This window comes from Nocardioides jishulii, assembly GCF_006007965.1.
Lineage (GTDB): Bacteria > Actinomycetota > Actinomycetes > Propionibacteriales > Nocardioidaceae > Nocardioides > Nocardioides jishulii.
Genome location: NZ_CP040748.1, coordinates 1,877,826 through 1,934,092 on the forward strand (window position 1 = coordinate 1,877,826; position 56,267 = coordinate 1,934,092).

General features: G+C 70.4%; 52 protein-coding genes (2 of these 52 cut by a window edge). 25 read left to right on the forward strand and 27 right to left on the reverse strand.

Translation table 11 applies throughout. The features are described 5' to 3' along the window. The 7 genes from FCL41_RS08860 to FCL41_RS08890 form a co-directional block, all read right to left on the reverse strand. Positions 1-1,187, reverse strand: partial view of an aromatic ring-hydroxylating dioxygenase subunit alpha gene (locus tag FCL41_RS08860; RefSeq protein ID WP_137065695.1) — the 5' portion only. 25 nt of this gene lie to the left of the window's left edge; 1,187 of the gene's 1,212 nt are visible here — the first part of the coding sequence; the start codon lies at positions 1,185-1,187; the stop codon falls past the left edge of the window. Positions 1,188-1,197: 10 nt separating this feature from the next. Beyond that, entirely contained in the window at positions 1,198-2,193 is a 996-nt protein-coding gene (locus FCL41_RS08865; RefSeq protein WP_137065696.1) for an alpha/beta hydrolase, read from the reverse strand. Positions 2,194-2,198: 5 nt separating this feature from the next. After that, positions 2,199-3,017 carry an oxidoreductase gene (locus FCL41_RS08870; protein WP_137065697.1) on the reverse strand — a complete coding sequence of 273 codons (819 nt, stop codon included), beginning with the start codon at positions 3,015-3,017 and terminating at the stop codon, positions 2,199-2,201. 112 nt (positions 3,018-3,129) lie between these two features. Beyond that, a complete protein-coding gene (locus tag FCL41_RS08875; protein ID WP_137065698.1) occupies positions 3,130-4,587 on the reverse strand; it encodes an aldehyde dehydrogenase family protein in 1,458 nt (485 codons plus the stop codon). 136 nt (positions 4,588-4,723) lie between these two features. Continuing rightward, entirely contained in the window at positions 4,724-6,220 is a 1,497-nt protein-coding gene (locus FCL41_RS08880) for an aldehyde dehydrogenase family protein (RefSeq protein ID WP_212723109.1), read from the reverse strand. Beyond that, positions 6,217-7,515 carry an acyl-CoA dehydrogenase family protein gene (locus FCL41_RS08885; protein ID WP_137065699.1) on the reverse strand — a complete coding sequence of 433 codons (1,299 nt, stop codon included), beginning with the start codon at positions 7,513-7,515 and terminating at the stop codon, positions 6,217-6,219. Before FCL41_RS08885 ends, FCL41_RS08880 begins: the two co-directional genes overlap by 4 nt. Continuing rightward, positions 7,512-8,786: a flavin reductase gene (locus tag FCL41_RS08890; RefSeq protein WP_170970235.1), complete on the reverse strand. Its 1,275-nt coding sequence runs from the start codon at positions 8,784-8,786 to the stop codon at positions 7,512-7,514. Before FCL41_RS08890 ends, FCL41_RS08885 begins: the two co-directional genes overlap by 4 nt. 132 nt (positions 8,787-8,918) lie before the next feature. Here FCL41_RS08890 and FCL41_RS08895 point away from each other — a divergent pair, with 132 nt between their 5' ends. After that, a complete protein-coding gene (locus FCL41_RS08895; RefSeq protein WP_137065701.1) occupies positions 8,919-9,605 on the forward strand; it encodes a GntR family transcriptional regulator in 687 nt (228 codons plus the stop codon). Positions 9,606-9,728: 123 nt separating this feature from the next. Here FCL41_RS08895 and FCL41_RS08900 read toward each other — a convergent pair whose 3' ends face one another. Then, positions 9,729-11,390, reverse strand: a complete 1,662-nt coding sequence (locus FCL41_RS08900) for a carbon-nitrogen hydrolase family protein (RefSeq protein ID WP_212723110.1) — start codon at positions 11,388-11,390, stop codon at positions 9,729-9,731. Positions 11,391-11,475: 85 nt separating this feature from the next. On the opposite strand from FCL41_RS08900, the gene FCL41_RS08905 reads away from it, so the two are divergent. Then, positions 11,476-12,915, forward strand: a complete 1,440-nt coding sequence (locus tag FCL41_RS08905) for an MFS transporter (protein WP_137065702.1) — start codon at positions 11,476-11,478, stop codon at positions 12,913-12,915. A gap of 104 nt (positions 12,916-13,019) precedes the next feature. Here the strand turns inward: FCL41_RS08905 and FCL41_RS08910 are convergent, their stop codons facing one another. Genes FCL41_RS08910 through FCL41_RS08925 form a run of 4 tightly spaced genes read right to left on the reverse strand, consistent with a single transcriptional unit; the run spans position 13,020 to position 16,062 of the window. Next, positions 13,020-13,598: a hypothetical protein gene (locus FCL41_RS08910; RefSeq protein WP_137065703.1), complete on the reverse strand. Its 579-nt coding sequence runs from the start codon at positions 13,596-13,598 to the stop codon at positions 13,020-13,022. Positions 13,599-13,622: 24 nt separating this feature from the next. Then, entirely contained in the window at positions 13,623-14,201 is a 579-nt protein-coding gene (locus tag FCL41_RS08915) for a hypothetical protein (protein ID WP_137065704.1), read from the reverse strand. Continuing rightward, entirely contained in the window at positions 14,198-14,851 is a 654-nt protein-coding gene (locus FCL41_RS08920) for an isochorismatase family protein (protein ID WP_137065705.1), read from the reverse strand. Before FCL41_RS08920 ends, FCL41_RS08915 begins: the two co-directional genes overlap by 4 nt. A gap of 2 nt (positions 14,852-14,853) precedes the next feature. Beyond that, a complete protein-coding gene (locus FCL41_RS08925; RefSeq protein WP_137065706.1) occupies positions 14,854-16,062 on the reverse strand; it encodes a CaiB/BaiF CoA transferase family protein in 1,209 nt (402 codons plus the stop codon). A gap of 101 nt (positions 16,063-16,163) precedes the next feature. Between FCL41_RS08925 and FCL41_RS08930 the strand changes: the two genes are divergently transcribed. From FCL41_RS08930 to FCL41_RS08945, 4 genes are all read left to right on the forward strand, one after another. After that, positions 16,164-17,063, forward strand: a complete 900-nt coding sequence (locus tag FCL41_RS08930; RefSeq protein WP_217496783.1) for a hydroxymethylglutaryl-CoA lyase — start codon at positions 16,164-16,166, stop codon at positions 17,061-17,063. 111 nt (positions 17,064-17,174) lie between these two features. Further along, on the forward strand, positions 17,175-18,707 hold the full coding sequence (locus FCL41_RS08935) for a class I adenylate-forming enzyme family protein (protein ID WP_137065708.1): 1,533 nt from the start codon (positions 17,175-17,177) through the stop codon (positions 18,705-18,707). Between the two features lie 141 nt (positions 18,708-18,848). After that, positions 18,849-20,156: a DUF4437 domain-containing protein gene (locus FCL41_RS08940; protein WP_137065709.1), complete on the forward strand. Its 1,308-nt coding sequence runs from the start codon at positions 18,849-18,851 to the stop codon at positions 20,154-20,156. 14 nt (positions 20,157-20,170) lie between these two features. Next, positions 20,171-20,947: a hypothetical protein gene (locus FCL41_RS08945; protein WP_137065710.1), complete on the forward strand. Its 777-nt coding sequence runs from the start codon at positions 20,171-20,173 to the stop codon at positions 20,945-20,947. A gap of 155 nt (positions 20,948-21,102) precedes the next feature. Here FCL41_RS08945 and FCL41_RS08950 read toward each other — a convergent pair whose 3' ends face one another. Next, entirely contained in the window at positions 21,103-22,500 is a 1,398-nt protein-coding gene (locus tag FCL41_RS08950; protein ID WP_239021587.1) for an FAD-dependent oxidoreductase, read from the reverse strand. A gap of 194 nt (positions 22,501-22,694) precedes the next feature. Here FCL41_RS08950 and FCL41_RS08955 point away from each other — a divergent pair, with 194 nt between their 5' ends. The 5 genes from FCL41_RS08955 to FCL41_RS08975 all read left to right on the forward strand — a co-directional run bounded on the left by FCL41_RS08955 (position 22,695) and on the right by FCL41_RS08975 (position 28,445). Continuing rightward, a complete protein-coding gene (locus tag FCL41_RS08955; protein WP_137065712.1) occupies positions 22,695-23,891 on the forward strand; it encodes a CaiB/BaiF CoA transferase family protein in 1,197 nt (398 codons plus the stop codon). A gap of 49 nt (positions 23,892-23,940) precedes the next feature. Continuing rightward, complete coding sequence (locus FCL41_RS08960; RefSeq protein ID WP_137065713.1) at positions 23,941-24,780, forward strand: cyclase family protein; 840 nt, start codon at positions 23,941-23,943, stop codon at positions 24,778-24,780. Then, entirely contained in the window at positions 24,777-26,270 is a 1,494-nt protein-coding gene (locus FCL41_RS08965) for an MmgE/PrpD family protein (protein WP_212723111.1), read from the forward strand. The genes FCL41_RS08960 and FCL41_RS08965 overlap by 4 nt, the downstream gene beginning before the upstream one ends. Continuing rightward, positions 26,267-27,733: a dihydroorotase gene (locus FCL41_RS08970; protein ID WP_137065714.1), complete on the forward strand. Its 1,467-nt coding sequence runs from the start codon at positions 26,267-26,269 to the stop codon at positions 27,731-27,733. Before FCL41_RS08965 ends, FCL41_RS08970 begins: the two co-directional genes overlap by 4 nt. A gap of 139 nt (positions 27,734-27,872) precedes the next feature. Continuing rightward, positions 27,873-28,445: a maleylpyruvate isomerase family mycothiol-dependent enzyme gene (locus tag FCL41_RS08975; protein WP_137065715.1), complete on the forward strand. Its 573-nt coding sequence runs from the start codon at positions 27,873-27,875 to the stop codon at positions 28,443-28,445. Positions 28,446-28,479: 34 nt separating this feature from the next. On the opposite strand, the gene FCL41_RS08980 is transcribed toward FCL41_RS08975, so the two are convergent. Together FCL41_RS08980 and FCL41_RS08985 are read right to left on the reverse strand one after the other, a co-directional pair. Continuing rightward, positions 28,480-29,394, reverse strand: a complete 915-nt coding sequence (locus FCL41_RS08980; protein WP_137065716.1) for a VOC family protein — start codon at positions 29,392-29,394, stop codon at positions 28,480-28,482. Positions 29,395-29,411: 17 nt separating this feature from the next. Next, on the reverse strand, positions 29,412-30,197 hold the full coding sequence (locus FCL41_RS08985) for an IclR family transcriptional regulator (protein WP_137065717.1): 786 nt from the start codon (positions 30,195-30,197) through the stop codon (positions 29,412-29,414). 101 nt (positions 30,198-30,298) lie between these two features. On the opposite strand from FCL41_RS08985, the gene FCL41_RS08990 reads away from it, so the two are divergent. After that, complete coding sequence (locus FCL41_RS08990) at positions 30,299-31,312, forward strand: MDR family NADP-dependent oxidoreductase (protein WP_137065718.1); 1,014 nt, start codon at positions 30,299-30,301, stop codon at positions 31,310-31,312. Between the two features lie 77 nt (positions 31,313-31,389). Further along, positions 31,390-32,136, forward strand: coding sequence for a hypothetical protein (locus tag FCL41_RS08995; protein WP_137065719.1), 747 nt, complete (start codon positions 31,390-31,392; stop codon positions 32,134-32,136). Positions 32,137-32,249: 113 nt separating this feature from the next. Here FCL41_RS08995 and FCL41_RS09000 read toward each other — a convergent pair whose 3' ends face one another. Genes FCL41_RS09000 through FCL41_RS17040 form a run of 5 tightly spaced genes read right to left on the reverse strand, consistent with a single transcriptional unit; the run spans position 32,250 to position 35,128 of the window. Beyond that, the gene (locus tag FCL41_RS09000; RefSeq protein ID WP_137065720.1) at positions 32,250-32,600 is read right to left on the reverse strand and encodes a TraR/DksA family transcriptional regulator; all 351 of its coding nucleotides are present in this window, start codon (positions 32,598-32,600) and stop codon (positions 32,250-32,252) included. Positions 32,601-32,631: 31 nt separating this feature from the next. Further along, positions 32,632-33,384: an energy-coupling factor ABC transporter ATP-binding protein gene (locus FCL41_RS09005; protein WP_137065721.1), complete on the reverse strand. Its 753-nt coding sequence runs from the start codon at positions 33,382-33,384 to the stop codon at positions 32,632-32,634. Then, positions 33,381-34,046, reverse strand: coding sequence for a cobalt ECF transporter T component CbiQ (cbiQ, locus tag FCL41_RS09010; protein WP_137065722.1), 666 nt, complete (start codon positions 34,044-34,046; stop codon positions 33,381-33,383). Before cbiQ ends, FCL41_RS09005 begins: the two co-directional genes overlap by 4 nt. A 3-nt stretch (positions 34,047-34,049) precedes the next feature. Beyond that, positions 34,050-34,433: a PDGLE domain-containing protein gene (locus tag FCL41_RS17035; RefSeq protein ID WP_170970237.1), complete on the reverse strand. Its 384-nt coding sequence runs from the start codon at positions 34,431-34,433 to the stop codon at positions 34,050-34,052. Beyond that, a complete protein-coding gene (locus FCL41_RS17040; RefSeq protein ID WP_239021589.1) occupies positions 34,430-35,128 on the reverse strand; it encodes an energy-coupling factor ABC transporter permease in 699 nt (232 codons plus the stop codon). Before FCL41_RS17040 ends, FCL41_RS17035 begins: the two co-directional genes overlap by 4 nt. Positions 35,129-35,308: 180 nt before the next feature. Here FCL41_RS17040 and FCL41_RS17045 point away from each other — a divergent pair, with 180 nt between their 5' ends. Continuing rightward, a complete protein-coding gene (locus tag FCL41_RS17045; RefSeq protein WP_170970238.1) occupies positions 35,309-35,485 on the forward strand; it encodes a hypothetical protein in 177 nt (58 codons plus the stop codon). Positions 35,486-35,500: 15 nt separating this feature from the next. Here FCL41_RS17045 and FCL41_RS09020 read toward each other — a convergent pair whose 3' ends face one another. Then, complete coding sequence (locus FCL41_RS09020; RefSeq protein ID WP_137065723.1) at positions 35,501-36,499, reverse strand: NAD-dependent epimerase/dehydratase family protein; 999 nt, start codon at positions 36,497-36,499, stop codon at positions 35,501-35,503. A 109-nt stretch (positions 36,500-36,608) separates the two neighbouring features. After that, entirely contained in the window at positions 36,609-38,216 is a 1,608-nt protein-coding gene (locus tag FCL41_RS09025) for an ABC transporter substrate-binding protein (RefSeq protein ID WP_137065724.1), read from the reverse strand. A gap of 268 nt (positions 38,217-38,484) precedes the next feature. On the opposite strand from FCL41_RS09025, the gene FCL41_RS09030 reads away from it, so the two are divergent. After that, positions 38,485-39,507 (forward strand): alcohol dehydrogenase catalytic domain-containing protein, encoded by a 1,023-nt coding sequence (locus tag FCL41_RS09030; protein WP_137065725.1) that lies wholly within the window; start codon positions 38,485-38,487, stop codon positions 39,505-39,507. 24 nt (positions 39,508-39,531) lie between these two features. Here the strand turns inward: FCL41_RS09030 and FCL41_RS09035 are convergent, their stop codons facing one another. Both FCL41_RS09035 and FCL41_RS09040 read right to left on the reverse strand, forming a co-directional pair. Then, positions 39,532-39,975, reverse strand: coding sequence for an acyl-CoA thioesterase (locus tag FCL41_RS09035; RefSeq protein ID WP_137065726.1), 444 nt, complete (start codon positions 39,973-39,975; stop codon positions 39,532-39,534). Further along, positions 39,972-41,084 carry an alcohol dehydrogenase catalytic domain-containing protein gene (locus FCL41_RS09040; protein WP_137065727.1) on the reverse strand — a complete coding sequence of 371 codons (1,113 nt, stop codon included), beginning with the start codon at positions 41,082-41,084 and terminating at the stop codon, positions 39,972-39,974. Before FCL41_RS09040 ends, FCL41_RS09035 begins: the two co-directional genes overlap by 4 nt. 176 nt (positions 41,085-41,260) lie before the next feature. On the opposite strand from FCL41_RS09040, the gene FCL41_RS09045 reads away from it, so the two are divergent. Together FCL41_RS09045 and FCL41_RS09050 are read left to right on the forward strand one after the other, a co-directional pair. Beyond that, positions 41,261-42,409, forward strand: a complete 1,149-nt coding sequence (locus FCL41_RS09045; protein ID WP_137065728.1) for an acyl-CoA dehydrogenase family protein — start codon at positions 41,261-41,263, stop codon at positions 42,407-42,409. Positions 42,410-42,417: 8 nt separating this feature from the next. Then, positions 42,418-43,554 carry an acyl-CoA dehydrogenase family protein gene (locus tag FCL41_RS09050; protein WP_137065729.1) on the forward strand — a complete coding sequence of 379 codons (1,137 nt, stop codon included), beginning with the start codon at positions 42,418-42,420 and terminating at the stop codon, positions 43,552-43,554. Between the two features lie 57 nt (positions 43,555-43,611). Here FCL41_RS09050 and FCL41_RS09055 read toward each other — a convergent pair whose 3' ends face one another. Further along, a complete protein-coding gene (locus tag FCL41_RS09055) occupies positions 43,612-44,829 on the reverse strand; it encodes a PucR family transcriptional regulator (RefSeq protein ID WP_170970239.1) in 1,218 nt (405 codons plus the stop codon). Between the two features lie 151 nt (positions 44,830-44,980). Here FCL41_RS09055 and FCL41_RS09060 point away from each other — a divergent pair, with 151 nt between their 5' ends. The 7 genes from FCL41_RS09060 to FCL41_RS09090 all read left to right on the forward strand — a co-directional run bounded on the left by FCL41_RS09060 (position 44,981) and on the right by FCL41_RS09090 (position 54,317). After that, positions 44,981-45,820, forward strand: a complete 840-nt coding sequence (locus FCL41_RS09060; protein WP_239021590.1) for an ABC transporter ATP-binding protein — start codon at positions 44,981-44,983, stop codon at positions 45,818-45,820. Then, positions 45,820-46,521 (forward strand): ABC transporter ATP-binding protein, encoded by a 702-nt coding sequence (locus tag FCL41_RS09065; RefSeq protein WP_137065732.1) that lies wholly within the window; start codon positions 45,820-45,822, stop codon positions 46,519-46,521. Before FCL41_RS09060 ends, FCL41_RS09065 begins: the two co-directional genes overlap by 1 nt. A gap of 18 nt (positions 46,522-46,539) precedes the next feature. Then, positions 46,540-47,418 carry a branched-chain amino acid ABC transporter permease gene (locus FCL41_RS09070; protein WP_137065733.1) on the forward strand — a complete coding sequence of 293 codons (879 nt, stop codon included), beginning with the start codon at positions 46,540-46,542 and terminating at the stop codon, positions 47,416-47,418. Then, entirely contained in the window at positions 47,418-48,587 is a 1,170-nt protein-coding gene (locus FCL41_RS09075; RefSeq protein WP_137065734.1) for a branched-chain amino acid ABC transporter permease, read from the forward strand. Before FCL41_RS09070 ends, FCL41_RS09075 begins: the two co-directional genes overlap by 1 nt. Beyond that, a complete protein-coding gene (locus tag FCL41_RS09080) occupies positions 48,584-49,924 on the forward strand; it encodes an ABC transporter substrate-binding protein (protein ID WP_137065735.1) in 1,341 nt (446 codons plus the stop codon). Before FCL41_RS09075 ends, FCL41_RS09080 begins: the two co-directional genes overlap by 4 nt. Positions 49,925-50,170: 246 nt before the next feature. Further along, the gene (locus FCL41_RS09085; RefSeq protein ID WP_212723113.1) at positions 50,171-52,771 is read left to right on the forward strand and encodes a SpoIIE family protein phosphatase; all 2,601 of its coding nucleotides are present in this window, start codon (positions 50,171-50,173) and stop codon (positions 52,769-52,771) included. Positions 52,772-53,420: 649 nt separating this feature from the next. Then, positions 53,421-54,317, forward strand: coding sequence for a TraC family protein (locus FCL41_RS09090; protein WP_239021591.1), 897 nt, complete (start codon positions 53,421-53,423; stop codon positions 54,315-54,317). 135 nt (positions 54,318-54,452) lie between these two features. Here FCL41_RS09090 and FCL41_RS09095 read toward each other — a convergent pair whose 3' ends face one another. After that, positions 54,453-54,851 (reverse strand): VOC family protein, encoded by a 399-nt coding sequence (locus FCL41_RS09095; RefSeq protein ID WP_137065736.1) that lies wholly within the window; start codon positions 54,849-54,851, stop codon positions 54,453-54,455. Between the two features lie 10 nt (positions 54,852-54,861). Further along, a complete protein-coding gene (locus tag FCL41_RS17050) occupies positions 54,862-55,005 on the reverse strand; it encodes a hypothetical protein (protein WP_170970240.1) in 144 nt (47 codons plus the stop codon). A gap of 504 nt (positions 55,006-55,509) precedes the next feature. Here FCL41_RS17050 and FCL41_RS09100 point away from each other — a divergent pair. After that, positions 55,510-56,267, forward strand: partial view of an ArdC-like ssDNA-binding domain-containing protein gene (locus FCL41_RS09100; protein ID WP_137065737.1) — the 5' portion only. The gene runs 328 nt beyond the window's last position; the window shows 758 of its 1,086 coding nt (coding positions 1-758); it begins with the start codon at positions 55,510-55,512; its stop codon lies off the right edge, out of view.

The following is a 56,267-nucleotide window of genomic DNA, read 5'->3' on the forward strand; positions in this document are numbered from 1 at the left end:
GCGTCGAGCTCCTCGCGCTCGGCCGTGGTCATGTCGGGGTGCGCGCGACCCTCCAGGATCTGGCGGCTGCGCACCTCCTTGAAGTTCCACGCGCTGGCGAGCTCGGGGACCAGCTTGCGCGCCGGCGACGGGATGACACGCGCCTCGACGCGGGCCGGGCCCTCGCCGACGATCGTGTTGCCCTCGACGCTCCAGCCCATGTCGATGAGCTCCTGGCGACGACGGCGGTACAGCGTCGCGTTGTAGTCGCTCTTGACGTGCAGCTCGGCCGACAGGTCGAACGGAAGGAGCTCCGGACGGACCGCGTCAACGATGGCCTGGTCCTCGTAGAGCACCTTGAAGACACGACGCTTGGCGTCACTGTCGGCCCAGGCGCCCTTGAAGAAGCCACGCAACGCGACGAACTTGACCAGCGTGGTCTCCTCGTCGATCGGCACGTTGACGTCGAAGATCTTCATCGGACCCATGGGGGTGTCGATCTCGAGCAGGATCATGTTCGGCAGCCACCAGGTGTTGGACACCTTGACCGGCGGACGGTTGGCCAGGTCCTGCTTGTTGGGGTTGATGAGACCCCACAGGCCCTTGGACTTCGGCGGGTGCAGCTCGACGGAGATCTTGCAGCTCCACTCGGTCTCCTCGACGGCGTAGTCGGGGACCTCGGGCTTCTCCCGGTTGCCGAAGACGCCACCGTGGACGAACGGGGTGTGGGCGACGTCGACGCCGTTCTCCAGGATGCGCTCGTAGTTGGACTTCCAGAGGAAGGAACCACGCACGGCACGGAAGTTGACGGTGTCCTCGATCAGCGACCAGTCGGGGATCGGCGGACGCTCCTCCTCGGGAAGGTCACCCATGAAGACCCAGACGAATCCGTACTTCTCGAGCGTCGGGTAGGAGTCGACGCGCGCCTTGCGCGGAATGCCCTTGTCAGGGTGGGCAGGGATCTTGCTGACAGCACCGTCGGGCTCGTACTCCCAGCCGTGGTACGGGCAGACGACGCAGTCGCCCTTGAGCTCACCGTCGGACAGCGCGGCACCACGGTGGACGCAGAGGTCCGACATGGCGACGACCGAGTTGTCACTGCCCTTGCGGTACAGCACCAACTGCTGACCGAGCAGCTTGACCTTCATGGGCTTGCCGGCAACGACGTCATCGGCAAACTCGACGGCGTACCAGAAGTTCTTGAACATGGCTGTCCTCCTAGCGTCGCCGCAGGTCGGCGAAGTGGGTGGGGGGGTTGCTGAAATGATGGTCCAGTTGAGCCTGTTGTGCAGGCACCTTCTGAAGGTGGGTCCCGAAGAATGCCTCCAGGAGCGTGGTGAACGCCTCCCGCAGGGCCTCCTGGTCGGCTTCCAGGGGAGCCTCGAGGAATCCGCGCGCAGAGGTGGGGTCCTCCGGCGAGACGGGAAGCAGGTGCCCGGCGCCGTCGAGGACGGCGAGGCTCGCCTCACTGCTGTGTGGCAGGCCTTCGGCCCACGTACGTACGACGGGGTCGTGCTCCTCGGCACCGGCTTCCGCGCCGTAGCGGATCGCGCTGGCGGCGACCACCCCGTCGGCGTTGCCCGCGGTGATCATCACCGGCACGCAGGCCGGCGAGGTGAGCAGGGTGCCGGCCTCGAAGCCCAGCATCTGCGAGGCCATGAGGTGGGACCCGAAGGTCGCGACGGCGGCGATCTCGGGGAACCACTGCGGGTCGGCCGACTGCAGTGCGACCGTGCCACCGGCGGAGTGTCCGAGCAGACCGACCCGGTCGAGGTCGAGCATGCCAGCGAGCGGCCCCTCGGCGTGCAGCGCGGCGAGCCGGTCCAGGATCGGGCGCAGCGCTGGCGTCGTGGGGGCGGTCCCGTAGCCCTGGGGGCTGGCCACGGCGACGTCCACTCCCGGCGTCAGTCCGTTCTGTCCGGGGAAGAGCTGGCCCACCCAGTCGTAGGAGACGACCACGTGGCCGGCCTCGACGAGTCGGGTCGCCAGCCACGTGTAGCCGGCAGAGGCCACGTTGACCCCGGGCACCACGACGATGACCGGGTAGGGCGCACCGTCGGTGTCAGGAGCGAGCGCACCGCTCATCCGCTCCACGTCGTTGCGCGCCGGCCAGGCCGGGTGACGCACCGTCAGGTGGACCGTGTCGAGGGGGGCAGGCGCGCCGTCCACGCGCACCGCATCGCGGTACGCGCGAACGACGACCTGGGTGCTCATGGTGCTCAGCGGTCCAGCGGTCGCGGGAGGACGCGGTCGCCACCCCAGAGGGCGCGCACGAGCTGCTCGGTGCGCTCCTCGCCGAAGTAGCGCACGGCGACGACGTTGGCCGGGTCGAGCTCGGCGATGTTGCGGCGGGTGCTGAGGTCGGCCTCGGCGAGCTCGGCCTGCTTCTCGGCAGGGACCTCGGTCGCCTCGGCGACCCACTGGAGCCAACGGTCCATGTGGTCGTTGGCCGTCTTGCGAGCCAGGTCGTAGAACTCCTGCGACGGCTCGGCCATGAACGACCACGCGGTGGGCGAGTAGGTCGCGCGCACGAAGGCGTCGCGCGAGACGAACTCGTCGATGCCGGGGGTGTTCTTGTGGATCTGCTGCCACTCGTCGTTGAACGGGGCGTAGTACTTGTTGAAGTACTCCACGTCGGTCGAGATGACCTTGCGCGGCACGGAGTCCATGAACATCCAGGCCTGCGGGAAGGCGCCGAGCGCCATGCCGAAGTGGGGGACGTCGATGTGCGGGCCGAGCCAGATGGTCAGGTGCACATTGACGAAGCCGAGCGACTTGTTCTGCATGTGCGAGTGGATCATCCAGTCCACGTTCTCGCCCGTGTAGGCGCGGATCTGACCCGTGGGGCCACCGTCAGCCTCCGAGGCGAAGGCCTCGAGCTCGTCGGTCGACGGGTCACGCTGCAGGTCACCCAGGGCGGCCATGGCCTTGGCCTTGAGCCCCTCGATGATGTCCAGCCACTCCGCGAAGGTCGCGGAGACGTCGGTGACGGGGGCATCGTCCAGGAAGTCCTGGACGAACTTCATGTTCTCACTCATGTGACGTCCTCTGCGGGGGTCAAGGGATCGTGTGTCCCGAACTATATATGATAGCGGTCACGTTGGCAGCGGTTGCTGGCAACAAACTCAGCGCCGTGTCGTTCGGCTCGAATCAGGTCCCGGGATAGGCCGCGGCGCCCGATCCGGCACCGCCCTCCCGGAAGGCGCCGGGCGCGTGGATCACGCACGGCTGGACGTACTCCATCAGGCCTTCGTCGCCGTACTCGCGACCCCACCCGGACCGCTTCACGCCACCGAACGGCGCCAGCAGCGACATCCCGGTGCGGTTGTGGGTGTTGACGAAGGTGAAGCCGGCCTCGAGCCGGGCTGCCACCGCGAAGGCGCGCTCCTCGTCGGCCGACCAGACGGAGGCGCCGAGGCCCAGGTCGCCGGCGTTGGCCCGGACCACCACCTCGTCGACCTCGTCGAAGGCCTGGATCGGGAGCACCGGACCGAACTGCTCCTGGGCCACGACCACGTCGGAGTCGTCGGCGCCCAGCACGAGCACCGGGCGGACGAAGTGGCCGCGGTCCAGGTCGGTGCCCTCGGCGACGCCGCCGATCTCGATGACCTGGTTGCCAGCCTCGCGACAGCTCTGGACGAGCGCCTCGAGCCGCTCGCGGGAGGCTCGGTTGACCACCGGTCCCACGGTCGCGTCGGGAGCCAGCGGGTCGCCGACCAGCAGCACGCGCTCGGCAGCTGCGCGCATCTGGGCGACCACCTCGTCGAGGCGGGAGGAGTGCACGTAGAGACGCTTGATCGCCATGCAGACCTGTCCGCTGGTCGCGAAGGCGGCCATCACCAGGCGCTCGGCGTCGGCGTCCGTCAGGGCGACGTCGTCCAGCAGGATCGCGGCGTCGTTGCCTCCGAGCTCCAGGACGCTTGGCGTCAGCGACCGCCCCGCGAGGGAGGCGATCGCCCGACCTGCCGTGTCGCCACCGGTGAAGGCGACGCGCGAGATGCCGGGGTGCTCGACCAGGGCGGTGACGGTCTCCACGTCGCCCTGCACCACGTCGACCACGCCGGCAGGGAGGACCTCGGCGGCCAGCTCGAGGAAACGCTGGATCCCGAAGGGCGCGAGCGGCGAGGGCTTGACGACGATGGTGTTGCCGGAGACGAGGGCGGGCGCCACCTTGAGCACCGCCAGGATGATCGGGGCGTTCCACGGGGTGATCGCGCCGACCACGCCGAAGGGACGGTGGCGCACGACCAGGCGACCGCGCTCGTCGTCGTGGCCCTGCTCGCGCAGGAGCTCGGGCGCCCGGTTGGCGTAGTGGCGGAGCACGGCGACCGCGAAGGCGCTCTCGCCGCGCGAGTCACCGAGGACCTTTCCGGTCTCACGGGCGACCAGGCCGGCGATCTCGTCGAGGTGCTTCTCCACGTGGTCGGCTGCCTGCCGCACGAGGGCGACCCGCTCCTCCAGGGGACGGGCAGCCCACTCCACCTGGGCCAGGGCGGCGCGGCGAACCGTGCGGTCCACGGCGGCGGGGGTGGCGAACTCGACCGTCCCGACGGACTCGTCGACCCGGGCCGGGTTCTCCCTCGTGTGCGAGGTCGGTGCGGTGGTCATGGGACTCCCTTCGGGGCCGTGGCGCTGTGCGCGTCACGGCGTGGGGCGCGGAACGGCCGGCGGAGGCACCCGGGGGTCCCACCACTGGCGGAGGAAGGTGGCGGCTGGCGCGACCGAGGTCGCGCCAGCCGCGTCGTCAGCGCAGGTGGAGGGCGAAGCCGCCCTCGACGCCCACGACCTGGGCGCCGGTGTAGATGCGGATGGTCTCCACCGTGCCCTCCTCGCCCATGCCGGAGAGACCCCAGGCCGGGCGCGGGGTGTCGAGGTGCAGGCTCATGATCGTGGAGCCGTTGACCTTGACCTCACCGGCGCGCACCTGACGCGCCACGTCGAGCGCCGACGCGGCGTCAGTGCCGATGACGTAGCCCTCGAGGCCGAACGGGGTGCCGTTGGCCAGGGCGACGGCCGCAGAGGTGTCCGCGTCGTCGTAGGTGTGGACCGTGGCGACGGGCCCGAACAGCTCGTGCTGCGCGGCCTCGCTCGGCACCCCGGTGATCAGGGTAGGAGCGAGGAAGTTGCCCTGCTGCGGGAGCGGCGTCGAGGCGTGGGGCGTGCCACCGGCAGCCACGCGCTCCTCGATGCCGGCCTTGAGCTGGGCCAGGTGGCCCGGGTGGACCATCGGGCCGAACTCCGTCGCCGGGTCGAGCGGGTCGCCGACCTTGAGCTCGGAGAGCCGCTCGGAGATGCGCTCGAGCACGGCATCGGACTTGCCCTCGGGCAGGACCAGCCGACCGAGCGCGCGGCACCACTGGCCGTTGAGCGTGGTGAGCAGGTCCGTCGCGCTGCGAGCAGCGGTGTCGACGTCAGCGTCGGGCAGGATCACCAGCGGGTTGTTGCCGCCCAGCTCGAGCTGCAGCTTGGTGAAGTTGGCCGCGCAGGCGGCAGCGATCGCGCGGCCTGCCTGCAGGCCACCGGTGAAGGAGACCGATCGGGTACGCAGGTCGTTGACCAACGCTCCCCCGACCTTGGCGCCGCCCTGGAGCAGCTGGAAGGTCCCGGCAGGAGCACCCTGCTCGGTGAGGACGCGGTCGATGACCCGGGCCAGCGCCGTGGTGCCCCAGGGGGCGTACTCGCTCGGCTTGAGGATGGCGGGCGCACCGGCGGCCAACGAGCTGGCGACCTTGTGCGCCGCCATCGGAGCCGGCGCGTTCCACGGGACGAGGTTGACCGAGGGGCCGAGCGGGAAGTGGTGGACCTCCACGGTCTGACCGGCCTGGCTCGTCTCCTCGGAGTAGAGGGCCCCGCTGCGGATCGCCTGCGCCGCCAGGTGGAACGCACCCGGGACGATGACGCCGACGATGGAGGTCTGAGCGACCGGCACGCCGGTCGCCTTGGACTCCAGGGCCGCCAGGTAGGGGACCTGCTCCCCCAGGGCCACGCCGATCGCGTCGAGGATCTCGGCCCGACGCTCGATGCCGAGGCCGTTCCAGGAGTTGTCGGCGTGGACGCGCTGGGCAGCTGCCAGCGCGGCCTCCACCGACGCGTCGTCCGACGCCGGGGCGGCGCCGAGCGCCTCCCCGGTGTAGGGGTCCGAGAGGGTGATCTGGAGCGACTCGGCCGGCGTGGACCAGAGACCGTCGACCAGCTGCTCGACAGCCGGGACCTCCAGTGCGTCGCGGGTCAGGTCGCTCACTTGTCCCCGTCCTTCTTGAAGGAGTCGGTGGTCGTCAGACCAGCCCAGCCTTCGTTGTCGACGATCATCTTGGCCAGGTCCAGCTTGCCGCGCTCGGCGGGGAACGCCTGGACGAGGCCCATCGTGGTGTCACGCACGGCGCGACCGATCTCGTTGCCCATGAGGGCACCGGACGTGCCGCACATCTTGAGCGCGGTGAGCGCGACCTCGTGGGCGTGCTCGCAGATGGCGCCCTTGGCGAGCTTCCACGACTGCACGACCTCGTTCTTCGGCAGGATCGGCGGCTCGGAAGCCTCGAGCTCGGTCTGGCGGCGCAGCCAGAGGTGCGCCTCGGCCAGGTGGCGCTCGCCGTCGCCGATCATGACCTGGTGCATCGGCGAGGACGCGATCGGCTTGCCGGTGTCGGCGAACTTCGCGCCCATGACACGGCCCATGGCGAAGTCCCAGACGCCCTGCGCGATGCCGGCGTAGATCGACGCGATCGCGATCTGGTTGCCGACCCAGGAGCCGCGGGACATCGTGGTGGCCTTGGAGAAGCCGCCGGGCACGGCGAGCGAGAGCTCGTCGGGGACGAAGGCGTTCTCCATGATGAGGCCGTTGTTGTCGGAGGCGCGCATGCCCAGGCCGATCCACGGCGAGCGGGGACGAGCACCCTCGGTGTCACGGGGCACGAGGAAGAGCGTCAGGGCGTCCAGGCCCTCGACGTCCTCACGGCGGGCGGTGACGAGGTAGTAGTCGGCCGAGCCGGAGAGGCAGCCGAAGGACTTCTCACCGTTCAGCAGCCAGCCGCCCTCGGTGCGCGTGGCGGTGGTGCGGATCAGCACGTTGGCGTTGGAGGCCTTGACGGCCTCGGACGCGAAGTTGCCGATCGCCTTCTTCTCGGTGCCCATGAGGGTGAGCACCTTCTCGGCGAAGGCGCGCACGACCGGGGCCTCGTCGTCGCTGTACAGACCGGCGTCGAGGGCCGCCAGGGGCAGCATGCCGCGCGAGGAGGACGAGCAGTGGAAGAAGAAGGCCAGGGCCGTGGAGCCGCAGACGGTGCCGAGGGCGTACGTCGTCGCGACGAGGTCGCGCAGACCGCCGCCGAGGCCGCCGAACTCCTCCGGCACGACCAGGCCGAGCAGGCCTGCGTCGCCGAGGAGCTTGATGTGACCCTCGGGCAGCGCGGACTCGGCGTCCGCCTGCTCGGCTGCGGCGGCGATCGCCGGGAGGACGGACTCCACGCGGCGCTGGCGCTCGCGCTCAGCCTCCGTCAGGTCCGAGAAGACGATCTCTGCGGTGAGACGTTCAGTCATCCTGCTGCTCCTACGGTGTTCCGGGCGGCAAGAGCCGCTCGGGCGGTGGTCTGGATGGTGGAGAGTCGCTCCGCGAGGGAGCTGAGCGCTTCGGGGTCGACCGGGCTCGCGACGTCGAGGGTGCCGAGGAGCCGGATCAGGTCCTCGACCGAGACGGAGTGCTGGAGCCCTCCGAGGGCGGTGTCGAAGTCACGGACACCGCTCTTGAGGGCGGTCAGGCCCTTCACCAGGGCGAGGCGGTCGGCCCCGTCCAGGCGGATGCGCAACGACGCGGGCCGCGCGAGCGGGACGACCTCCTGGAGGAGGTCGCGGACGGCGAGTGCGGTGGCGGCGCCGTCGGTGTCGGGCAGGCAGATCTCCCTGACACCCGCGGCGCAGAGACGCTCGACGGCCTCGAGCACCGCTTCGTGGCGCTCGGGGGCGAACGGGTCGGTCAGCGCGACGGCCGCCTTGTCGGCGATGCCGTCGACGCAGGCGAGGACCTTGGTCACGCTCGCCGGGTCGAGGCAGTCAGCCACGAGCTCGACCGCCCCGACGCCCTGCTCGAGAGCCTTCTGGGCCTGCAGGCGGTCACCCACCAGCACGGTCGTGAGGGAGCGGTCCGCGGGCCACGGCACGGACGCCAGCACGGCGTCGGCGTCGTCGCCGTGCTGCAGCTCCGCGACGCGCAGGCGTACACCTGCGTCCGTCACCATGCGCACCGCGTCGGGCAGCTCGGCCTCGAGCCCGCTGTCACGCATGACCTGCACGAGGCCCGTGTCGGCGACACCGGCCACGTCGGGCAGCACGTCGGCGAACTGGCCCCAGCCACGCGAGTGGAAGAGCAACGGGGCGGAGCGTCGCGCGTTGTTGGCCGCGACCACCTCCCCGACGAAGATCGTGTGGTCGCCACCCTCGTACTCGTGCACGACCCGGCAGTCGACCCACCCCAGGGCGGAGTCGAGCAGCGAGACACCCGTCTCGGCAATGGTCCACTCCTCGCCCTCGAAGCGGTCCTCGAGCCCGGGGACCATGCCCGCGAACCGGCGGGCGACCTCCTGCTGGTCCTTGGCGAGGACGTTGACGCCGAAGACGCCGGAGTCCGAGATGAGCTTGTGCGTGTAGAGCGACTTCAGCAGGCAGACCGACACCAGGGGCGGGGTCAGGCTCACGCTGGAGAACGAACTCGCGGTCATGCCCTTACGGACGCCGTCGGCGTCGAGGGTGGTCACGATCGTGACCCCGCTGGGCCACTGCGCCATCACGTCCCGGAACGTCGCGGGATCAACCATGGGCACCTCCTTGTCCGAGAAAGAATATACGATATCTACCCTCTCAGGAACATGCATTCCCGACAAAATGCCCACGGAGCCTTTGCCCCTATATGATTTCAGGATCCGCGATTCCTTGGAGAGGCTTCCCCCATGACTGCACGTACGGATTCCCGAGTGCGCTCCATCAGTCACCGCTCCTTGGTGGACCGCGTGACGGAGGAGCTGCACCGCGCCATTCTGAACGGCGACATCCCCCCGGGGTCGACCATCTCCATCGTCGAGCTCTGCAAGGAGTTCGACGTCAGCCACATCCCCGTGCGTGAGGCGCTGCGCCGCCTCGAGAGCGAGGGCGCGGTCAGCCTGCGCCCGGGCCGCTCCGCCGTGGTCACGAGCCTGAGCGCCGACGACCTCACCAACATCTACAGCCTTCGCAAGCTGATCGAGGGCGAGCTCGTCGTGAAGGCGACGCCGAAGCTCGACGCCGCCGCGCTCGAGCGCGCGGAGGCCGCGATGAACGAGTACGCCACGATCGAGCGCGAGGCCTCCCGCCTCGCTGCTGCGCACCACGCGTTCCACGCCGCGTTCCTGGACGACGTCCTCGGCCCGGCGGACCGCCGGGTCCTCGAGCTGCTGTGGACCTCCTCGGACCGCTACCTCCACCTGTTGCTGAGCGACCTCGACAAGGGGCCGGAGAAGACCCAGGCCCGCATCGACGAGCACCAGCAGCTCCTCGACCTCGCTCGCGCCGGCCAGACCGAGCAGCTGCGCGAGGCGTGGATCGCCCACCTCGACAACTCCGAGAAGGCACTCCTGAAGGCGCTGGCCAGCCGGAAGTGACCCGAGGGCCCGCGCGAGCGTGGCCCGACACGCGATCCCGACGCACGACGAAGGGCCGGCACCCGCAGGTGCCGGCCCTTCGTCGTACCGTCCGGGAGTCTCACCTCGCCGGGCAGGTGGTGGTCAGGCGCGGACGATGCTCTCGGCCAGGTTCCACGGGCGCCCGTCGACCAGGTCGGTGCCCTTGGAGACGAAACGGTTGACCGCACACTCGGGCCGCAGCACGGCGCTCACGAGGCCGGAGTCGACGACCACCGGCTCGGGGCGGCTGATGACGCCGTCGAAGGGCCGCTCCCAGCCTGAGCCCCAGAGGGTGAAGTTGTGCGACAGCGGCACGAGGACGCCGCCGGGCAGCTCCGGCGTACGCGGGCCCGCGGTGACCACGTTGAGGCGGTTCTCCGCGGCGCGCTCGAGCAGCAGCGGGTCGAGGTCGACGCGCGCCTCAGGGGTGAAGGGCGCCGCCACGACGTCGGCGTCCTGCAGCGCCACCAGGCGGAACGTCTCCGGGTAGAGGGCGTCGTCGCCGACGACCACGGCCAGGCGACCCCACGCCACGTCGAGCACCTCCACGGCGTCGCCGAGGTCAGTGACCCAGTCCGCGTGACGGGCGCTGCGGTGCAGCTGCTTCTGGCGCCCGACGATGCCGTCGGCCGAGACCACCACACCGACGTGGGCGCCGTCGGCGACCACCGAGGTGACGACGAGCGTCTCCGTTCCGGCGAGAGCCTGCGCGATGGACTCCACCGTGAGGTCCGCGGACTCCTCGGCGGTGCCGACACCGCCGCGGGAGGCGAGCTCGGGCAGGACGACGAGCTGGACGCCGTCGGCGACCGCCTTCGCCAGCAGCTCAGCCGCGTCCTCCCCCGGTGCCGGGGAGATGGAGGCGGCCGTGACCTGGGCTGCTCCGGCAGGCGCCTGACGCCCACGGGGAGCCTCGGCGATCGGGCCGTACAGCTCGGGGCGGCGCGAGGCGAACACGTCGGTGCCGTCCTTGCGTCGCTTGTCCAGGGCCAGCTCGACGTCGATGTCCGCGACGACGACAGCCTCGCCGGTCGTGGGGCCGATCGCGACGACGGTGCCGTCGGGAGCCACGATCTGGGCCTCCCCCACTCCGTGCAGGCGCTCGACCGGTACGCCGACCTTGGCGGCCACGGCCTCGATGCTGTGGGCGGGCACGAGCGGTCCGACCTTGTTGGCGGCGACGACCCAGACCTTGTTCTCGATCGCACGGACCGGCACGTGCAGGGTGGCCTCGTCCAGGGCGAAGGAGTTGATGCTGTTGAGCAGCACAGTGCCGCCGTCGAGGGCCAGCATGCGCGGGGTCTCGTTGATGACGCCGTCCATGCAGGAGTAGAGGCCGAAGGTCGCGACGTCGGTCTCCACGAGTGGTGCCCGCTCGACGGCAGGGTCGAGGTGGTCGCGCTCGCTGCCCATCAGGACCTGCTTGTCGCTCACCGAGACGATGGCGCCCGAGGGGTCGAAGAGCACGTTGGAGCCGCTGACGCGGCCGTCCTCCCGCAGGAGGGTCACGTTGACCATGAGGTGGATCTGGTGGCTGGCTGCTCGTTCACCGAGCGCCGCGAGGAAGGGCCCGTCCAGCGTCAGCGCCTTGCTGCGAGCGTGCTCGCGGCCCGAGTACCACGACACATGGTTGCTGAACTCGGGCAGGACGACGACCTTGGCACCGGCGGCTGCGGCCTCGTCGGTCATCCGCAGACAGGTGGCGAGGTTGGCCTCGACGTCTTCGGTGACGGCGAACTGAACAGCAGCGACGCGAAGCGACACGTGGTCTCCTATATATCCGATACGATCTGTACAGATCTTGCCACACCCCCTTGGCCCCCATCAGAAGACGTCGGAAAGAGGAACCATGTCCAACGACGTGTCCCCGCCCGAGACCTCAGCCACCACGAGCGCCGTGACCTCGCCCGTGGAGATGAAGGTGTTCGCGCGCAAGCCCCCCCAGCTCGTCGACGTCAACAAGGACGCTCCGTTCGGCTGGTGGCCCGCCATCGTGATCGCCCTGGTGGCGTTCATCGACCGCGTCGAGGTCAACCTCATCGCAGGCGCCCTGCCTGCGATCAAGGAGCACTTCGAGATCAGCAACACCCTTGCGGGTGCCATCCCCACCGCGGCGTCGATCGCCGGCGCGATCCTCGTGCTGCCCGCCGGGCGTCTGGCCGACCGCGCGCCGCGCGTGATCACGATCGCCCTGGTCGTGCTGGCCTGGGCCCTCCTCTCCATCGGCAGCGGCCTGGCCGTCTCCTTCATCATGTTCTTCATCGTCCGCGTGATGATCGGTGGCGCCGGCCAGCTGTACAACCCGCCCGCGTCGTCACTGCTGGCCGACTACTACCCGCCGAAGAGCCGGGCCAAGGCCTACGGCTTCGAGCGCGCGGGCTACTACATGGGTCTGCCTGCCGGCGTGATCCTGGGCGGCATCATCGCCGACGCCTTCGACTGGCGCACCGTCTTCTTCGTCGCGGCCGTCCCCGGCCTCCTCGTCGCCCTGATCGTGCTCACGGTGAAGGACCCGATCCGTGGCATCGGCGACCGCCTGGAGCACGCCCGCACCGGCAACGTGGCCGCCTCCCAGGCCGAGCACGTCACCGACACCCGCTCCATCTGGGTCCAGACGCGCGAGCTGCTCCGCATCCCCACCCTGCGCGGCGTGACCGTCGCCCTGGCCTGCCTCTCCCTGGGCGTGGCCGGCCTCTTCTACTGGATCCCGACCTTCCTGGTCGAGGTCGAGGGCGTCACCGCCGCCACGGGTTCGTCCCTCTCCGGCGCGGTGGGCGGCACCGGCATCGTCATCGGCATCGTGCTGGGCTCGAAGATCGGCGACAAGTACCACGGCATCCGCCGCGGCTGGCGCATCAACGTCTCGGCCCTCTTCCTGCTCGTCGGCGCCATCGGCCTGACCGGCACCGTGCTCCTGCCCGGCGTCGAGGTCCGCAGCGCCATGATCGCGCTCGCCTGCATCGGATTCGCGGCGGCGATCCCCAACATGACGGCCGCCAACGCCGACGTCCTGCCGGCCAACGGTCGCGGCATGGGCTTCGCGGTGCTGACCTTCCTGGTCACGCTCGGCGGTTCGGCCGGTCCGCTCCTGATCGGTGTCGCCTCGGACGCCATCCACGCCGCCACGGACCTGACCTACTCGGCCTCGCTGCAGTTCGCGATGCTCATCCTGCTCCCGCCGCTCTTCATCTGCATCGGCGTGGCGCTGAAGATCCGCCACACCTACGACGACGACGCCGCCAAGGCCATGGCCTCCGGCGCCGGCGCCGGGGCCCCGGTGGCTCACTGACACCCTCGGCCGGGCCGCCCCTGGCGTGCCCGGCCGAGCACGACGAAGGGCTCCACCCCAAGCGGGGTGGAGCCCTTCGTCGTTCCCGGGCGACGGCCCGGGCGTCAGTCCAGGAAGCGTACGAGGGCCTCGCCCTCGATCTGCGGCGGAAGGCCGCGACGCGGGATGACCGCGTACTGCTGCGACTGGAGCCACACGACCTCGACGTCGACGTCGAACCCGTCCTCGGGCACCTCGTGGACCAGCTCGAGGTGCCCGACGAGACCGTCGGTCTCCTCCCGCACCGTCCCGGGCGTCAGGCGCCGGACGTCGATCGTCCCGGCAGCCAGGGAGTCCCCCTCGACCCAGCCACCGCCGGAGCCGGAGTAGAAGACGACCGCACGCGTGCCGTCCTCGCTCGACGTCGCCGCACGCAGGGCACGCGGGGTCACCACCAGCACCTCACCACCACCGACCCGGTGGCCGCTCATCGTCAGGCCACCGGCCAGCGGCACGAGCTCCTCGCCGGCGGGCTGGGTCCCGGAAGCGGGCCTGGCCCAGCCGTCGGGGAAGGCCAGCAGGACCGTGCGGGTCCCCCGCTGGAGGTCGACGTGCAGGGGATACATCCGCACGGTGCCCTCGGCGCCGGCGATCGACGCCTCCAGCCACTCGTGCTGGTCGCTGGTGAGGTCGACGATGCTCACGGGGTGCTCCTCTTCGGCTGTGGGTCAGTCGAGGAAGCGTACGAGAGCGCGTCCCTCGCCCTGCGGCACGGGCTCCCCCGCCGGCACGACGGCGTAGGCCTGCGACTCGAACCAGACGACCTCGACGTCCTGGTCCAGGACGGCACCGGCGACGTCGTCGCGCAGCTCGATCCGACCGTGGAGCCCTTCGGCCGGCTCACGGACGAATCCGGGAGCGAGGTCGATCAGCGTGCTGGTGCCCGAGACGAGGTCCTCCCCGTCCACCCAGCCGCCTGCGGCCCCGGTGAACCAGACCACGGCACGGGTGCCGTCGAGCGTCGAGGTGTCCGCACGAAGGGCGCGCGGGGTGATGACGAGGAGCTGCCCCGGCCGGGCCGTCACACCGCTGACGGTGAGGGCACCCGTCAGGGTGACCATCTCCTCGCCCGCGGGCTGGGTGCCGACGGCGTCACGGCGCCAGCCGTCGGGGAAGGCGACGAGCACGGTGCGTACGCCGCGGGCCTCGTCGGAGTGGAGCATGCTCATCCGGGCCTTGAGGTCAGCACCGGCGATCGCGGCCTCGAACCACGCGAGGTCGGTCGAGGTGAGGTCGATCAGGGTCATCGGTTCTCCTTCTGCGCCGCGAGTGCCTCGAAGCGACTGAGCACCTCGGCCTCGCTGACCACGTCTGCGTACTTGGCGTTGAGGTCGAAGAGGTTCTGGTCGTGCGTGGCCTCCTCGCGGTCGCCACTGGCGTCGGCGATCACCTGCGGGCGGAAGCCGTGCTGGAGGGCGTCGAGGGCGGTGGCGCGGACGCACCCGCTGGTGGAGAACCCGAAGACGTACGGGGTGTCGATGCCCAGGGCACGCAGCGTGGAGGCCAGCGAGGTGCCGAAGAAGCCGGAGGCGTACTGCTTGGCCACCACGATCTCGCCGGGCAGCGGCGCCGGGCCGTCGACGGGGAACTCCCCGAGCGGGTTGCCCACCTCGAAGACCTTCAGCGAGGGCACCTTCTTCGCGAACCAACCGGCGTCGGCGAGCCCGGGCTGCAGGACGACCTGGGTGAAGAGCACCGGTACGCCCGCCTCCCGCGCCGCGTCGACCACGCGGGACGCACTGGCACGGGCGGCCTCGAAGCGACCGCTGGTGTCGGAGAGCGGGGACTCGGGGTCGAGGTAGGCGCGGCAGACGTCGATCACCAGCAGCGCCGGGGAGTCCCCGGCGCCGAGGTGCCCCTGGAATCCGGCGGCGGCGCTGTCCTGGGTGCGGTCCATCGTCAGATGATCCCGCGCTCGGCCAGGCCGGCCCTCTCCTCGGCGCTCAGGCCGAGGAGGTCGCCGTAGACGTCGTCGTTGTGCGCACCCATCTCCGGGCCGGTCCACCGGATCGAGCCGGGGGTGGCGGAGAGCTTGGGCACGACGTTCTGCATCCGCAGCTGGCCGAAGTTGGCGTCGGGGACCTGGACGATCGACTCGCGCGCCTGGAAGTGCGGGTCCTCGAGCATGTCGGCCGCCTTGTAGATCCGACCTGCGGGGATGCCGCCCTCATCCATGAGGCGGAGCAGCTCCTCGGCGTCGACCGTCTTCGTCCACTCCGAGATGAGGTCGTCGAGCTCGGTCTGCGCCTGGCCGCGGCCGACGTGGGTGGAGTACTGGTGTCCGGGCTCCGACCACTCAGGCTTGCCCATGATCGCGAAGAGGCGCGAGGAGACCGAGTCCTGGTTGGCGGCGATCAGGATCAGCTGGTCGTCCTTCGTCGGGTAGACGTTGGAGGGCGCCACGTTGGGCAGGATCGCCCCGGTGCGCTCACGCTGGTAGCCGGCGATGTCCCACTCGGTGACGAGCGACTCCATCATCGCGAGCACGGACTCGTAGATCGAGGCGTCGACGACCTGGCCCTCACCGGTGACGGAACGACGCTGCAGCGCCGACAGCGCACCCACGGTCGCGTGCATGGCGGCCAGCGAGTCACCGATCGAGATGCCGGCGCGCGACGGCTGACGGTCCGGGTCGCCGAGCACGTAGCGCAGGCCGCCCATGGCCTCACCGATCGAGCCGTAGCCCGCACGGTTGGAGTAGGGGCCGGTCTGGCCGTAGCCGGTCACCCGCACCAGGATGATCCCGGGGTTGACCTCCTTGAGCCGCTCGTAGGAGAGGTTCCACTTCTCGAAGGTCCCGGCACGGAAGTTCTCGACGATGATGTCGGCCTCGGCCACGAGCTTGAGGAAGAGCTCCTGCCCCTCCTCCTCGCGGAGGTTGAGCGTGACGGCACGCTTGTTGCGGCCCACCACGGGCCACCACAGCGACTTGCCGTCGGTGCGGCCCCACTGACGCATCGGGTCGCCCATGCCGGGCGCCTCGACCTTGATCACGTCGGCGCCCTGGTCCGCCATCAGGGTCGCGGCGAACGGCCCGGCGAGCAGCTGACCCGCCTCGAGAACGCGAACTCCGGCCAACGGCCCTGCCACAGGAGAGGAAGTCGTCATGCATCGGATCATATATCCGATATCATCGGCTCGCACACGTTGGCGTCACACCCGGACGGAGTCCCATGACTGGCGAAGAGATCCCTGCCTCGACGATCCCCGTGGTGGAGATCGTAGAGGTTGCCCCGCGCGACGGGCTGCAGAACGAGAAGAAGGTCCTGCCCACCGAGATCAAGGCCGAGCTCGTACGCCGCAGCCTGGACGCCGGACTGCGTCGCATCGAGGTCACCGCCTTCGCGCGGCCCGACCGCGTGCCGCAGATGGCCGACGCCGAGGCGCTCCTGTCCGAGGTCACCTCCGACCCGCGGCTGACCTCGATCGGCCTGGTGCTCAACCGCAAGGGCCTCGACCGCGCCGTCGCTGCGGGCTGCGACGAGATCACCGCCGTCGTGGTGGCCTCCGACGGCCTGGCCCTGCGCAACCAGGGCGCTGACACGAAGGCCCAGATCGAGGCGTGGCACACCATCGCCGCCGACGCCCGGGAGGCGGGGATCAAGGCCAGCGTCATCATCGCTGCCGCCTTCGGTTGCCCGTTCGACGGGGAGGTCTCCACCGAGCGGGTGCTCGAGGTCGCCAAGGGCGTCCTGGACGCCGGCCCGGACGAGCTCGCCATCGCCGACACGATCGGCGTGGGCGTGCCCGCCCAGGTGCGGGCCATCGTCGGCGGCATCCGCCAGCTCGACGCCGACATCCAGCTGCGTGCCCACTTCCACAACACCCGCAACACGGGCTACGCCAACGCACTGGCCGCGGTGGAGTCGGGCGTCACCGTGCTCGACGCCTCGACGGGCGGGATCGGCGGATGTCCCTTCGCCCCCGGCGCGACGGGCAACATCGGCACCGAGGACCTCCTCTACCTGCTCGATCGCTCGGGCGTCCGCACCAGCACCGCGATCGACGCGTCGCAGGTCGCCGCGACCGGCACCTGGATCAGCGACCAGCTCGGCCTCCCCCAGGCGCCGGCCATGCTCGGCCGCGCTGGCTGGTTCCCGGCGCCCTGACGCCGGGTCACCGCAGTCCCTTCCAGACCGCCCGGCTCCACGACTCGAACCTCGTCACCACTCCCACGGCACGTGCCTCCATCCCCCGTGCCTCGATCCCCAGGAGACTCCATGACCCTCATCCCCGGAGGCGCACCCCTCTCCATCGCCTCGGGCGTGCGCGAGTTCGCCGAGGCGACTCCCGACCGCGTCGCCGTGATCGACGGTGACCGGACGCTGACCTTCGCCGCGCTCGACGAGCGCGCCAGCAGGCTGGCCAACCACCTGACCTCCAGCGGTCTGGGCGTGGGCGACCGCGTGGCGGTGCTGCTGGGCAACCGGTTGGAGTACCCGGAGATCGCGGCGGGCATCGCCAAGGCCGGACTGGTCATGGTGCCGCTCAACCCGCGCCTGACCCCGGCCGAGGCTCGCTACATCCTGGAGCACTCGGAGTCGCGCGCCATCGTCCTCGACGAGGCACTGAGCACGATCGTCGCCGACAGCGTCAGCCACCTCGGACTCTCGGCGACCGTGCTCGACGGCACGACCCTGGGTGCGGCGTACGAGGAGGCCCTGGCCGCCGCCTCCGACGTCGACCCGAGGGTCGAGGTGCCCGAGCTCGACCCGTTCTGCATCACCTACACCTCCGGGACCACCGGCAAGCCCAAGGGCGTGCTGATCTCCCACCGCTCGCGGGTGCTCACCTTCTACATGTCGGCACTGGAGTACGGCCTCGGGGCGGGCCGCGTCTCGGCCGCCGTCGCGCCGATGTACCACGGCGCAGGTTTCGCGTTCGGCTACGCGCCCGTCTTCACCGGCGGAACGGTGACGATGCTGCGCAAGTGGGACCCCCAGGGCTTCCTCGACCTGGTCGAGAAGGATCGCGTGCAGTCCGCCTTCCTGGTGCCGACGATGGCGCAGGGCATCCGCTCGCTCGGACCCGACGCCGTGCCTGCCAAGGACCTCTCGAGCCTCGACACCTTGTACTTCAACGCCGCCGCCCTCCCCCACGCGCTGAAGGAGTGGGTGATGGACACCTTCCCCGGCGTCGGCGTCCACGAGCTCTACGGCTCCACCGAGTCGGGCGTGATCACCAACCTCCGCCCGGTGCACATGCGCGCCAAGTCCGGCTCGGTCGGCCACGCCTGGTACATGACGGAGATCCGGATCGTCGACGAGCAGGGCAACGAGGTCGCGCCCGGCCAGCCCGGCGAGCTGTTCAGCCGCTCCCCCTACCTGATGAACGGCTACCTCAAGAACCCCGAGGCCACCGCCGAGTGCACCACCGAGGACGGCTTCGTCACCTGCGGCGACATCGCCGTGCGCGACGAGCAGGGCTTCATCTCGATCGTCGACCGCAAGAAGGACCTGATCATCTCGGGAGGCACCAACGTCTACCCGCGTGAGATCGAGGAGGTCCTGGCCACCCACCCGGCCGTCGTCGAGACCGCGGTCGTCGGCGAGGCCGACGAGCAGTGGGGCGAGACGGTGGTCTGCCACGTCGTGCTGCGCCCGGGCCACGAGCTGGACACCGCCGCACTGGAGTCGCACTGCCGCGGCGAGCTGGCCGGCTACAAGATCCCCCGTCGCTGGTACGCCATCGACGCCCTGCCGCGCAACGCCGGCGGCAAGGTCTCCAAGCGCGACCTCGCTCCCCCGGCCTGACCCACCCGGCGCAAGGACGCGCAGTGCCGAATTGTTCAGCAGGAATCTGCGCGTTCCACTTGACGATACATTTTGTACCGATATTCTTTGTCTCACTTCACCTCGGCGTCCCCCCTGATGCCCTGAACCATCGGAGATCACATGCGTCCCCATGTTGAGCTGATCCAGGAGAACGACTACGTCTGGCACGCTGCAGAGCTGCCCGGCGGCGAGGGTCGCGCTTCCGAGCGCCGCCTCTCCGTGGACGAGGAGGACGGCTCCTCCTCGCTGCGCGTCGACTTCCACACCGACTGGGGTCGCGGCCCCGGCATCCACCACGCCAACACCGAGTACTACGTGCTCGAGGGCGAGATCAACTACGGCGGCCAGAAGATCGGCAAGGGCGGCTACGTCTACGCCCCGAAGGGCGTGCCGGTCGACTACATCAAGATCGCCGAGGGCACCCGCATCCTGAAGTACCGCGAGTACGGTGACGCCGGCTTCGACGCCGTCGACTCCCTCGCCGGCGCCCAGCGCTGGGCGGACGCTCGCGAGGACGCCATCGTCATCGACACCGAGGCCATGAAGTGGGACGCCGTCCCCAACCCCGGCCCGATGCCCGGCATGTACATCAAGTACCTGCACGTCGACCCGGTCACCGGCTTCTACACCCGCCTCGTCCACGCCCAGGAGGGCTGGAGCGACCACCGCCTCGCGCACCACCCGTGCTACGAGGAGGCGTACACCACCCAGGGCCACATGGAGTACAACTTCGGCACCCTGGACCTGGGCACGTACTTCTTCCGCCCGGCACGCGTGAAGCACGGCCACTTCACCACCATGGAGGGTGGCGCCACCTGGCTGCTGCGCTCCGACGGCGAGCTGAAGAACTGGTACACCCAGAACGAGTGGGTCCGCTGGGGCGGCGAGGCCTTCAACTACGGCCCCGAGGGCCTGGAGGAGCACCCGCACCCGGCTCGCCGCTGGTCCATGTCGTCGCACGACATGGGTGAGCCGTGGCGTACCGAGGAGGACATCCGCCAGCTGAACACCTCGCTGCAGTTCCAGCTCGACCAGGGCCACGACGGCCCGGCGATCAAGCACCACGGCACCGGCTCCGACGCCTCCGTCATCGCCATGATGAAGGCCATGGACGCCGCGCAGCTCCAGGGCGGCCACGGTCACGAGCACGACCACGACCACGACCACGACCACTCGCACGACCACGACCACTCGCACGACGGTGAGCACACCCACGAGGACGCCCCCGCCGAGCGCGAGTCCATCACCCTCAACTGGGGATGGTCGGGTCGCGACACCGAGGACCCCGAGGACCGCACCGCTGCCGACCAGCACATCTGGGGCCGTCGACTCAACTGGAAGGACGGAGACCCGATCCCGGCTCCGATCCTCTCCTCCCTCCCCGTCCGCAGCCGGTCCACGGGCCGCTGGGACGGCGACGGAATGTGATCGGGCGTACCTGAGTGATTTCCCCCCTGCTCCACAGCGCAACCTCTGCGGCGGTCGAGGTCTCCTCGGCCGCCGCGGCGGAGCCCATCCACGGCCTGAGCATGTTCACCGTGGCGATCATCCTGCACATCGTGCTCTTCGTGTACTGGCTCGGCGGTGACCTCGGCGTCTACTACTCGAGCCGCTTCATCATCAAGCCCGAGCTCCAGCCCGAGACCCGCGCGATCGCGGCCAAGATCATGGTCGGCTGCGACATGGCGCCACGTTTCTCCCTGATCCTCTTCGGGGCCAGCGGCGTGACGCTCATGTACTACGGGCCGCTCGGCGACAAGTTCTTCTTCACCGGCTGGATGCTCGCCCTGGTCTGGGTCGCGACCCTGGCCTGGGTCTTCGTCTCGCTGCAGGAGCACCTGCAGTCGGGCAAGAAGTCGCACCACTTCTTCCACACCTCCGACCTGGTGATCCGCTACCTCGCCGCTGCCCTCCTGGTCGGCATGGGGGCGTACGCGATCATCGCCTCGGAACCGTTCGGCGTGGACACCAACCCGAAGTGGCTCGGCACCAAGGTGCTGTTCTACGGCCTGTCGATCTTCTGCGGCATCATGATCCGCCGCGCCCTCAAGCCGTTCGGGCCCTCGTTCGGGGCCCTGATGACCACCGGCTCGACCCCCGAGGTCGAGAACGGCATCGTCGGTTCCATCCGACGATCGGAGCCCTGGGTCTACGCGATCTGGTTCTTCGTGCTGGCAGCAGCGATCTTGGGCGTGATCAAGCCCGGTTTCGTCGGCTGACCCACCAGCAGGGCAAGGCCCGGTCCCCCACAGGGGGCCGGGCCTTCGTCATTTCCTCCACGGCACCGCCGGGGCCGCGTACGACAAGGGCCGCGTACGACAAGGGCCCGGGACCCCGTCCGGAGTCCCGGGCCCTCAGCCACGGCGTCCTTGTGTCAGGCCGCGCCGCCCAGGCGGGTGCCGAGCAGGCGACCGAAGGTCAGCGCAGGGGTCACCAGCATGCCGGAGCAGAAGGTGTTGCCACAGGTCGCGCCGGCGCCGATGACCTCGCCGATGGCGTACAGGCCCTCGATCGGCTCACCCGACTCGTCACGCACCCGGAAGTCCGCGTCGATGTCGAGGCCGGTGAAGGTGACCAGGGTGATCGCGTGGTTGCGGATCGCGTAGAACGGACCCTGGGCGATGGGAGCAGGCAGGTACGTCCGCCCGAACTGCGGGTCGCTGCCGTCGGCCACCGCGGCGTTGTAGGCCTCGACCTGGGCGACCAGGCCGGCCTCGTCGATACCGGCCTTGCGTGCCAGCTCCTCGAGCGTCGCGGCGGAGTGGACGCCCGGACGCGTGTCGGCCACGGCGCGCACCTCGTCGGGCTCCTTGCCCACGATCATCTGGTTGAGGTCGCCGGTGGAGAGCTCAAGGGCGGCGTCGTCGAAGACCGTCCAGAACGTCTGGTCCGCGATCGTGGCGAGCGCGCGCTCCTTCTCGTCGATCGACTCCTCGTCCTCGGCGACCCAGCGCTGGCCGAACTTGTCGACGTAGATCTCCCGCGGCGGACGCTCGGAGGTCAGGCGCTGCCGGTCGTTCCAGTTCGCACGGCCGGGGGTCTGCGGGTCGGGCAGGCCACCGAAGGTCGGCAGGTAGGTGCCCTCGCCCTGGAGACCGGCGCCGATCGACTGGCCGAGCAGGATGCCGTCGCCCGTGCTGGTCCTCGCCGTGGCGGAGACCAAGGGTGCGCCGTCGAACTCCATGAAGAGCTCGGGCTCGGCGCCGTAGCCGCCGGTCGACAGCACCACGGTGCCGTGCACCTCGACCTCGGCCCCGCCGTGGTAGACGCCGACGCCGATGACCCGGCCCTCATCGTCAGTGAGCAGCTCGGTGACCGGGGAGGAGGTCCAGACCTCGAGGTCGTGCTCGGCGACGCAGGCGTCGAGCTCCTTCTGAAGCACCTCGAGGATCGACAGCCCCTCGTCCTTGCCGTAGTGGGTGCGCGCCGTCTCGTAGGGCTCGTGGCCGTAGATGATCCGAGGGCTCTCGGGCGCGAACGGGAAGTCGCGGTCGGTGAGCCACTCAAGGGTCTCGGGGGCGTTGCGGGCCACGATCTCGACCAGGTCGTCTCGGGCGGTGCCCTTGGTGATCCGGTGGATGTCGGCCAGGTGCATCTCAGGGTTGTCGACGATGCCCCGCTCGGCCTGTCGGCGGGTACCGCCGGCCGCCATGTGCCCTCCGGTGATGTGCAGGGTACCGCCGATCTTGGCGTCCTTCTCCACGAGCAGGACACGTGCACCGCCCTGGGCGGCGTGGATGGCACAGGGGATCCCGGCCGTGCCGGCTCCCACCACGACGACGTCGACGACATGTGGCTCGGTGATGACGACACCTTCTCTCTCACGCGATCGGAAACTGTCTCTATCATATAGACGTTGTCTGCCCAGGCGGCCTGAACCCGCCCCCCAGGTCCCTCCGCGGGCGCTCTTCTGGGGTAGATTGCCCCTTGAAACAAGGTTTCGCTAGTCGGAACAAAGGAGAGCACGTGACTTCTGGGCCCCTCGCCGGTATCCGCGTCATCGACGCGTCCACGATCCTCGCTGGCCCCCTGGCCTGCCAGATCCTGGGCGACTACGGCGCCGACGTCGTCAAGATCGAGCACCCCACCAAGCCCGACGGCATGCGTGGCCACGGCCCCGCCGTCGACGGCACCCCGATCTGGTGGAAGGAGGTCGCGCGCAACAAGCAGACGATCGGCCTCAGCCTCTCGGTCCCCGAAGGTGCCGAGCTCTTCCTCCGACTCGCGGCCACGGCCGACGTGGTGGTCGAGAACTTCCGCCCCGGCACCCTCGAGAAGTGGGGCGTGGGCCCGGAGCAGCTGCACGCCGTCAACCCCGGCCTCGTCATCGTGCGGATCACCGGATTCGGGCAGACCGGCCCCTACGCCTCGCGCGCCGGCTTCGGCACGCTGGCCGAGTCGATGAGCGGCTTCGCGCACCTCACCGGCCAGCCCGACGGCCCTCCGACCCTGCCCGCCTTCGGGCTCGCGGACTCGATCTGCGGCATCGCCGCCTCCTCCGCGGTCTCGATGGCCCTGCTGGCCCGCGAGAAGAACGGCGGTCAGGGCCAGGTCATCGACATGGACCTGCTCTCCCCGATCATGACCGCCGTCGGCCCCGGCCCGACCGTCTACCAGCAGACGGGCGTGGTCGGCATGCGCCACGGCAACCGTTCGACCAACAACGCGCCGCGCAACACGTACCAGACCTCTGACGGCCACTGGGTCGCGATCTCCACGAGCGCCCAGGCGATCGCGGAGCGCGTGATGGTCCTCGTCGGCCACCCCGAGGTGATCGAGGAGCCCTGGTTCGCGGCCGGCAACACCCGCGCCCAGCACACCGACGAGCTCGACGAGATGGTCGGCTCGTGGATCGGCGCCCGTACGCGCGACGAGGTCGTCGACGCGTTCACCGAGGCCGGTGCGGCGATCGCCCCGATCTACTCCGCCAAGGAGATCGTCGAGGACCCGCACATCCGCGAGACGCAGATGCTCACCGAGGTCGACGACGCCGACTTCGGTCCGCTGCTCCAGCACAACGTGATGTGGCGGATGTCGGAGACCCCCGGCTCGATCCGCTTCACCGGTCGCAAGCACGGCGAGGACACCGACGAGGTCCTCACCGGACTCGGGCTCGACGCCGAGAAGCTGGCCGACCTGCGCGAGCGCAACGTCATTCGTTGAGCCAGCCGCCCCTGCACCCCTGACCAGAACCACGGAAGAACGAGGACCGATGACCACCTCCGTCACGACCCAGCTGCTGGACGCCGCTGCCCAGGGCCTGGAGATCTTCGACCTGGGCCGCACGCTCACCGTCGGCATGCCCCAGTCGCCCAACCACCCGGCGTACTGGCACGCGATGCCGCGTCGCCACGGTGACATGACCCGCGGCGACGGCGGCTCGGCCGCCAACGACATGATCTCGATGGGCACCCACGTCGGCACCCACGTCGACGCCCTCGCGCACGTCTCCCAGGACGGCAAGCTCTACGGCGACGTCGACGCCTACGACGCGCAGGTCGGCGGCAAGTTCGTCGAGCACGGCGCGCACACCATCGAGCCGATGGTCCGCCGCGGCGTCCTGCTCGACGTGCCCGGCACCCTGGGTGTCGGTCGCCTCGAGCCCGGCCAGGAGATCACGGTCGACGACCTGAAGGCGACCCTGGAGAAGCAGGGCACCGAGATCCGCGAGGGCGACGTCGTCCTGGTGCGCTCCGGCTGGGGCCAGCACTTCGACAACGGCGACGGTGACACCTACCGCGGTCTGTCCACCGGCGTGCCCGGTGTCTCCGACTCCGGCGCCACCTTCCTGGCCGACTTCGGCATCCACGCCACCGGCGCCGACACGATCGCCTACGAGCAGCTCAAGCCCGGCGCCGGCCACGGCCTGCTGCCGGCGCACCGCGTGCTCCTGGTCGAGCGTGGCATCTACATCATCGAGGCGATGGACCTGGAGAAGCTGGCAGCGGGTCTGGCCGGCTCCTCCTACGAGTTCCTCTTCGTGATGAGCCCGCTGAAGTTCTTCGGCGCCACCGGCTCGCCCGTGCGCCCGCTGGCGGTGGTCGGCGCGTGACGACCTACTCCCCCGCCCCCGACGCGCGTCCCGAGGGCAACCCGACGTACGCCCCCGACGGCGGCCCGACGCTGGCCCAGCAGATCGGCGCCTTCGCCGAGCACTGCGCCACCCACGGGATCCCCCCCGAGGTCACGGCCTCGGTCGGCCAGCGCACCCTCGACATCCTGGGTCTCTGCGTCGCCGCCCACCGCCTGCCCACCAGCGCCGCGGCGATCGACCACGTCCTCGACCAGGGTGGCCACCCGCAGGCGACCATCGTCGGCGTCCCGACGAAGGTCAACGCCGCACAGGCCGCCTTCGCCAACGGCGTGCTCGCCCACTCCCTCGACTACGACGACACCCACCTGCCGTCGGTCCTGCACCCCAGCGCGTCCGTGGTCCCGGCCGCCCTGGCGGCTGCGGAGCACGCCGGCGCCTCCGGTGAGCTGACCAGCCGGGCGATCGCCGTCGGCATCGAGGTCGCGGTCCGCCTCGGCATGGCCGGCTACGACGCCGAGCTCGGCAACTCCGTCTTCTTCGAGCACGGCCAGCACGCCACCTCCATCACCGGCGCGATGGGCTCCTCGGTCGCCGCCGCGATGATCTACGGCCTCGACGCCAAGGGCATCGCCGACGTCCTGGGGATCACCGCCTCCATGGCCGCCGGCGTCATCGAGGCCAACCGCACCGGTGGCACGGTCAAGCGCCTCCACTGCGGCGTCGCGGCCCAGGCCGGCGTCACCGCCGCCCAGCTGGTCAAGCGCGGCTTCACCGGCCCGCCGACCGTCCTGGAGGGCCGCTTCGGCTTCTTCCAGGGATGGTTGCACGGCCAGTTCTTCCCCACCGCGATCACCGAGGGCCTCGGCCAGGAGTGGTCGGTGCCGGGCATCTTCTTCAAGCCCTACCCGGCCAACCACTTCACCCACACCACCGTCGACGCCGGCATCGCCTTCCGTGAGCAGGGCATCACGCCCGAGATGGTCGAGTCGGTCGTCGTGGGTGTGGCCGGTTCGACCGTGCGCACCATCGGTGAGCCGATCGAGGTCAAGCGCACCCCCGACACCGGGTACCAGGCGCAGTTCTCCGGACCGTACGCCTTCGCTGCCGGCCTGATCGGCGGCGGCGGCCTCGCGACCGGACTGGACGACTACAGCGACGAGCTCGCCCAGGACCCGGCGCGTCGGGCCCTCATGGCGAAGGTCGACGTCGTCGCCGACGAGAAGTGCAACGACATCTTCCCGTTCCAGTTCCCGGCGGTCGTCACGCTGCGTACGACCGACGGACGTGAGCTGGTCCAGGAGGTGCTCACCAACCGCGGCGGGCCCGCCCGTCCGCTGAGCGACGCCGAGCTCAGCCGCAAGTTCGCGGACAACGTGGCCGGTCGCGTGGCCGACGACGTCGCAGCCGCCGTGAGCACCCAGGTGCTCGCCCTCCAGGACGCCACCGACCTTCCCGGTGTCCTGGCCCCCCTCTCCACCTTCATCACCGACACCGAGGAGTCCAAGTGAGCGAGCTCGACCTCATCATCACCAACGTCCAGGCCGTCCTGCCTGGCCAGGCCGAGCCGCAGAGCGTCGACCTCGGCATCAAGGACGGCAAGTTCGCCCGCATCGAGGCCAACCTGGACCCGGCACTGGCCGACGCCGTCGTCGACGGTGGCGGCAAGACCGCCTTCCCGGGCGTCGTCGACGCCCACCAGCACTGGGGCATCTACAACCCGCTGCCCACCGACGTCCGCACCGAGTCGCGCGCCTCGGCGCAGGGCGGTGTGACCACGTCGCTCTCCTACATGCGTTCGGGCCAGTACTACCTCAACAAGTCGGGCGACTACGCCGAGTTCTTCCCCGAGGTGCTGGACCTGACCGCCGGCAACGCCGCGATCGACTACACCTACCACCTCGCGCCGATGAGCAAGTCGCAGATCGCCGAGATCCCGGCCCTGGTCAAGGACCACGGCGTGACCTCGTTCAAGGTCTTCATGTTCTACGGCTCCTACGGCCTGCACGGCCGCAGCGAGGACCAGTCGAAGTTCCTCATGACGCCCGAGGGTGAGCGCTACGACTACGCGCACTTCGAGTTCGTGATGCGTGGCGTGCAGAAGGCCCGCGAGGAGAACCCCGAGATCGCCGACCAGATCTCGCTCTCCCTGCACTGCGAGACCGCCGAGATCATGGCTGCCTACACCAAGATGGTCGAGGAGGACGGCACCCTGACGGGCCTGCCCGCCTACTCCGCGTCGCGTCCCCCGCACTCGGAGGGCCTGGCCGTCACGATCGCCTCCTACCTGGCGCACGAGACCAACCTGCCGACGATCAACCTGCTGCACCTCACCTCCCGCAAGGCCGTCGAGGCTGCGCTGACGATGGCTGCCGCCTTCCCGCACATCGACTTCCGTCGTGAGGTCACCGTGGGCCACCTGCTGGCCGACTGCGACACCGCCCACGGTGTCGGCGGCAAGGTCAACCCGCCGCTGCGTCCGCGCGAGGACGTCGAGGCGCTGTGGGGCTACCTGCTCGACGGCAAGATCGACTGGGTCGTCTCCGACCACGCCTGCTGCAAGGAGGAGCTCAAGTTCGGCGAGCCCAAGGACGACGTCTTCGTCGCCAAGTCGGGCTTCGGCGGCGCCGAGTACCTGCTCGCCGGCATGGTCTCCGAGGGTCGCAAGCGCGGCCTCTCGCTGGGCCGCATCGCCGAGCTCACCGCCCAGAACCCGGCCGAGCGCTACGGCCTGGGCAAGACCAAGGGCTCCATCGCCGTGGGCAAGGACGCCGACGTCGCGCTCGTCGACCTGGCGACCGACTGGACCGTCCGCGCCGAGGAGTCGGTCTCCTCGCAGGAGTACACCCCGTTCGAGGGCGCCGAGCTGACCGCCAAGGTCACCGACACCTTCCTGCGCGGCACGCAGATCATGATCGACGGCGTCGTCACCGACGAGACCAACGGCCGCTACCTGGCCCGTCCCACCGCCTGAGCCCAGTCACTGATCAAGGCACCACCCCACTGAGGTGGGCGCACCGGGAAGCCGGGGCGCCCACCTCGGCGCATTTCACCGCTCCGGACTGTCGCAGATCGTCAAGCCACTCGTCGCTGGAGCATGGTCGACTGGAGACATGGACCCGAACGAGAAGACCTTGACCGACTTCCGCAGCCTGCTCGACGAGTTCAGTGAGGTGGTCGCACGTGCGAACGAGAGCTGGGACTCCCCCAGTCCGTGCGAGGGCTGGACATCCGGTGACGTCCTCGACCACGTGATCGACTCCGAACGTGACTTCTTCGCCAGCCATGACCTCGCCCTGGGCGCCCGCCCCACGGGCACACCCGAGGAGGTGTGGCGCGCCCACGTCTCGGCGGTCAACTCCGCACTGACCGGCCCGGAGGTGTTGGCCGGCGAGTTCGACGGCTTCTTCGGACGGAGCACGATCGGCGCCACGCTGGCGACCTTCTTCAACCTGGACCTGGTGATCCACCGCTGGGACCTCGCCAGTGCCCTGGGGACCGGCACCGTGCTCACCGACCACGAGATGGACCTGGCCGAGTCCGCGCTCGACACGCTGGGCGACGCGATCTACGCCCACGGCGCGTGCGCGGCAGCGGTCGACCTGCCCGCAGACGCCACCCGTCAGGTACGCCTGATCGCTCGTACCGGGCGCGACCCCCGGGCGTGGAGCTCGAACCGAGCCTGACGGGCGAGCGCCGCAGGCAGGGCGCCGCCACCGTTCAGACCGTTTGCAGCACCAGGTGCGGGATCCCGTGCGGCGGCGTCAGCACCGCGGCGCGCACCTGGCCGAACGGGGCCAGCTCGATGCCGGCCTCTCCTCCGAGGCAGTCACCGGCCCGCTCGCGGAGCGCATCCAGGTCGTTGACCGTCAGGACCGAGCCGAGGAGACCGCGACGCGGCGCGACGCTCTGGCCCAGGAGCGACGGCCCGGAGTGACCGGTGCCGTAGTCGACGATGTTGATGTAGGGCTCGTCGCGCGCGAAGCCGACGGTGCTGGAGGTGACCTTGAGCTTCTCCGCGACGCCGACCAGCTCACTGAAGGAGTCGTCCTCGAAGGCGTACTCGAAGACGACGCCCCACCCCAGGACCTCGCGGTAGAAGTCGATGCTCGGCTGGCCCACCGCGCCCAGCGGGGCGGAGATCGAGCAGACCTCGCTGACGATGCGGTCGCGCACCTGCGCGAAGCCCGTGAAGAAGTCGCGGGGCCCGCTCAGGAAGGCGGTGACCACGCCGTCGGGTCCGGGCAGGTGGGCCTCGCGGAAGGCACCCTCGTCGAGGTCGTAGCCGGCCTCGGAGTGCTCCACGTGGTAGCCCAGCTCGCGGGCGTGTGCGACGGCCGCGTCGAGGTCGGGGGCGTAGAAGTCGATCACCCGGAAGGCGTCACGGTGCAGCCGCGTCTCCGCGGTGCGGATCTGCTCGTCGGAGCCCGGTTCGAAGAGGCAGAGCACGGTGCCGGCGAGCACACCGGGGGTGCGCAGCGTACGCAGCTCCACAGCTCCGGCGTCTGCGCCGAAGAGGGTGCGGGTGACGTCCTCGGGGAGGCGGGCTGCGCCGCTCTCCTCCATGCCGAAGACGTCGCAGTACAGGCGGGTGTGCGGTGCCGCGTCTCCGGTGGAGACCAACGGTCCGTACATGTGCGCCTCGAGCAAGGTCAGGCCTCCCAGCCGGTTCGTCGTGACAGTTCGCGGGTGACGTCGAGCAACGCGGCACGCAGCTCGTCCACCTCGCTGAGGAATCGTTCTGCAGGACCGCAGACGCTGACCACCGCGATCGCGTGGCCCTCGTGGTTGCGCACCGGCGCCGCCACCGAGGCGGCGCCCTCCTTGCGCTCGGCGACCGACATGGCCCAGCCCACGTCGCGGATGTGCAACAGGTCCGCGCGCAGGGTGGCCGGGTCGACGATGGTGGAGGGAGTCATCACCTCGAGGTCGCCCTGGGCCAGGTAGTCGTTGATCCGCTCGGCCGACTGGAAGGCGAGCATCGCTCGCGAGGAGGCGCCGGCGTGCAGGGCGTACGGCTCGCCGAGGGTCACCGACATGATGACCTCACGGTCGGGGGTGACCTGGTCGACGTAGATCCGCGAACGCTTGCCGAGCGGGATCGACAGCGTCGCCGTCTCACCGGTGCGCTGGCAGAGCTCCTGGAGGCTCGGTCGCGCGAGCTGGCGGACGTCGATCTTGTCGAGGTAGCTGAGGCCGAGGCGCATCGCCGCCACACCGAGGGAGTAGCGGTGGGTCCGCTCGTCGAGGTCGACGAGGCCGCGGCTGCGCAGCGACGCCAGGACGCGGTGCACTGCTGCCTTGGGCAGCCCCAGGCCCTCGGCGATCTCGGTGATGCCGAGGTCGTGGCCGGGAACCGCGGTGAAGTGCAGCAGGACGTCGGCCGCCCGCTCCACGGTGGCGATCGTCGTGCTGCCAGCGCTCTCTGCCCTGTTCATGCGATGCCTCACTCCCGACGTGGCCCCACGCGTTTCGATCAGTGGAACTATGTTCCATAATCGCACGACAGTCCGCCAATGACACGCAGGAGCGCAGAGCGATGGATCCCGTCACCTCGACCAGGGCCGTGGTGCTGGCCTCCGTCCCCCACGGCGCCCCGCGGGCCGAGGACTTCGCCCTCACGACGCTGCCGGTGGCGGCCCCTGCCGACGGCCAGGCGCTGGTGCGTGTCCTGGACCTCAGCCTCGACCCGTTCATCCGCTCCACCCTCGGCGGCACCCACCTCGGCGACCGCGCGGTCGGCGTCGGTGACGTCGTCGGCGGACGCTCGGTGGCCGAGGTGGTCGCCTCCCCCGACGGGTCGCTGTCCCCGGGGCAGCTCGTCCTCGTCGAGACCGGCTGGGTGGAGCACGCCGTCGTCGACGCCGCCACCGCACTCCCGGTCAGGGTCCCCGAAGGCGTCCCCACCTCGGCTGCGCTCGGTGCGCTCGGCATGCCCGGACTGACGGCGTACGCAGCCCTCGTGCGGCACGTCCGCCCGGAACCCGGCGAGAGCGTCGTCGTCGCGTCGGCCACCGGGGGCGTCGGATCCCTGGCTGGGCAGCTCACCGTGGCTCGCGGCGCTCGGGCCGTGGCCATCGTCGGCTCCGAGGAGAAGGCCGCTCTGGCGACCGAGGAGCTGGGTTACGCCGCTGCCCTGCTGCGCACCTCCCCCACCTTCGCCGACGACCTGCGCGCCGCGTGCCCCGACCGGGTCAACGGATACCTCCACATGGGCGACCAGGCGACCCTCGACGCGGTGATGGAGCAGCTCGCCGTCGGCGCCCGCGTCTCCCTGATCGGGGTGCCCGACCAGAACAACGGCGCCGCCCCCACGCGCATGCGCGTCGGCGCGGTCATGGCGGCGCGCGCCGAGGTGCACGGCATGGTCGTCTACGACCACCACGACCTCGCCGCCGACCACGTGGCCGAGGTCGGCGCCAAGCTCGCCGCCGGCGAGTTCTCGATGCCCGAGGACCGCACCGTCGGCCTGGAGCAGGCCGGTGCCGCGTTCGCCGCGATGATGAGCGGGGGCAACATCGGCAAGGTGGTCGTCGAGGTCGCCGCGCGCTGACGATGTGACCGGACTCCCTCGTCCCGATGTGCGCGAAGCACCTCCGCAGTTGGGTCCGGATCACTAGCATCGTCTCCATGGGGATCGGTGACGTGCGCGTGGACGACCTGCACTCGGCGACCCGTCGGTGGCAGCAGTCTCTCGAGGGTCCCGAGACCCCCGAGCCGCACAGCTCCCTGGCCTCCGACGACGCGGCGTGCCCGCCGCTGCCGTGCAGCCGGATCGCCTGGCACAGCCTGCACGCCGCGGTTGCGGCCTTCGACCGCGCTCTCGATGCCCTGGAGGCGCCGGAGACCGACGGCTCCGCGGTGCTGGACGAGCTGCGTACGTCGCTCGTGCACGCCTCGCACGCCGTCGTCGTGCTCGCCCTGCCACGCCGCGAGCGGACCGACTTCGCCATGCGCATCGCATGGTCGGCGCTCGACGGCGCCCCCGACGACCCGGGCATCGCCGCCCTGGTCGCCTTCCCGATCCCCCTGGCGGCGCGCGAGATCGCGCGACTGCTGGATGAGCGTCACTTCAGGGCCTCCCCGCGCTGGACCGACCGGGCGTCGGTCCGCGTCGCTGGTGACCACGTTGCCTCGCGCGTCGCCGACCGGGCGCTCTTCGAGGACGTCGTCCGCTTCGTCTGGGCCAACGACACCACCGCGGCCCCGCTGCGCGACGACCTGGTGACCAGCGCCGAGAGCATCAGCGAAGTCGTGGACCGCGCGGTGACGCTGTGGCGTACGCGGCGTCTCGCGCCGCTGCGGGACGACGTGGCGGCCTCCAGCGCCGACTCGCCCCTGGGCGTGCCTGCCGCGCTGGTGCCGATCCGCCGCTGAGCGCCCCCGTGCTCGACGACCTCCTCGTCCCTGCCGGAGCCGTCAGCTCCCGGACGACGTCGTGGGTCGGACCAGCGGTCTTCGTGGCGGGCGGCGTCCACGCCTGAGCCGTGTCACGGACGGGCGGCGCAGGAGACGCACCGTCGTGCCGTCGGCCTCGCCTCCAACCGCTCGGGCGGGATCGGCTCACCGCAGTGCTCGCAGACGCCGTACGTGCCCGCCTCGACCCGCCGCAACGCCTCGTCGATCTCGTCCAGCTGCCCCCGGGCCTGGGCGGCCAACGCCGCGATCTGGGAGCGCTCGAAGGCGATCGTGGCGCCCTCGGGGTCGTGCTCGTCGTCCGCGTTGGTGTCCTTCGACGCCGCGACGACGGACTCGTGGTCACTGGTCAGGCCCGCCAGGCGCTGCAACGTACGCGCGCGCTCCTGCTCCAGCAGCTCGCGACGAGTGTCCACGCGGTCCATCCTGCCCCGGCCCTCAACCCGGTCGTGCCTGTCAGCCGGGGAACCCCGCGGACGAGGGGTCGAAGCCGAAGGGCAGCTCCAGGCGATGGGTCGCCATGGTCTGCACGTCGCTCATGACGTCGCGGGTGGGGCCGTCGACCACGATGACCCCGTCGGAGAGGATCACCGCCCGCTCGCAGAGCTCCAGGGCGTACGGCAGGTCGTGGGTGACCATCAGCACGGTGACGTCGAGTGAGCGCAGGATGTCGGCGAGCTCGCGACGTGACGCGGGGTCCAGGTTGGACGACGGCTCGTCCAGCACCAGGATCTCTGGCTCCATCGCCAGGACCGTGGCCACCGCCACCCGCCGGCGCTGGCCGTAGCTGAGGTGGTGCGGCGCCCGGTCGGCGAAGTCAGCCATCCCGACCTGGCCCAGGGCATGCATGACACGACGATCGAGCTCTGCTCCCCTGAGCCCCAGGTTGGCCGGGCCGAAGGCGACGTCCTCGCGGACCCGCGGCATGAAGAGCTGGTCGTCGGGGTCCTGGAAGACGACGCCGACGCGGCGACGGATCTCCTTCAGGTTCTCCTTCGTCACGGGCAGCCCCGAGACCGCAACATGGCCGGCTCCGGCGCGCAGGATGCCGTTGAGGTGGTGCACCAGGGTGGTCTTGCCGGCGCCGTTGGGCCCCAGCAGGGCCACGCGCTCGCCCCGATGCACGTGCAGGTCGACCCCGAAGAGCGCCTGGTGCCCGTCGGGATAGGCGTAGGCCAGCCCGCTGACCTCGAGCACGGGGGTGCTCACGGGAGCCGTCCGGTGTAGCCGCGCGAGAGCATCGCGAGGTGGACCCGCTCCCCCCGCTCGTAGGACCGGATGAAGAGCGCTCCGGCTGACTTCGCCAGGACGGGCCAGTGCCGCGGGTCGCGGGCGTTGAACCCGCGCGAGGCAAGAGCCACCTGCTGACGGCGCAGGTCGTCCCCGACGACGTCGAGGTAACGAATCATGAAGCCCATGATCTGCACCATCGTGTCGGGCAGCCGCAGCCGGGTCAGGCCGCGGAGCAGGTCCGGGGGCTCGGTGGTGGAGGCCAGGGTCAGTCCGGCGATGACGCCCAGCGTCGCCTTCACCAGGAGGGTCCAGGCCGCCAGCAGGCCCGACTCGCTCACCATCAGGCCCAGCACCTCGACCCGGGGACCTCGGGCGATGAACGGCATCAGGAGGGCGAAGACGACGAAGGGAACCTCGACGACCATGCGCTTGACGATGTGCATCGGCGGTACCTGGGAGATCGCGACCACCGCCATCAGCATCACGAGGTAGACCGCGAACGCACCGAACCACCGTCCTGGCGTCGCCACCACGATGAGCATGAAGGTGACGAGCGCCGCGATCTTGAGGTGCGGCGCCATCCGATGCACTGGCGAGTGGCCGTGAAAGGTCAGCTTGTGTGCGTGGTCGGCTCCCACGGGTCAGTCCCGGTCCGCGGCAGCGGGGGCGTCGTCAACATCCGCCGCAGCGCCGTCCGCGGCAGCGGCATGGCGGCGCCGCAGGGCGTACGCCAGTCCCCCGGCCACGGCAAGGGTCACGAGCACCCCGATCACGCCGGCGAGCCCTCCCGAGAGCCGGGCGTCGTCGACGCCCTTCACGGCGTAGTCGGCCAACGGGCCGTCGGCGGCGGCGTGGTCCTCAGCAGTGTCACCGAAACCCGTGGACTCAGCCACGTATTCCAGACCGTCGGGGTGGGAGGAGGCGTAGTAGCTCACGACCCCGGCGATCACCAGGGCCACCGCACCGAGCACGAGGAACAGGCGGCGACTGCTGGCGGTGGTGGACTCAGGCGCGGACGTCCTCATGCGCGGGCTCCTCGGGGTCGCAGCTCGAGGGTCGAGGCGGACAGCACTGGGCGAGCTGCGTACACCAGGTCCGGGCGCGTCGCCACGACCGAGCCCACCACGAGACCGGTGATGAGGGCCTCGCCGACGCCGATCACGGTGTGCCAGCCGACCATGGCGGCGAGCACGGTGCCGGTCGAGACGTCCGCGACCCCGCCCACGGCGAAGAGGAGGGTGAAGACCGTCGCGGCGGCCGGCACGGAGACCAGTGCACCCACAGCAGCGGCGATCGGGATGGAGGCCACGCGCTTCGGCAGTACGGCACGGACGCCGACGATGACCAGCCAACCCACCCCCACGCCCACGACGCCCATCAGGGTGATGTTGGTGCCGAGAGCTGTCAGGCCCCCGTCTGCGAAGAGGAGCGCCTGGACGAGCAGCACCACGGAGATGACCAGGACCCCGGTCCAGGGACCGACGAGCGCGGCTGCCAGGGCGCCACCGAGCAGATGCCCACTCGTCCCTGCACCCACCGGGAAGTTCACCATCTGGGTGGCGAAGACGAAGGCGGCCACGAGTCCGGCCAGTGGTGCGGTCCGGTCGTCCAGCTCACGCCGCGCCCCGCGCAGCGCCAACCCCACTGCGGCGACGGCCACGAGGCCCGTGGCGACCGAGGTCGGGGCATTCAGGAAACCATCAGGCACGTGCACGGGCATCTCCCCTGCTGCTCAGCGGCGGCCGACCGACCCCCTTGTTGCAAAGCATGTGCAACAACCGTACGCCTCCTGGGCCGGGCGGACCAGAGCTCTCCCGGCCTCCGCATGGAAGCCACCTGCGTGGGGTAGGTGACCACGGACCGGATCTCCGGATCACGCTCCACAGAGAGGCTTCTTCCCATGACGCACCACGACAAGCCCGACAAGCACGACAAGCACGACGAGGCAACGAGCGAGGGCCAGGTCAGTGAGTCGGAGGCAAACCCCACGCCTCCTGCTGCCGACCCGGCCAGCACGCCCGGCGTCAAGGACACCCCGCAGACGCCGCCGGACCACGAGGAGCCGCGCGGACAATGACGCGCTCGACGGCCGTCACCGATGGAGCGGGGGCAGGCTGCTCCCGCCCCGCTCGGGGATGCCGCTGAGCACGGCCTCCAGCGCGTCGACTCCGCTGTGGTGCGGCTCCCAGTCCAGCTCCGTGCGCGCCCGCTCGGAGGAGAGGACGGGGAGCCGCATCAGCGCGTCGAGAAGGGCGCCCGGCGCCCCCACGGCCCGCAGGTGCCAGGCGGCGCTGAGCAGGTGGCTGGTCAACCGTGGCGACACCTCGACCGTGCGAGCGGAGAGCAGGTCGCCCAGCTCCACCCGCGTGATCAGGCCGTCGGCAGCCAGGTTGAAGGCACCGCGTACGTCCCGGCTTGCTGCCGCCGTGAAGGCCCGGCCAACGTCGCCGGCATGCACCGCCTGGAAGCGCAGGCCACGAGGGACCGGGACCAACGGGATCAGCTCCTTGCGGAGCATCGGGGGGCGCAGCAGCGGCCCGGCGAAGATGCGGCGCTGCTCGCTGGCGGCCGAGCGTTGGAAGACGAAGGCAGGGCGCATCCGGACCAGCCGGACGTCGGGGTGCGCGGCCTCGAAGCTGTCGAAGAGGCGCTCGTTGTAGGCCTTCTCGCGACAGTAGGCCGCGGTGGAGGCGCCGTCGGTGGCCCACTCCTCCGTGACGGGGGCATCGTCCGCCGCCGGCGAGTAGGCCGCGATGGAGGAAGCGAGCACCACGGCCGGCACGCCAGCGCGGTGGACGGCCTCCAGGACCCGCTTGGTGCCGAGGACGTTGGTCTCCCACGTCTCCTCGGGCGCATGGGTGGGCTGGAACTTCCAGGCCACGTGGACGACCGCGTCGGCGCCGCTCAGAAGGGGCACGAGGTCGTCACGGGTGACGTCCGCCTCGCGCCACGTCACCGTGCCCTCCCCCGACCCAGGCAGGTCCGGGGCCCGGCGGGCCACCCCCACGACCTGGTGCTTCCCGTGGGCCGTGGCCTCGCGCAGCACGGCAGACCCAATGTTTCCCGACGCTCCGATCACCACGAACTTCATGGAGGGCCGGTACCCACGTCGCCACGTCTGTACCCACTCGGCCGGCCTACGCGGCCGCTCGACCGGGGTCAGCCGTCTCCCACCGAGGACCGGGTCGTGGAGTGCTGGATCAGCACGTCCACGTCCACTCCCCGATGCTGGCGGTGATCGGCCAGCCATGGCCGTGGGGCTCGATGTGCGTCTCGCCCAGGTCGAGGCAGTCGTTCACGTAGTAGGTGTGCTCGAGGTTGACGAGCCAGGCCCACGCAGCGTCGGCCGGAGCGCTGAAACCATTGCCGTCGGCATCGATCTGGGCGGCCTTCCAGTGCTCGTTGGCCTCCTCCGGATCGGTGGCGGCCAGGGCGGCGTCGAGGTGCCCGTCGACCACCTTGTTGGAGTAGTAGCCCGCGTTGAGCAGGTCGCTGCCCGCCAGGTCGGACTTGTAGAGGGAGTACATCTCGTAGGGGTCGTGGGATCCCCACCCGAAGAGCACGGAGTCGGTGTGCAGGCGCTTGTAGATCTCGTCCCAGCTGACACCCTCGGTGGTGATCTTGATGCCGGCCGGCTTCACCTGGTCGACGACGCTGAGGGCCAGGCCCTGGCGCAGTGAGTCGCCGGCCGGGTAGAGCAGGGTGAAGGTGGCGTCGCGACCTTCCTTCTCCACGACTCCGTCGTTGTCGGAGTCGGTCCATCCGGCGTCGGCCAGCAACTTCTTCGCACGATCGACGTCAGCGTCCTCGATGGCGGAGTCCGGGTTGTACCAGGGCGAGTTGTCCACGGGACCGGTCGCCGGGGAGCCGAACCCCTCGAGCACACCGTCGACCAGCGCCTGACGGTCGACCGCGTAGTTCACCGCCTGTCGGATCGCCTTGTCCGCGGTGACGTCGTTGCCGATCGGGAGCCCGGCCGGCGACTTCCTGCCCTCGTCGGGGACCGTCACGAAGTGCATGCCGCGGTTGTCGATGGAGGTGATGGCCTCCAGCCGCATGTTCGAGATCTCCTGGGTGGCCAGCGCCGCCGGGAGGCCGGCCACGTGCACGTCTCCCGTGCGGGCGGCTGCCAGCGAGGCATCCTCGTCGGTGAAGACGAAGACGACACGCTCGAAGGGCGACTTCTCGCCGTAGTAGTTGTCGTTGCGCGCGACCACCAGCTGCTCCCCCTTGGCCCAGTCGACCAACGTGAAGGGGCCCGAACCCACCGGCTTCTGGGCGTAGTCCTTGCCGTGGGCGTGCTCCGGCACGATGCCCAGGCTCACCAGACGGTTGACGAAGGTCGACTGCGGCTTCACGAGGGTGAGTTCGACCGTGTCCTCGTCGACCACCTCGGCCGACTTCAGGGAGGTCACGTCGGTGAGGCCGCCCTCCTTCGCCGCCGTCGTGAACGTGTAGGCGACATCCTCAGCCGTGACTGGCTCGCCGTCGGAGAACTCCGCGTCGTCGCGGATGTCGACGCTCCAGACGAGGCCGTCCTCGCTGACGGAGTAGTCCGTGGCCAGGTCCGTGCCGATCGACAGGTCGGCGTTGCGGGTCAACAGCGTCGACTGGAAGAGCGGTGAGCCGTAACGTCCCCATCCGAGCGTCGGGTCGTAGCCCTCCTCGGACTCACCGCCGACGGCGAGACGCAGCTCCGTCGGGACCTCCGTGGCGCCAGCACCGTCGTCGGACGCACAGCCGGCGGCGACGAGCAGGAGGCAGAGCGCAGCCCCAGCTGGGCGGAGGCGCTGACGAGAACGAGGCATGAGGGCTCCTTATTGCGAATGCATTGCAATAGGACAGTAGCCTACGAAGTGAATAGCCCTGATTCCCGGTACAGACTGGACAACATTTCTCTGTTCGCTCTGACCTGTGCGGCGAGGGCGCCCTCGCCACGGGGCGCCACGGGTTCCCCCGGCGGCGACGGCCCAGACCTCGTACCTCCTTGTCACGCCCGCCCGAAGAGCGGAGTGTGGAGAGGAACCACCCACGGGTCGTCCCGCCCCTGGGCCCCCGCACTCGAGGAGCAGGTCGATGAAGGCAGCAGTCGCCACTGATTTCGCGTCACCCCTGGAGATCCGCGACGTCCCGGTGCCTGACCCCGGGCCCGGACAGGTCCTGGTCCGCATCGAGACCTGCGGTCTCTGCCACACCGACATCCACGCCGCGCGAGGCGAGTGGCCCGTCAAGCCCAAGATGCCGCTGATCCCCGGCCACGAGGGCGTGGGCGTGGTGGAGCGGCTGGGCGAGGGCGACCTTCCGGTCTCCGTGGGCGACCGGGTGGCACTGCCCTGGCTCGGGCACGCGTGCGGCCACTGCCGCTACTGCGTGGCCGGGTGGGAGACGTACTGCCTGACCCCCCAGTACATGGGCTACACGATGGACGGCAGCTATGCCGAGTACGCGGTGGCGTACGCCTCCCACGTCGTGGCCGTGCCCGACGGCGTCAGCTCCACCGACGCCTCCCCCCTCACCTGCGCCGGCGTGACGACGTACAAGGCACTCAAGGTCGCCAAGCCACAGCCCAACGAGACCACGCTCGTGGTCGGCATCGGCGGCCTGGGTCACCTGGGGCTGCAGTACGCGCGGATCTTCGGCGCCACCACGATCGCGATGGACGTCCACGACGACAAGCTGCAGCTGGCCCAGGAGCTCGGCGCCGACCACGTGGTCGACGGCCGCGGTGACAGCCCTGCCGAGCTGGCTGCCCTGGGTGGGGTCGACATCGCCCTGGTCACCGTCCCCTCGCCCTCGGTCATGCGCGCTGCGCACGCGGCGCTGAACCCCAACGGCCGTCTCGTGCTCGTGGGCCTGCCGGCCGACAACTCCCTGGAGCTTCCCGTCTTCGAGACGGTGCTCATGGGCAAGTCGGTGATCGGGTCCCTCGTCGGAACCCGCAACGACCTGGCCGACTGCTTCGCCCTGCACGCCAACGGGCGCACCCGCGTCATCACCAGTCCCCGGAAGCTGGACGACGTCAACGAGTGCTTCGAGGAAGTGCTCTCCGGCCAGGTGCCCGCGAGGTTGGTCTTCGAGATGGGGAGCGCCCAGGGCTGAGGGGCTGCGCTGGGGCCCCTGCACTCAGAGCTTGCGCAGCGAGACGGTGGGGACCTCGGCGCGGGCAGCCGTGGCGACCTTCGCGATGCCGGGCGGCACCGGGGTGACCCCCGAGCCGTCGCGAGCCACGTACACGTGGACCCAGTGCCCCAGGGCCGCTCGCCGCCCACCGACGAAGGCGGCGAGCGCGTACGTGATGCTGCTGCGCCCCAGCTCGCGGACCGCCAGCCCGATGGTGACCTCGTCCCCCAGCCCCACCTCGTTCTCGTACGAGCAGGCGGACTCACCCACCACACCGATGGCATCGGCGGCGACCGGGTCCACGCCGCCCTCCGTCTGCAGCCACGTGTTGATCGCGGTGTCGAACCAGCCGTAGTAGACGATGTTGTTCACGTGGCCGTACATGTCGACGTCGGACCAGCGCACCTGCTGGCGGATCCGTACGGGGTAGTCCTCGACGCTCGTCACGCCTCCTCCTTCATCGTGACGAGCTGGCGCAGCTCGCTGCCGTCGGCGAGGCGGTCCATGGCGTCGTTGATCCGCGAGAGGGGCACGGACGAGCTGATCAGCTGCTCCACCGGCAGCCGGCCGCGGCGCCACAGGTCGACGAAGATCGGCAGGTCGCGGGCGGGCACCGACGACCCCAGATAGCTGCCGACGATGGTGCGGCCCTCGGCGACGAGGCCCAGCGGCGAGACGACGGCGGTGTCGCCGGGCGCGGGGAGGCCCACCGTGATGGTCGTGCCGCCGACGGCGGTGCAGGTGACGGCGAGCTCGAAGGCGGCGGAACGGCCCACGGCCTCGATGACCCGGTCGGCCTTGAGGGTGGCACCAGCCTCGTCCGGGCTGAGGGCACGCGTGGCCCCGAGGCGGAGTGCCTGGTCACGCTTGACCTGGGAGGTGTCGACGCCGACGACCTCGACGTCGTCGAAGGCCAGGGCCGTGATCAGCGCCGCCATGCCGACGCCGCCGAGACCGACGACGGCCAGGGTCGAGCCCGGGACGGGGCGCGCGGCATTGAGCACCGCTCCCCCGCCGGTCAGCACGGCACATCCGAGGAGTGCGGCCACCTCGGCGGGGACGTCGTCGTCGACGGGCACCACGGAGCGGCGATCGACCACAGCGTGCGTGGCGAACCCCGAGACGCCGAGATGGTGGCGTACGGGCCCGTCGGCGTCGGTCAGCCGCATCCCTCCGGCGAGCATCTCCCCCGCGCCGTTGGCTGCCGTGCCCAGCACGCACGGCGCGACTCCGTCGCTCGCGCACCCGGAGCACGTGCCGCACCGCGGCAGGAAGGTGAGGACCAGGCGCTGCCCCACGGTGACGTCGTCCACGCCGGCGCCGACCTCGAGCACCCGTCCCGCTGCCTCATGGCCCAGCAGCATGGGAGTCGGACGGCTCCGGGACCCGTCGACGACCGACAGGTCGGAGTGGCAGACGCTCGCCACCTCGATCTCGACGAGCACCTCGGTCTCGCGAGGACCGTCGAGCTCCAGCGGGACGACGTCGAGCGGGGTGGAGTCCACGTACGGCCGGGACGCTCCCACCGCCCGGAGCACCGCTCCTGTGATCTGCATCCGAACCTCCCAGTCGGGCCAGCACGCGCGGGCCAGCGCCAAGGTATGCAGCGCAGCGGGCGTTCACAAGGGCCACGCACCGTCACAGTGATCAGGGTCGTTTGTGCGCTGCGCCCCTGTACGCGGACGACACCCGCACGCATGATGAACGGACACGACGAAAGAGGTGCGCCAGGATGCGGCTTTCGCTGTCCGCCGAGGACCGAGCCTTCCGCCAGGAGATGGCCGAGCTGTTCACGACCGTGGTGCCGGACGAGGTCCGCCAGACCGTCCTGTCCGGCGGCGAGATCTCCGAGGAGATGTTCCGCGCCAGCCAACGGGCGCTCAACGACGCCGGCGTCGCGGTGCCGCACTGGCCCCGCGAATGGGGTGGACGCGGGTGGACCGACCTGCAGCGCCACCTGTGGCACGAGGAGATGCAGCGCGCCGGCGTGCCCTCGCCCATGCCCTTCAACGTGAGCATGATCGGCCCGGTGCTCATCCAGTTCGCCTCGCAGGAGATGAAGGAGCGCTTCCTCCCCGACACCGCCAGCCTCGACATCTGGTGGTCGCAAGGCTTCTCCGAGCCCGACGCCGGCTCCGACCTGGCCAGCCTGCGGACGAGTGCCGCGCGCGACGGTGACGACTGGATCGTCAACGGCCAGAAGACCTGGACGACGCTCGGCCAGTACGGCGACTGGATCTTCACGCTCGTGCGCACCGACCCGACCGTGAAGAAGCAGGCCGGCATCTCGATGCTGCTCATCGACATGACGTCTCCCGGCGTCGAGGTGCGCCCCATCCAGCTCATCGACGGCGGCCATGAGGTCAACGAGGTCTGGTTCACCGACGTACGCGTGCCCGGCGAGAACCTGGTGGGCGAGGTCAACCAGGGCTGGACGATGGCGAAGTTCCTGCTCGGCAACGAGCGGGTCGGCGTCGCCCCGGTGGCACTGGTGAAGCGGATGCTCGCGCGGGCCAAGGAGGTCGCGGGCGACCAGCTCGAGGACCCGTTGGTGCGAGCCCGGGTGGCGGAGCTCGAGAACGAGCTGCTCGCCCTCGAGCTCACCACCCTGCGCGTGGTCGCCCACTCCGACGGCGGCGAGCCGCATCCTGCCAGCTCGGTGCTCAAGCTGCGCGGCACCGAGCTCCAGCAGGCGGTCAGCGAGCTGGTCGTCGACCTGGCCGGCCCGGCCTCGCTGGTGCCCGCCACGGCGGACAGCGACCTGCCGGTCTGGGCCCGGCGCTCGGCGCCGACCTACCTCAACTACCGCAAGGCTTCGATCTACGGCGGCTCCAACGAGATCCAGCGCCAGATCATCGCCGGCACCATCCTCGGACTGTAGGGAGCGACATGGACTTCACGCTCGATGACGAGCAGATCGCCCTGCGCGAGGCGGTGCGCGGCCTGCTCTCGCGCCGCTACGGCGACTTCGAGGAGCGACGCCGCAGCGTCGCCAGCGAGCCCGGGTACGACCCGACCATGTGGAAGGCGCTCGCCGAGATGGGCGCACTCGGCCTGCCGTTCACCGAGGAGGACGGCGGCATGGGCGCCGGTCCCGTCGAGGTCGGCGTCGTGGCGCAGGAGATCGGCCGCGTCCTCGCGCCTGAGCCGTACCTCTCCACGGTCGTGCTCGCCGGCGGCATGGTCGCGGCCCTGGGCACCGACGTCCAGCGCGCCGAGGTGCTCGGCCCGTTGTCGTCAGGCGACCTCCACCTCGCCCTCGCCCACGCCGAGCCAGGAGGCCGCTGGAGCGACGGCGCCACCTCCGTCACCGCCAGCCTCGTCGGCAACGAGTGGAGGCTCACCGGCGTCAAGGAGCCGGTCCTCAACGGCGACGCCGAGACACTGGTGGTCACCGCTGCCCTGCCCGAGGGCGGAACCGGCGGTTTCCTCGTCGCCGGTGAGGCCGCGATGCGGACCAGCGCCACGGCGTACGACGGGACCCGCGTCAGCCGCGTCGTCCTGGACGGCGCCCTCGGGGTCCCACTCGGCGAGGCCGACTCCGACGCCAGCCAGGCCATCGGGGCGGCGCTCGACCGCGCCCGGATCATCGCGTGCCACGAGGCCCTCGGCGGCATGGAGGCGGCGTTGAAGGCGACCACCGGCTACCTCCGCAGCCGCAAGCAGTTCGGCGTCCCCCTCAGCACCTTCCAGGCGCTCACCTTCCGCGCCGCCGACATGTACGTCGCCGTCGAGCTCAGCACCAGCATGGTGTGGTGGGCGACGATGGTTGCCTCCGAGCGCGACGCGTCAGCGACCCGGGAAGCGGCCGAACGAGCTGCCCTCCAGGTCAGTCGGGCTGGCCGGCTCGTCGGTCAGGAGGCCATCCAGCTGCACGGCGGCATCGGCATGACCGCGGAGTACCCGGTCGGCAACATCACGGCCCACCTCACCGCGCTCGACCACCTGCTGGGCGACGGCGGGCACCACCTGCGGTCACTCTCGCAGCGCCTGGAGGGCTACGGCGCGATCGACCCGTTGGCCTGACCGCTGGAGGGCGGCCGCCGGCCGCCCTCCAGCGCCCGCCCTCCTGGCGGGGCCTCGTCAGCGAGCCCGCGCCATCAGGGCGAGCCCCAGCAGCAGCTTGTCGCGGGGATTGCTGAGCGAGCGGCCGGTGAGCTGCTCGATCTGCTTGAGCCGGTAGATCACGGTGTTGCGGTGGCAGTAGAGCTCACTCGCCGCGTGGGTGGGAGAGCCGTCGTGGCGCAGGAGCGCGGCCAGGGTCTCCAGGAGCACCTCGGCCTGGGCGGGTGGCTGGGCGAGCACGGGCCCCAACGCCTCGGCGACCAGCCGCGGGGCGACCTGCGGGTTGCCGACGAGCAGCACCTCGGGCAACCGCTCCGAGACGGCGACCACCTGACTGGCACCGCGCGGCACCGTCTCGGCCGCACGGCACGCGAGCTGGAACGCCGTCGCGAAACCGGCGATCCCGTCGGTCGAGAGCGCCACCCCCATCCGGCCCGCCGCCTGGGGGGCGAAGACCCCGACCAAGGTGTCCTCGTCGGGCAGCTGCCCCGACAGGAGTCCGTAGTGCACACCCGAACGCACGTGCCAGCGGGCCACGATCCCGAGCCGGTCGAGCCGGTCGTCCACGGTGGCCAGCCCGTCGCCGACGTCGGGGCGGTCGTGGATCAGCGCGACGCAGGCCACCGCGTCCTCGGCGCCGATCCCGAGGGTGGCGTACACCTCCTCGGCGAAGGCGGGGTCCGCGCCCCGCCCCTCCACCAGCCCGTCGAGCAGCCCTTGCTCGCGCTGGAGGTCCTGACGCTGCATGCGTGAGGTCTCGCGGCGGTACGCCTCGATCACCACGGTGTTCTGCACGTCCAGCGTGGTCCACACGCTGCGGGCCGCGAGCAGCAGCACCTGGTCGTCGACGTGGATCGCCGGGTCGACGGTGACGCGCCCGACGAGCGCCTCCCACAGGATCCGTGCGCCGAGCATGTAGGCGTTGAGCACGAGCTCCAGCGGCACGTCCTGCCGGGCGCGTCGTCGTCCGGTCTCGCGCCACAGCTCCACGGCGTTCCCCGCGCCCTCGCCCTCCTCCTGCCCTTGGCCCGAGAGGATCCGCAGGCCGCGGCGGATGTGCTGGCGGGTGCTGGTGCGGACATCAGCGCGGAACTCCGGGCCGATGCGTTCCCACAGGTCGTGGTCGCGCTCGAAGAGGGACAGGGTGATGGTGTCGGCAATCGAGTCGGACTGGTCGAGCAGCAGCGACCAGGCGCTCCGCAGGGCGTCCTCGACTTCGACCTCACTGGTGGACATGTCGTCAGGTTCGCACTCCCAGCACAACTCTGACCATCCCCCTAGGCGCCGTTGGGGCCCCGCGACCAACCATTTCTGGGCGCCGCGCCCAATGACCCCGGTGTGCCAGCAAACCAAGGTGGTACAGGTCACACCGCACAAGGAGGGGTCAGTGAGGCAGGAACCCGCACCGGAGGCAGAGCTCGCAGACAGGGAGCTCGCAGACAGGGAGCTCGCAGAGTTCGCGCTCGAGCACGTCACCGTCCACTTCGGCGGACTGACGGCGCTCTCCGACGCCTCGCTCTCGGTCGCCCCGCGCAGCGTCCACGGTGTCATCGGCCCCAACGGCGCCGGCAAGACGACGCTCTTCAACGTGGCCTGCGGCTTCGTACGCCCCGACGAGGGCCGCGTCGTGCTGCGCGGTCGCCACCTCCCGCAGCTGCGGCCCCACCACCTGCCCCGTCTCGGGATCGCCCGCACCCTCCAAGGGCTGGGCCTCTTCGAGGGGGTGAGCGTGCTGGACAACGTGATGCTGGGTGCCGACCACCACGCGCGCAGCGGCTTCGCTGCCGCCCTCTTCCGTCTGCCCGGATCTCGCCGCGCCGAGCACGACCTGCGCACCCGCGCCATGGAGGCCCTCGACTCACTCGGGATGGCGCACCTGGCCGCGGCTTACCCCGGCGGTCTCCCCTACCCGTTGCGCAAGCGCGTCGCCCTGGCCCGTGCCCTGGTCTGCGAGCCCAGCCTGCTCCTGCTCGACGAGCCCGCCAGCGGGCTGGGCGCCGACGAGATCGAGGAGCTCGGTCTTCTCGTCCGCAGCCTGGGCGAGCGGATGTCGGTGCTGCTGGTGGAACACCACATGGACCTGGTCATGGAGGTGTGCGACGAGATCACCGTCCTCGACTTCGGACGCGTGATCGCCCACGGCTCCCCCGCGCAGGTGCGCGAGGACCCGCAGGTCCTCGACGCCTACCTAGGCGACGCCTCCCTCGCCGAGGAAGGGACCGCCTGATGCTGACCGTCGACCGCCTCAGCGTCGCCCACGGGCCGGTGCAGGCACTCCACGAGGTCTCACTCACCGCCGAGCGGGGCCGGATCACCACCGTCCTGGGCGCCAACGGCGCCGGCAAGACCACGTTGCTGCGCACCATCTCCGGGCTGCACCGCGCCGTGTCGGGCAGCGTCCGCCTCGGCGACCAGTCGCTCAGCAGGGTTCCGGCCGAGGCGATGGCTGCGCACGGCCTGGCCCACGTGCCCGAGGGGCGGGGCGTGGTGACCGAGCTGACCGTCGAGGAGAACCTCCGCCTCGGCGCGCTCGCCCGGGGCCGGGTCCGCCCCGGCGACCTGGACCTGGCGTACGACCTCTTCGCGCCGCTCGCCGACCGGCGCGGCCAGGCCGCGGGCAGCCTCTCGGGCGGCGAACGACAGATGCTGGTCATCGGGCGTGCCCTGATGGCCCGCCCGGCGGTGCTGCTCCTCGACGAGCCGTCGCTGGGTCTCGCCCCCCGCGTCGTGGCGCAGATCTTCGCGCTGCTGAAGCGACTGGTCACCGACGAAGGACTGACAGTCCTGCTGGTCGAGCAGAACGCCCGCAGCGCCCTCGCGGTGGCCCACCGCGGCGTCGTGCTCCACCTCGGCCGTGTCGTGGCCGACCGCGACGCGAGCGAGCTCGCCGCCGACGACGCCCTCCGCCACGCCTACCTCGGATTCTGAGAACCGGAAGGACCCACCGTGCAACAGCTCGTCAACACCGCCCTCGGCGGCCTGGTCCAGGGCATGGTCTTCGCGGCCTTCGCCCTGGCCCTGGTGCTCATCTGGCGCTCGACGCGGGTGGTCAACTTCGCGCAGGCGCCGATGGCGATGGTGACCACGTTCATCGCCCTGAGCGTCATCGACGCCACCGGCTCCTACTGGCTCGGCTTCGCCGCGGCGCTCGCCAGCGGACTGCTGCTCGGCGCCGTCATCGAGCGGGGGGTGGTGCAGCACGTGGTCGGCAAGGGCGAGCTCAACGCCGTCATCCTGACGCTCGGCCTCTTCATCGTGCTGCACGCCGGGGCGGCCGTCGTCTTCGGCAATGAGTTCCGCTCGTTCCCCGCGCCGTTCGGCGTCCGCGGCATCGAGGTCGGCGGCCAGTCGGTCGCACTGACCACCTCGGGCCTCTTCACGATCGGCGCCGTGCTGGTCGTCATGGGCCTGCTGGTCGTGCTCTTCCGCTTCACCGACGTCGGCCTGCGGATGCGGGCTGCGGCCTTCAACCCCGAGGTCGCCCGGCTGCTCGGCGTACGCGTGGCGCGGATGACCACGCTGGGCTGGGCGTTGGCCTCCCTGGTCGGTTCGCTCGCGGGTCTGCTGATCGCAGGCGGCAGCCTCGTGCACCCCTCCTACATGGACTCGGTCGTCGTCCTCGGCTTCGTCGCCGCCGTGCTGGGCGGGCTCGAGAGCCCGGCCGGAGCGGTGGTCGGCGGGCTCCTCCTCGGCGTCGCCCTGAGCTTCGTCAGCGGCTACCTCGGCTCCCAGCTCGTGGCCCTCGCGGCCTTGGTGATCCTCGCCGTCGTCCTGGCCGTACGCCCCGGAGGCCTGTTCGCCCCCACGGTCGCGAGGAGGGTCTGATGCCGCAGTTCCTCACCGCCCACCCGCTCGTACGCCACCTGCTGGTCGCGGCGCTGGGCATGGTCGTGGTCGTGACCGTCCTGGGTGCGGTCGGCGAGTTCCGCCGGTTCCAGCTGGCCGAGATGGCCAGCCTCGGCATCGCCGCCGGAGGACTGACCGTGCTGACCGGGATCAACGGCCAGCTCTCGTTGGGTCACGGCGCCCTGATGGCGATCGGTGCCTACACCACCGCCCTGCTGCTGCCCGACCGCGACGCGGGGACCCCGCTGCTCCTCGTCCTGCTCGCCGCCGTCGCGGTCACCGCCCTCGTGGGGGTGGTCCTCGGTGCGGCGGCGGCCCGCCTGCACGGTCCGTACCTCGCCGGCGCGACGCTCGCCCTGGCCATCGCCGTGCCCGGCATCGCGCTGCACTTCAAGGGCACCCTGGGCGGGGAGCAGGGGCTGCGTGTCGTGATGCCCCGCCCGCCCACCTGGGCCGAGGACGCCACCTGGTTCCTCACCGCCCAGGAGCTCACCTCGACCGGGTGGATCGCGTTCATCGCCTGGACCACGCTCATCGTGACCTACGTGCTCCTGGCCAGCCTCACCTCGGGGCGCGTGGGCCGGCGGTGGCGGGCGGTGCGGGATGACGAGATCGCCGCGCAGCTGGTCGGCATCGACGTGGGCCGGGCGAGGATCTCCGCGTTCACCGTGTCCGCGGCCGCCGCCGGCGCGGCCGGTTGCCTGCTCGCCCTGGTGGTTCGGCTCTCGGCGCCCGGCTCGTTCGGGCTGGTGCTGAGCCTGACCCTGCTGGCGGTCGTCGTCCTCGGCGGGCTGGGCTCGCTGGCCGGAGCCCTCCTCGGAGCGGGACTGCTCACCTTCCTGCCGCAGGTGGCCACCCAGGTCGGACGCGACGCAGGCCTGAGCGACATCCAGGCCGCCGAGCTGGCCCCGCTGGTCCAGGGCGTCGTCATGGTGCTCGTCATCCTGCTGGCCCCCGGCGGGCTCGCCGGTGCCTGGCGCGGCGCCCGTGCCCGGCTGCGCAAGCGGGGGCGTACGCCCGGCCTGGCCCTCGCCGGGGCGGCACCCACCGAAGCCCTCGGCCCCGTCGACATCGACGCCACGGATCCCTTCCCTGCCGAACCTGCCCGTCCCGTCCCGTCCGAATCCACCAAGGGAGCACGCCCATGACCATCCATCGAACACGTCCGGCACCACGTACGGCTGTGACAGCCGCCGCGCTCGCCTGCCTCCTCACGCTGCCCGCCTGCGGCGCGGGTGGGCGCGACGAGAGCTCCGACGACGCCGGAGGCGCCACCGACACCGGCGTCACCGCCGACAGCGTCACCATCGGCGCGCACTACCCGCTCACCGGCGTCGGCGCCCCCGGCTACAGCGAGATCCCGACCGGCGCTCAGGCGTACTTCGACTACGTCAACGCCAACGGCGGGGTCCACGGACGCAAGATCGAGTACATCGTCCGCGACGACGGCTACAACCCCACCAACACGAGCAAGGTCACCAACGAGCTGCTCTTCTCCGACGAGATCTTCGCCATGGTGGGTGGCCTCGGCACCCCCACCCACAGCGCCGTGGTCGACCAGCTCAACAGCGAGGGCGTCCCCGACCTGTTCGTCTCGTCCGGATCGCTGATGTGGGGGGACGATCCCGGCGAGCGACCGATGACCTTCGGCTGGCAGCCCGACTACGAGTCGGAGGCGAAGATCATCGGGCAGTACGTGGCAGAGAACATGCCCGACGCCAAGGTCGGCCTCTACCTGCAGGACGACGACCTCGGTGAGGACGCGGAGAAGGGCGTACGCCGCTACCTCGACGACCAGATCGTCGCGGTGGAGCGCTACGCCTCCGGCAACACCGACGTGGGTCCGCAGATCGCCGGCCTGCAGGGCGCAGGAGCCGACCTCGTGCTCGGCTTCAACACCCCCGCCTACACCGCGCTGGCCCAGCTGGTGTCGATGAAGCTCGGCTACAAGCCTCAGTGGTTCGTCTCCTCCATCGGCTCCGACGCACCGCTGGTCGGCTCGCTGCTCTCGGAGTTCTCGGAGGGCGCGGTCAAGGCCGGGACGGGCGCCCTCGACGGCGTGCTGACCTCCGAGTACATCCCCACCACCGACCAGCCCGACGACCCGTGGGTCCAGCTCTGGCAGAAGGTGTGGGACGAGCACGGCGGCAAGGGTGAGCTGACCAACTACCGCATCTACGGCATGTCCCACGCGTACGCCACGGTCCAGGCCCTGCAGGGCGCCGGCAAGGACCTCACCCGCGAGGGCATCGTGGAGTACCTCAAGGAGAACGGCAGCGACCTGGATGGTCCGCAGCTCGCACCCTTCCGTTACGGCGACGACAGCCACCTGGGCATCTCGGGCATGCGCCTGGTCAAGCTCAAGGGGCGTGGATCCGAGCCGGTCACCCCGGTCCTGGTCACCGACATCGGTGACGCCGAGATCACCGAGGACTCCTCCGGCCAGGACAAGGACGCACCGCCGTCCAGCGGCGTGCCCGAGTAAGGAGCGCGTGCTCACACCCCGACCCCGTCTCTCCGCCAGCACCTCGTCGTGCTGGCGGAGAGACGGTTCCATTTCCCCGGGGGTGCCGCACGCACGCGGGCCCGCAACGGTTCGCGCGCATGGCCGTCGTAGAAGCCCCACGGGCTGTCGAGCTGACGCGTCACGTAGCACCTCAGTGCTCGCCCGTGACACACTGGGGTCCGGGGGTCGAGCAAGGCACCCCATTCTCAGGCCGACGGAGTGTCCTTGAACATCGATGAGCCGGTCCGCACGACGCCGCGCTCGGTCCTCAGCGGCGCCCTCGATGACGACCCGGAGTTCCTGAGGTCCGCCTACGCCCGGCTGATCACCGGGCAGCTCGTCGACACCACGCGCCTGAACCGACTGACCGATCTGACGGCCCGGTTGCTGGGCACGAGCTCATCCCAGGTGTCGATCATCTCGGACATCCAGACAGTGGTGGGCGCCACCGGCATGGCCGCATCTGCCGAGTTCCAGGAGTCTCCCGCCGAGGATTCCCTGTGCACGGTGACCGTGACCCATGGCTCGCCGCTGGTCGTCGATGACACCGTTCTGGACGGCCGCGTCGCGGGCTTGCCGCCCGTGACGAGTGGCGCCGTCCGCACCTACGCCGGGGTGCCGCTTCGCGCCGGTGACTACCTGGTCGGAGCGCTGTGCGCGTACGACAGCCACGTGCGCGAGTGGACCGCCGACGACGTCGCGCTCCTGGAGCTGCTCGGCGAGGCCGTGACCGCCGAGCTGGAGCTCGCGGCCGTCGAGGCCAGCTACGGCGAGGCCCGGCAGGTCTGGGGCGTCGCGGTGGAGGCCGCCGGCGTGGGCGCGTACGACTGGAACCTGCGCACCGGCGAGCTGCACTGGGACGACCGGACGTTGGAGCTCTTCGGCCTGGAACGCGAAGCCTTCGACGGCCGGATCGAGACCTTCCACGCCCTGCTGCATCCCGACGACCGCGACCGTGTCACCCACGCCTTGCAGAGCGTGATCGAGGAGTGCGGCGTACTCGACCTGGAATACCGTGTCGTGCCGCGCGAGGGTCCGACGCGCTGGATCCTGGCCCGTGGCGAGGCGTTCCCCGGTCTCTCCGGACGGGCCGAGCGGTTCGTCGGCGCCGTCCTGGACACCACGCAGGTGCAGGAGGGCGAGGCGCGCATTGCCCGCGTGCTGGAGGCGATGCCCAGCGCCTTCTACAGCGTGGACCGGGAGTGGCGATTCACCTACGCCAACGCTCACGCGCAGCAACTCCTGGCTGGTGTCTCGGGAGAGCTGATCGGCCACGTGGTCTGGGAGCTGTTCCCAGGAGCGGTCGGGAGCGACTTCGAGGTGCAGTACCGGCACGCGGCGGAGTCCGGTGAGCCCGTGGCCTTCGAGGCGTACTACCCGCCTCCGCTGGACGCCTGGTACGAGGTCCGCGCCTGGCCCAGCCCGGAGGGCCTCTCGGTCTACTTCCTCGACGTCACCGGCCGCCGCGCCGCTCAGGAGGAGTTGACGCGCAGTGCCGCGCGCGGGTCGCTGCTCGCCGAAGTCACCTCATCGCTGACGTCCACCTTCGACACCTACCAGGCGGTCGGTCGGCTGGCCCAGCTTCTCGTGCCCCGGTTGGGCGACTGGTGCATCGTCACCCTGGTCGACCACAGCGAGCCGTTCGGCCAGCATGACTGGCGGCGCCACCTGCGTGACATCGGCCTCTGGCACGCCGATGAGTCGCAGCGCTCCACGCTCGAGCGGTACGCCGAGCTGCGGATCGCGTCGTCCGGCGACGACTCCTACCTGGCCCGCGCCCTCACCGGTGAGCGCTCCGTCATCGTGGCCGACCGCGCCTACGAGCAGGTCACCGCGACCCTGGCACCCGGCGAGGCGCGCGAGCGGTACCTCGAGCTGGCAGCGCGGACGGTCGCCTTCCTGCCGGTCCGCGGCAGGGGCCGCACGGTCGGCGCGCTCACGGTTGGCCGCGGCCGGGACCTGCCGCCGTTCACCCCCGAGGAGCTCAACACACTCGTGGACATCGCCGCCCGCGCCGGGCTGGCACTGGACAACGCCCGGGCGTACGCCCAGCAGCGCGAGCTCGCCGAAGGCCTGCAGCGCAGCCTGCTCACACCGCCGCCGGACCCCGAGCACCTGCAGGTGGCGGTCCGCTACGAGCCGGCCGCCGAGGTCGCCCAGGTCGGAGGCGACTGGTACGACTCCTTCCTGCAGACCGATGGCTCGGTGGTCCTGGTGATCGGCGACGTCGTCGGCCACGACACCGTCGCTGCTGCCGCCATGGGCCAGCTGCGCGCCCTCCTGCGGGGCATCGCCGTCACCACCGGTGGAGGGCCGGCCGAGGTGCTGCAGCGGGTCGACTCGGCCATGCCCACACTCCAGATCGACACCACCGCGACCGCGGTCGTCGCTCAGGTGGAGCAGACGCCGCAGGAGCGCGAAGCCGGGACGGCGCGCCTGCGCTGGTCCAACGCGGGCCACCCACCGCTGATCATCGCGGTGCCGCAGGCCGACGGCAGCGTGGTCACGGCAGTGCTCGAGGGAGACGAACCCGACCTGTTGCTCGGCATGGCCCCTGGCGTCGAGCGCGAAGAGGCGATCGCCGCCGTGCCCGTGGGCTCGACCGTGCTGCTCTACTCAGACGGCCTGGTGGAGCGACGCGGCCAGAACCTCGACGACGGCATCGAGCTGCTGCGCACCACCCTCGCGGACCTGGTCGCCGAAGGCTCCGACCTCGACACCCTGGCCGACGAACTGCTGGCACGTCTGCTGCCCGAGCGGCCCGATGACGACGTTGCTCTGGTCGCGCTGCGGCTGCGTGAGGCGGCGGTGGAGTCGGCTGGCTGAGGTGGTTGCCAGCGTGCGCGGCGCGCCGCAGCAATCGGCTGTCGTGCCGCGTGGCCACAGTCCGGGGTGGTGACGGCCTTGGGATTTCCACCACGTCGGCTTGTTGCCCGTTCAGGCTGCACATGGCCTAGTCCAGTGAAAACGAAAACCGCCTCCGACCTGTGTTCCGCAGGTCAGAGGCGGTTTGGCATGCGGTGGGCGATAGTGGCTTCTAACCAGAAATCCAAGGGTCCGCTTCAGGGGCGCCAAATGACCATGCACGCCGTCAGCCCGCTTGCCTTCTCCAACCTGCCGCACAAGCAGCCCAACCCTTTCCGCTCCAGCCGGGCAGTCCGGGTCCAGTCACAGCCCTGCAACCGAGGTCGCCCACGCCGTCGACCTCGTCGTGTCCGAGTCCACGGGCCCCCACCCGGGGAGTCACTGATCACACCTCATCGCGTGCCGACGGTCGAACACTGGCGACGTACGGCGCGGGCTGCCGCGCTCGCCAATCTGCGTCTGGCCGTCTGGAAAGTCGGCCCTCGCCAAGAGCCTCTACACCCGCTCCATCGGCTTCGGCTGCCGCGTCTACGTCCCCGGGGACCCGAAGGGCGAACACACCGCGGTCGCCGAAGTGGTCGGGGGCCGCGCGATCGCGCTGGGACACGGGATGCCCAACCGGCTCAACCCGCTCGACGAGGGTCACCGCCCCGGTGGCGTCGACGACACCCAGTGGGCAGCTCAGGTCACCGCCCGGCGGCGTGATCTCGTCGGGGCGCTCACTGAAACCGTTCTCGACCGACGTCTCACACCACTCGAGCACACCGCGATCGACGTCGCCTTGACCGACACGGTGCGCTCCAGCGAGGTCCCAGTTCTGCCGATGGTCGTCGACCGACTCCTCTCCCCCGCTCCCGGAGCCGACACCGACGGGCGACTCGCCGAGGACGGACGCCTCGCCGGTCACGCCCTCAGGCGTCTGGTGGCAGGCGACCTCGCCGGGCTCTTCGATGGCCCATCCACGGTCTCGTTCGATCCCAGCCTGCCGATGATCTCCCTCGACCTGTCGCGGGTCACCGAGAACGCCACCCTCGTCTCGGTGCTGATGACCTGTGCGTCCGCGTGGATGGAATCCGCGCTTCTCGACCCCGCAGGGGGCCAACGATGGGTGGTGTACGACGAGGCCTGGCGCCTCATGTCCCACCCCGCGCTCCTACGTCGCATGGACGCCCACTGGCGACTCGCACGCCACTACGGCATCGCGAACATGTTGCTCTTCCACAAACTGTCCGACCTCGACAACGTCGGGGACTCCGGTTCCGCCATGCGTGCCCTGGCGTCGTCGCTGCTCGCGAACGCCGAGACTCGTGTGGTCTACCGGCAGGAGTCCGACCAGCTCGGGTCCACCGCCGCTGCACTCGGACTCACCGGGACCGAGCAGTCCCTGCTCCCCACTCTGGGTACCGGACAGGCTCTGTGGCGGATCAAGAACCGCTCGTTCGTCGTCCAGCACCAACTCCACCCGGACGAGCTCGAACTGTTCGACACCACGGGGCGTATGTCGTAGGCCCTATGACTGTTCGTTGGATTTCTGAAGGTTTCGCGTCGAACTGTCACGTGCTCGGCGGATCGTCGGCGTGCGCAGGTGCATGTTCGTCCAACTGGCACACTTTCGCAGTCCGGGATCACGACGCGGCGCTCGTCAGTCGATCGGCGTCGGCGTGCCCGGGTCCGCTCGCAGCAGTTCTTCGTGGTTGTCGTGCGATGGGAGTACACAGAACAGAATGCCACCGGGATCTGCCAGGACGACCCAACCTTCGTCGCCGCTCTGACCGACGTCGGCGCGTGTGGCACCGAGGCACAACGCCTTCTCAACGCAGCGAGCTTGGTCGGCCGGTCGCAAGTCGAGGTGGATGGCACCAGGCGGGGCCGACTGCTGCGAGGGTTGGATCAGCAGGGACGGCTGGCCGGGGGCGACGAGCATGATCGAGTCGCTGTGGTTGGGCGCGACTTCGTACCCCAGCAGGTCTCGCCAGAAGCGGGCAATGGTCGTTGGCCGATCCGACTTCATCGTCACGGTTGCGATTCGTGCTTCGGCCATCAGTAGCGACCTATGCCTGCTGGAACTCGAGGCGATTGCCGAACCATCGCCAGCGCGTACTGGGGTCGACCAGCTCTTGCTCGAACTCCTCGACGTCCTGCGGCGTCGCGAGAACGTACGTGGCCGCGCCGCCTGGCAGGACGCGCAGGCTCATCAGGAACTCAGGTCACCAATGTCGGCCACGCGCCGAGAATACGCCCGAATCGTCAGGAAAGGCGACTGATGATCAACAAATCTCTAACTGTCCGGGAACCTGCGCTACCTGCACGAACGCAAATCGCATGCCCAAATCCCCGAAACGAACCGTCATGCCTAGAGACACTCTATTCAGCGGTGCGTCCACGCGTCAGTCGGCCCACGTGCGTCACCGACCGCAGGCCATTCGCGTCGTCGTAGTCGTACAGGGCCCACTCGACGCCGGCGGCGTAGGCGTCGTCGCCACTAGTTCGCACTTCGAACTGCAGGCGGACCGCAGCAGACGAGCCCGCGTTCAGACATGCGGCGTACCCGTCCCGGTACCCCTGGTCGAAACGCTGCGGTCGTTGGCGTGGCCCCATGCACTTAGTCGAACACCTGTTCGATCACGAGTCAAACGGTGCCCCTGCTGTCAGGGCCTCCCCGCACACCTTCCTGACACAACCAGGAAAGGTGGCCGGCGATGCGCAACAGTCTTGGAGAGCGTGAGGCGAAACTCGAGGCGCTGCACGAGAAGCTCACCGCGTCAGTCGCAGCGCTGGTGACGGGCGAGGACTGGAAGCGGGCGCTGGAGTTCGCGGCCAGGTTCCGGTCGCGGTCGTTCAACAACACGCTGCTGATCCACGTGCAGCACTACTCCGCTCACCGGGAGGGGCGGGTTCCGCATCCGTCGCCGACGTATGTGGCGGGGTTCAAGCAGTGGTTGTCGTTGGACCGGCAGGTGATGAAGGGCCAGTCCGGGTACGCGATCCTGGCGCCGGTGACGGCGCGGTTCGTGTCCACGACCCCGGATGACCCGGGCTCGTGGCGCCGACTCGGGCGCGGCGAGAAGCCGCGGCCGGGTGACACGGTGCGAGCCAAGTTAATCGGGTTGCGTCCGGCGTACGTGTGGGACGTGTCCCAGACCGATGGGGATCCGCTCCCCGAACCACCTCGCCCGGTCCTGCTGCGTGGCGAGGCGCCTGAGGGGTTGTGGGACGGCCTTGCGGATCAGATCACCGCGCAGGGGTACGAACTGCGCCTGGTGTCTGACGCCTCCCACATCGGTGGCGCGAACGGGCTGACCGACTTCCTCACCCGTGAGGTGTCGGTCCGCATGGACATGGACGACGCAGCCCAGGTCAAGACGCTGGCCCACGAACTGGGTCACGTCATGCTGCACTCCCCCGCGTCCTCGGTGCAGGAGCAGACCCGAGCCGCGGCAGACGCGACGCTGCACCG

What these genes read in the sequence shown, in the direction of transcription:
- FCL41_RS08865 (WP_137065696.1), bottom strand. Translation starts at nt 2,193, where the DNA reads ATGAGCACCCAGGTCGTCGTTCGCGCGTACCGCGATGCGGTGCGCGTG.
- FCL41_RS08870 (WP_137065697.1), bottom strand. Translation starts at nt 3,017, where the DNA reads ATGAGTGAGAACATGAAGTTCGTCCAGGACTTCCTGGACGATGCCCCC.
- FCL41_RS08875 (WP_137065698.1), bottom strand. Translation starts at nt 4,587, where the DNA reads ATGACCACCGCACCGACCTCGCACACGAGGGAGAACCCGGCCCGGGTC.
- FCL41_RS08885 (WP_137065699.1), bottom strand. Translation starts at nt 7,515, where the DNA reads ATGACTGAACGTCTCACCGCAGAGATCGTCTTCTCGGACCTGACGGAG.
- FCL41_RS08890 (WP_170970235.1), bottom strand. Translation starts at nt 8,786, where the DNA reads ATGGTTGATCCCGCGACGTTCCGGGACGTGATGGCGCAGTGGCCCAGC.
- FCL41_RS08895 (WP_137065701.1), top strand. Translation starts at nt 8,919, where the DNA reads ATGACTGCACGTACGGATTCCCGAGTGCGCTCCATCAGTCACCGCTCC.
- FCL41_RS08905 (WP_137065702.1), top strand. Translation starts at nt 11,476, where the DNA reads ATGTCCAACGACGTGTCCCCGCCCGAGACCTCAGCCACCACGAGCGCC.
- FCL41_RS08915 (WP_137065704.1), bottom strand. Translation starts at nt 14,201, where the DNA reads ATGACCCTGATCGACCTCACCTCGACCGACCTCGCGTGGTTCGAGGCC.
- FCL41_RS08920 (WP_137065705.1), bottom strand. Translation starts at nt 14,851, where the DNA reads ATGGACCGCACCCAGGACAGCGCCGCCGCCGGATTCCAGGGGCACCTC.
- FCL41_RS08925 (WP_137065706.1), bottom strand. Translation starts at nt 16,062, where the DNA reads ATGACGACTTCCTCTCCTGTGGCAGGGCCGTTGGCCGGAGTTCGCGTT.
- FCL41_RS08935 (WP_137065708.1), top strand. Translation starts at nt 17,175, where the DNA reads ATGACCCTCATCCCCGGAGGCGCACCCCTCTCCATCGCCTCGGGCGTG.
- FCL41_RS08940 (WP_137065709.1), top strand. Translation starts at nt 18,849, where the DNA reads ATGCGTCCCCATGTTGAGCTGATCCAGGAGAACGACTACGTCTGGCAC.
- FCL41_RS08960 (WP_137065713.1), top strand. Translation starts at nt 23,941, where the DNA reads ATGACCACCTCCGTCACGACCCAGCTGCTGGACGCCGCTGCCCAGGGC.
- FCL41_RS08975 (WP_137065715.1), top strand. Translation starts at nt 27,873, where the DNA reads ATGGACCCGAACGAGAAGACCTTGACCGACTTCCGCAGCCTGCTCGAC.
- FCL41_RS08980 (WP_137065716.1), bottom strand. Translation starts at nt 29,394, where the DNA reads ATGTACGGACCGTTGGTCTCCACCGGAGACGCGGCACCGCACACCCGC.
- FCL41_RS08985 (WP_137065717.1), bottom strand. Translation starts at nt 30,197, where the DNA reads ATGAACAGGGCAGAGAGCGCTGGCAGCACGACGATCGCCACCGTGGAG.
- FCL41_RS08990 (WP_137065718.1), top strand. Translation starts at nt 30,299, where the DNA reads ATGGATCCCGTCACCTCGACCAGGGCCGTGGTGCTGGCCTCCGTCCCC.
- FCL41_RS08995 (WP_137065719.1), top strand. Translation starts at nt 31,390, where the DNA reads ATGGGGATCGGTGACGTGCGCGTGGACGACCTGCACTCGGCGACCCGT.
- FCL41_RS09000 (WP_137065720.1), bottom strand. Translation starts at nt 32,600, where the DNA reads ATGGACCGCGTGGACACTCGTCGCGAGCTGCTGGAGCAGGAGCGCGCG.
- FCL41_RS17035 (WP_170970237.1), bottom strand. Translation starts at nt 34,433, where the DNA reads ATGAGGACGTCCGCGCCTGAGTCCACCACCGCCAGCAGTCGCCGCCTG.
- FCL41_RS17040 (WP_239021589.1), bottom strand. Translation starts at nt 35,128, where the DNA reads ATGCCCGTGCACGTGCCTGATGGTTTCCTGAATGCCCCGACCTCGGTC.
- FCL41_RS17045 (WP_170970238.1), top strand. Translation starts at nt 35,309, where the DNA reads ATGACGCACCACGACAAGCCCGACAAGCACGACAAGCACGACGAGGCA.
- FCL41_RS09020 (WP_137065723.1), bottom strand. Translation starts at nt 36,499, where the DNA reads ATGAAGTTCGTGGTGATCGGAGCGTCGGGAAACATTGGGTCTGCCGTG.
- FCL41_RS09025 (WP_137065724.1), bottom strand. Translation starts at nt 38,216, where the DNA reads ATGCCTCGTTCTCGTCAGCGCCTCCGCCCAGCTGGGGCTGCGCTCTGC.
- FCL41_RS09030 (WP_137065725.1), top strand. Translation starts at nt 38,485, where the DNA reads ATGAAGGCAGCAGTCGCCACTGATTTCGCGTCACCCCTGGAGATCCGC.
- FCL41_RS09040 (WP_137065727.1), bottom strand. Translation starts at nt 41,084, where the DNA reads ATGCAGATCACAGGAGCGGTGCTCCGGGCGGTGGGAGCGTCCCGGCCG.
- FCL41_RS09045 (WP_137065728.1), top strand. Translation starts at nt 41,261, where the DNA reads ATGCGGCTTTCGCTGTCCGCCGAGGACCGAGCCTTCCGCCAGGAGATG.
- FCL41_RS09050 (WP_137065729.1), top strand. Translation starts at nt 42,418, where the DNA reads ATGGACTTCACGCTCGATGACGAGCAGATCGCCCTGCGCGAGGCGGTG.
- FCL41_RS09055 (WP_170970239.1), bottom strand. Translation starts at nt 44,829, where the DNA reads ATGTCCACCAGTGAGGTCGAAGTCGAGGACGCCCTGCGGAGCGCCTGG.
- FCL41_RS09065 (WP_137065732.1), top strand. Translation starts at nt 45,820, where the DNA reads ATGCTGACCGTCGACCGCCTCAGCGTCGCCCACGGGCCGGTGCAGGCA.
- FCL41_RS09075 (WP_137065734.1), top strand. Translation starts at nt 47,418, where the DNA reads ATGCCGCAGTTCCTCACCGCCCACCCGCTCGTACGCCACCTGCTGGTC.
- FCL41_RS09080 (WP_137065735.1), top strand. Translation starts at nt 48,584, where the DNA reads ATGACCATCCATCGAACACGTCCGGCACCACGTACGGCTGTGACAGCC.
- FCL41_RS09090 (WP_239021591.1), top strand. Translation starts at nt 53,421, where the DNA reads ATGCCCAACCGGCTCAACCCGCTCGACGAGGGTCACCGCCCCGGTGGC.
- FCL41_RS09095 (WP_137065736.1), bottom strand. Translation starts at nt 54,851, where the DNA reads ATGGCCGAAGCACGAATCGCAACCGTGACGATGAAGTCGGATCGGCCA.
- FCL41_RS17050 (WP_170970240.1), bottom strand. Translation starts at nt 55,005, where the DNA reads ATGAGCCTGCGCGTCCTGCCAGGCGGCGCGGCCACGTACGTTCTCGCG.